Source organism: Marinomonas sp. ATLA20 (genome assembly GCF_057180105.1).
Map to the genome: position 1 here is coordinate 57,672 of NZ_JBXUKU010000006.1, position 57,671 is coordinate 115,342.

The 57,671-nt window shown below is 43.0% G+C and carries 51 protein-coding genes (1 of these 51 only partly in view); 16 read left to right on the forward strand and 35 right to left on the reverse strand.

The genetic code is table 11. The features are described from left to right. Window positions 1-87 precede the first annotated feature (87 nt). Complete coding sequence (locus AC2A4J_RS11650) at window positions 88-564, reverse strand: hypothetical protein (protein WP_484176119.1); 477 nt, start codon at window positions 562-564, stop codon at window positions 88-90. 146 nt (window positions 565-710) lie between these two features. Here AC2A4J_RS11650 and AC2A4J_RS11655 point away from each other — a divergent pair, with 146 nt between their 5' ends. Beyond that, window positions 711-1,088 (forward strand): MYG1 family protein, encoded by a 378-nt coding sequence (locus tag AC2A4J_RS11655; protein WP_484176285.1) that lies wholly within the window; start codon window positions 711-713, stop codon window positions 1,086-1,088. 81 nt (window positions 1,089-1,169) lie between these two features. On the opposite strand, the gene AC2A4J_RS11660 is transcribed toward AC2A4J_RS11655, so the two are convergent. Together AC2A4J_RS11660 and AC2A4J_RS11665 are read right to left on the reverse strand one after the other, a co-directional pair. After that, window positions 1,170-2,036, reverse strand: a complete 867-nt coding sequence (locus AC2A4J_RS11660; RefSeq protein WP_484176120.1) for an SDR family oxidoreductase — start codon at window positions 2,034-2,036, stop codon at window positions 1,170-1,172. A 41-nt stretch (window positions 2,037-2,077) separates the two neighbouring features. After that, complete coding sequence (locus AC2A4J_RS11665) at window positions 2,078-2,230, reverse strand: hypothetical protein (protein WP_484176121.1); 153 nt, start codon at window positions 2,228-2,230, stop codon at window positions 2,078-2,080. Window positions 2,231-2,436: 206 nt separating this feature from the next. Between AC2A4J_RS11665 and AC2A4J_RS11670 the strand changes: the two genes are divergently transcribed. Continuing rightward, window positions 2,437-3,396 carry a ribonuclease Z gene (locus AC2A4J_RS11670; RefSeq protein ID WP_484176122.1) on the forward strand — a complete coding sequence of 320 codons (960 nt, stop codon included), beginning with the start codon at window positions 2,437-2,439 and terminating at the stop codon, window positions 3,394-3,396. Between the two features lie 90 nt (window positions 3,397-3,486). Here the strand turns inward: AC2A4J_RS11670 and AC2A4J_RS11675 are convergent, their stop codons facing one another. The 6 genes from AC2A4J_RS11675 to AC2A4J_RS11700 all read right to left on the reverse strand — a co-directional run bounded on the left by AC2A4J_RS11675 (window position 3,487) and on the right by AC2A4J_RS11700 (window position 13,239). Continuing rightward, entirely contained in the window at window positions 3,487-5,004 is a 1,518-nt protein-coding gene (locus AC2A4J_RS11675) for an RNA-directed DNA polymerase (protein WP_484176123.1), read from the reverse strand. A gap of 319 nt (window positions 5,005-5,323) precedes the next feature. After that, window positions 5,324-8,074 carry a TrlF family AAA-like ATPase gene (locus tag AC2A4J_RS11680; protein ID WP_484176124.1) on the reverse strand — a complete coding sequence of 917 codons (2,751 nt, stop codon included), beginning with the start codon at window positions 8,072-8,074 and terminating at the stop codon, window positions 5,324-5,326. A 558-nt stretch (window positions 8,075-8,632) separates the two neighbouring features. Further along, entirely contained in the window at window positions 8,633-10,141 is a 1,509-nt protein-coding gene (locus AC2A4J_RS11685; RefSeq protein WP_484176125.1) for a carboxypeptidase M32, read from the reverse strand. A gap of 162 nt (window positions 10,142-10,303) precedes the next feature. Next, window positions 10,304-12,043, reverse strand: coding sequence for a D-lactate dehydrogenase (gene dld, locus AC2A4J_RS11690; RefSeq protein ID WP_484176286.1), 1,740 nt, complete (start codon window positions 12,041-12,043; stop codon window positions 10,304-10,306). 174 nt (window positions 12,044-12,217) lie between these two features. Then, window positions 12,218-12,646, reverse strand: a complete 429-nt coding sequence (locus AC2A4J_RS11695; RefSeq protein ID WP_484176126.1) for a BLUF domain-containing protein — start codon at window positions 12,644-12,646, stop codon at window positions 12,218-12,220. 140 nt (window positions 12,647-12,786) lie between these two features. Further along, window positions 12,787-13,239, reverse strand: a complete 453-nt coding sequence (locus AC2A4J_RS11700) for a GyrI-like domain-containing protein (RefSeq protein ID WP_484176127.1) — start codon at window positions 13,237-13,239, stop codon at window positions 12,787-12,789. Window positions 13,240-13,318: 79 nt separating this feature from the next. On the opposite strand from AC2A4J_RS11700, the gene AC2A4J_RS11705 reads away from it, so the two are divergent. Then, window positions 13,319-14,065 carry a helix-turn-helix transcriptional regulator gene (locus tag AC2A4J_RS11705; RefSeq protein ID WP_484176128.1) on the forward strand — a complete coding sequence of 249 codons (747 nt, stop codon included), beginning with the start codon at window positions 13,319-13,321 and terminating at the stop codon, window positions 14,063-14,065. Here AC2A4J_RS11705 and AC2A4J_RS11710 read toward each other — a convergent pair. The 8 genes from AC2A4J_RS11710 to AC2A4J_RS11745 form a co-directional block, all read right to left on the reverse strand. Then, window positions 14,062-14,940: an alpha/beta hydrolase gene (locus tag AC2A4J_RS11710; RefSeq protein ID WP_484176129.1), complete on the reverse strand. Its 879-nt coding sequence runs from the start codon at window positions 14,938-14,940 to the stop codon at window positions 14,062-14,064. The two genes, AC2A4J_RS11705 and AC2A4J_RS11710, sit on opposite strands and share 4 nt — an antisense overlap. Before the next feature lie 161 nt (window positions 14,941-15,101). Further along, window positions 15,102-15,968 (reverse strand): formyltetrahydrofolate deformylase, encoded by an 867-nt coding sequence (purU, locus tag AC2A4J_RS11715; protein ID WP_255828703.1) that lies wholly within the window; start codon window positions 15,966-15,968, stop codon window positions 15,102-15,104. A gap of 99 nt (window positions 15,969-16,067) precedes the next feature. Next, the gene (locus tag AC2A4J_RS11720) at window positions 16,068-16,721 is read right to left on the reverse strand and encodes a sarcosine oxidase subunit gamma (RefSeq protein WP_484176130.1); all 654 of its coding nucleotides are present in this window, start codon (window positions 16,719-16,721) and stop codon (window positions 16,068-16,070) included. Beyond that, on the reverse strand, window positions 16,714-19,737 hold the full coding sequence (locus AC2A4J_RS11725) for a sarcosine oxidase subunit alpha (RefSeq protein ID WP_484176131.1): 3,024 nt from the start codon (window positions 19,735-19,737) through the stop codon (window positions 16,714-16,716). The genes AC2A4J_RS11720 and AC2A4J_RS11725 overlap by 8 nt, the downstream gene beginning before the upstream one ends. Window positions 19,738-19,748: 11 nt before the next feature. Then, window positions 19,749-20,033 carry a sarcosine oxidase subunit delta gene (locus tag AC2A4J_RS11730; RefSeq protein WP_114413271.1) on the reverse strand — a complete coding sequence of 95 codons (285 nt, stop codon included), beginning with the start codon at window positions 20,031-20,033 and terminating at the stop codon, window positions 19,749-19,751. Between the two features lie 15 nt (window positions 20,034-20,048). Beyond that, window positions 20,049-21,302, reverse strand: coding sequence for a sarcosine oxidase subunit beta family protein (locus AC2A4J_RS11735; RefSeq protein ID WP_255828700.1), 1,254 nt, complete (start codon window positions 21,300-21,302; stop codon window positions 20,049-20,051). 333 nt (window positions 21,303-21,635) lie between these two features. Next, window positions 21,636-22,058, reverse strand: a complete 423-nt coding sequence (locus AC2A4J_RS11740) for a gamma-glutamylcyclotransferase family protein (RefSeq protein ID WP_484176132.1) — start codon at window positions 22,056-22,058, stop codon at window positions 21,636-21,638. 15 nt (window positions 22,059-22,073) lie between these two features. After that, window positions 22,074-22,964 carry a LysR substrate-binding domain-containing protein gene (locus AC2A4J_RS11745; protein ID WP_484176133.1) on the reverse strand — a complete coding sequence of 297 codons (891 nt, stop codon included), beginning with the start codon at window positions 22,962-22,964 and terminating at the stop codon, window positions 22,074-22,076. Window positions 22,965-23,045: 81 nt separating this feature from the next. Between AC2A4J_RS11745 and AC2A4J_RS11750 the strand changes: the two genes are divergently transcribed. Continuing rightward, window positions 23,046-23,711, forward strand: a complete 666-nt coding sequence (locus AC2A4J_RS11750; RefSeq protein WP_484176134.1) for a LysE family translocator — start codon at window positions 23,046-23,048, stop codon at window positions 23,709-23,711. A gap of 112 nt (window positions 23,712-23,823) precedes the next feature. On the opposite strand, the gene AC2A4J_RS11755 is transcribed toward AC2A4J_RS11750, so the two are convergent. Continuing rightward, the gene (locus AC2A4J_RS11755; RefSeq protein ID WP_484176135.1) at window positions 23,824-25,029 is read right to left on the reverse strand and encodes an MFS transporter; all 1,206 of its coding nucleotides are present in this window, start codon (window positions 25,027-25,029) and stop codon (window positions 23,824-23,826) included. Between the two features lie 159 nt (window positions 25,030-25,188). On the opposite strand from AC2A4J_RS11755, the gene AC2A4J_RS11760 reads away from it, so the two are divergent. From AC2A4J_RS11760 to AC2A4J_RS11770, 3 genes are all read left to right on the forward strand, one after another. Then, window positions 25,189-26,127, forward strand: a complete 939-nt coding sequence (locus AC2A4J_RS11760; RefSeq protein ID WP_484176136.1) for an AraC family transcriptional regulator — start codon at window positions 25,189-25,191, stop codon at window positions 26,125-26,127. A 115-nt stretch (window positions 26,128-26,242) separates the two neighbouring features. Next, window positions 26,243-27,307, forward strand: coding sequence for an FAD:protein FMN transferase (locus AC2A4J_RS11765; protein WP_484176137.1), 1,065 nt, complete (start codon window positions 26,243-26,245; stop codon window positions 27,305-27,307). Window positions 27,308-27,404: 97 nt separating this feature from the next. Beyond that, a complete protein-coding gene (locus AC2A4J_RS11770; RefSeq protein WP_484176138.1) occupies window positions 27,405-28,001 on the forward strand; it encodes a hypothetical protein in 597 nt (198 codons plus the stop codon). A gap of 188 nt (window positions 28,002-28,189) precedes the next feature. Here the strand turns inward: AC2A4J_RS11770 and AC2A4J_RS11775 are convergent, their stop codons facing one another. The 9 genes from AC2A4J_RS11775 to AC2A4J_RS11815 form a co-directional block, all read right to left on the reverse strand. Beyond that, entirely contained in the window at window positions 28,190-28,510 is a 321-nt protein-coding gene (locus tag AC2A4J_RS11775; RefSeq protein ID WP_484176139.1) for a hypothetical protein, read from the reverse strand. Window positions 28,511-28,571: 61 nt separating this feature from the next. Then, complete coding sequence (locus tag AC2A4J_RS11780; RefSeq protein WP_484176140.1) at window positions 28,572-29,261, reverse strand: helix-turn-helix transcriptional regulator; 690 nt, start codon at window positions 29,259-29,261, stop codon at window positions 28,572-28,574. A 144-nt stretch (window positions 29,262-29,405) separates the two neighbouring features. After that, on the reverse strand, window positions 29,406-29,753 hold the full coding sequence (locus AC2A4J_RS11785; RefSeq protein WP_484176141.1) for a DUF3024 domain-containing protein: 348 nt from the start codon (window positions 29,751-29,753) through the stop codon (window positions 29,406-29,408). 189 nt (window positions 29,754-29,942) lie between these two features. Next, complete coding sequence (gene uxuA, locus AC2A4J_RS11790; RefSeq protein WP_484176142.1) at window positions 29,943-31,118, reverse strand: mannonate dehydratase; 1,176 nt, start codon at window positions 31,116-31,118, stop codon at window positions 29,943-29,945. A gap of 1 nt (window position 31,119) precedes the next feature. Continuing rightward, window positions 31,120-32,613: a mannitol dehydrogenase family protein gene (locus tag AC2A4J_RS11795; protein ID WP_484176143.1), complete on the reverse strand. Its 1,494-nt coding sequence runs from the start codon at window positions 32,611-32,613 to the stop codon at window positions 31,120-31,122. Between the two features lie 16 nt (window positions 32,614-32,629). Next, window positions 32,630-34,036 (reverse strand): glucuronate isomerase, encoded by a 1,407-nt coding sequence (gene uxaC, locus AC2A4J_RS11800; protein ID WP_484176144.1) that lies wholly within the window; start codon window positions 34,034-34,036, stop codon window positions 32,630-32,632. 14 nt (window positions 34,037-34,050) lie between these two features. Then, window positions 34,051-36,450 (reverse strand): glycoside hydrolase family 31 protein, encoded by a 2,400-nt coding sequence (locus AC2A4J_RS11805; RefSeq protein ID WP_484176145.1) that lies wholly within the window; start codon window positions 36,448-36,450, stop codon window positions 34,051-34,053. A gap of 44 nt (window positions 36,451-36,494) precedes the next feature. Further along, entirely contained in the window at window positions 36,495-37,793 is a 1,299-nt protein-coding gene (locus tag AC2A4J_RS11810) for a TRAP transporter large permease (RefSeq protein WP_255828685.1), read from the reverse strand. A gap of 81 nt (window positions 37,794-37,874) precedes the next feature. Next, window positions 37,875-38,345 carry a TRAP transporter small permease gene (locus AC2A4J_RS11815; protein WP_484176146.1) on the reverse strand — a complete coding sequence of 157 codons (471 nt, stop codon included), beginning with the start codon at window positions 38,343-38,345 and terminating at the stop codon, window positions 37,875-37,877. 198 nt (window positions 38,346-38,543) lie between these two features. Here AC2A4J_RS11815 and AC2A4J_RS11820 point away from each other — a divergent pair, with 198 nt between their 5' ends. The 9 genes from AC2A4J_RS11820 (at window position 38,544) to AC2A4J_RS11860 (ending at window position 48,716) form a co-directional block, all read left to right on the forward strand. Next, window positions 38,544-39,536 carry a TRAP transporter substrate-binding protein gene (locus AC2A4J_RS11820; RefSeq protein WP_484176147.1) on the forward strand — a complete coding sequence of 331 codons (993 nt, stop codon included), beginning with the start codon at window positions 38,544-38,546 and terminating at the stop codon, window positions 39,534-39,536. A 144-nt stretch (window positions 39,537-39,680) separates the two neighbouring features. Next, window positions 39,681-40,457 carry an FCD domain-containing protein gene (locus AC2A4J_RS11825; RefSeq protein WP_484176148.1) on the forward strand — a complete coding sequence of 259 codons (777 nt, stop codon included), beginning with the start codon at window positions 39,681-39,683 and terminating at the stop codon, window positions 40,455-40,457. Window positions 40,458-40,704: 247 nt separating this feature from the next. Beyond that, window positions 40,705-42,198: a sensor histidine kinase gene (locus AC2A4J_RS11830; protein ID WP_484176149.1), complete on the forward strand. Its 1,494-nt coding sequence runs from the start codon at window positions 40,705-40,707 to the stop codon at window positions 42,196-42,198. After that, a complete protein-coding gene (locus AC2A4J_RS11835; protein ID WP_255828680.1) occupies window positions 42,191-42,616 on the forward strand; it encodes a response regulator in 426 nt (141 codons plus the stop codon). Before AC2A4J_RS11830 ends, AC2A4J_RS11835 begins: the two co-directional genes overlap by 8 nt. 13 nt (window positions 42,617-42,629) lie before the next feature. Continuing rightward, window positions 42,630-44,348, forward strand: coding sequence for a GGDEF domain-containing response regulator (locus AC2A4J_RS11840; RefSeq protein ID WP_255828679.1), 1,719 nt, complete (start codon window positions 42,630-42,632; stop codon window positions 44,346-44,348). Window positions 44,349-44,602: 254 nt separating this feature from the next. Continuing rightward, a complete protein-coding gene (locus AC2A4J_RS11845) occupies window positions 44,603-45,886 on the forward strand; it encodes a 2-hydroxycarboxylate transporter family protein (RefSeq protein ID WP_484176150.1) in 1,284 nt (427 codons plus the stop codon). A 134-nt stretch (window positions 45,887-46,020) separates the two neighbouring features. Further along, window positions 46,021-47,619 carry an ATP-binding protein gene (locus AC2A4J_RS11850; protein WP_484176151.1) on the forward strand — a complete coding sequence of 533 codons (1,599 nt, stop codon included), beginning with the start codon at window positions 46,021-46,023 and terminating at the stop codon, window positions 47,617-47,619. After that, window positions 47,616-48,299, forward strand: coding sequence for a response regulator (locus AC2A4J_RS11855; protein ID WP_255828669.1), 684 nt, complete (start codon window positions 47,616-47,618; stop codon window positions 48,297-48,299). Before AC2A4J_RS11850 ends, AC2A4J_RS11855 begins: the two co-directional genes overlap by 4 nt. Before the next feature lie 6 nt (window positions 48,300-48,305). Continuing rightward, on the forward strand, window positions 48,306-48,716 hold the full coding sequence (locus AC2A4J_RS11860; RefSeq protein WP_484176152.1) for a nucleoside-diphosphate sugar epimerase/dehydratase: 411 nt from the start codon (window positions 48,306-48,308) through the stop codon (window positions 48,714-48,716). Window positions 48,717-48,821: 105 nt separating this feature from the next. Here AC2A4J_RS11860 and AC2A4J_RS11865 read toward each other — a convergent pair whose 3' ends face one another. The 8 genes from AC2A4J_RS11865 to AC2A4J_RS11900 all read right to left on the reverse strand — a co-directional run. After that, on the reverse strand, window positions 48,822-49,292 hold the full coding sequence (locus tag AC2A4J_RS11865) for a hypothetical protein (protein ID WP_484176153.1): 471 nt from the start codon (window positions 49,290-49,292) through the stop codon (window positions 48,822-48,824). A 99-nt stretch (window positions 49,293-49,391) separates the two neighbouring features. Beyond that, a complete protein-coding gene (lhgO, locus tag AC2A4J_RS11870; protein WP_484176154.1) occupies window positions 49,392-50,615 on the reverse strand; it encodes an L-2-hydroxyglutarate oxidase in 1,224 nt (407 codons plus the stop codon). Between the two features lie 85 nt (window positions 50,616-50,700). Further along, window positions 50,701-50,904: a cysteine-rich CWC family protein gene (locus AC2A4J_RS11875; protein WP_484176155.1), complete on the reverse strand. Its 204-nt coding sequence runs from the start codon at window positions 50,902-50,904 to the stop codon at window positions 50,701-50,703. A gap of 87 nt (window positions 50,905-50,991) precedes the next feature. Further along, on the reverse strand, window positions 50,992-51,864 hold the full coding sequence (sucD, locus tag AC2A4J_RS11880) for a succinate--CoA ligase subunit alpha (protein ID WP_212915727.1): 873 nt from the start codon (window positions 51,862-51,864) through the stop codon (window positions 50,992-50,994). A gap of 2 nt (window positions 51,865-51,866) precedes the next feature. Next, complete coding sequence (gene sucC, locus AC2A4J_RS11885) at window positions 51,867-53,033, reverse strand: ADP-forming succinate--CoA ligase subunit beta (RefSeq protein ID WP_255828654.1); 1,167 nt, start codon at window positions 53,031-53,033, stop codon at window positions 51,867-51,869. A gap of 87 nt (window positions 53,034-53,120) precedes the next feature. Continuing rightward, the gene (gene lpdA / locus AC2A4J_RS11890; protein ID WP_255828653.1) at window positions 53,121-54,560 is read right to left on the reverse strand and encodes a dihydrolipoyl dehydrogenase; all 1,440 of its coding nucleotides are present in this window, start codon (window positions 54,558-54,560) and stop codon (window positions 53,121-53,123) included. An 85-nt stretch (window positions 54,561-54,645) separates the two neighbouring features. Beyond that, the gene (gene odhB, locus AC2A4J_RS11895; protein WP_484176156.1) at window positions 54,646-56,187 is read right to left on the reverse strand and encodes a 2-oxoglutarate dehydrogenase complex dihydrolipoyllysine-residue succinyltransferase; all 1,542 of its coding nucleotides are present in this window, start codon (window positions 56,185-56,187) and stop codon (window positions 54,646-54,648) included. A 33-nt stretch (window positions 56,188-56,220) separates the two neighbouring features. Next, window positions 56,221-57,671, reverse strand: partial view of a 2-oxoglutarate dehydrogenase E1 component gene (locus tag AC2A4J_RS11900; RefSeq protein ID WP_484176157.1) — the 3' portion only. 1,387 nt of this gene lie beyond the right edge of the window; only the last 1,451 of its 2,838 coding nucleotides appear in the window; its start codon lies beyond the right edge, outside the window; it ends in the stop codon at window positions 56,221-56,223.

The following is a 57,671-nucleotide window of genomic DNA, read 5'->3' on the forward strand; positions in this document are numbered from 1 at the left end:
AAAACGGAGTAGCATATTTAATTTCCCCACTATTTCTAAGAAGAATATTAAACACCTACCTTTTTTCTGTTTAAATAATTTACCGCATCAATAATCTATACCTAATAAATTAGCAATACAACGATGCGATGCTTTGTATTCAGTATTTAGAGCACAAAACTTAACTCTATTTATTTCATTAACTTTATTCTCATTAAAGCTAACATCTAGATAATCTAAATAGTTTGAGTGAGTATCATAAACCAGAAACAATCCGTCACTTGGACTTATCTGATTTATAGAACTCCATGAGATTGGAGTAGATTCACTTCCCTCTGTATAATAATGTAAAGTAGAGTTTGGATATTTTTCTGGGACTTTTTTTAGGATATTAATCACATCACTAAAAGAACTACCAATTGACAAACCATAACCACTACCTTCAGTTATTCTTTGGTCGATTTCTTCATACTTACACTTACCTATTATAATCACAATAAAGAGTATAAATATAATTAAGAGAAATAAAAAACACTTCAATATTTTAAAAAAATCCTTTTTCTTCAAGATAGCACTACCTTTCATAATTATTTACATACCTAATAATTAAGATATTCTAACAGCAGAGGCATGTAAAAATAAACTATTAACAGACAACCCATGTTTCACCTTGCAGCAATGGCACACCTTTAGCCATCCAATTTATTATCTCTCGCATATTAACTCGATTCATCGCCGCAGCAAGCGGTGGCGTAAACGCAAAAACCATCGTCGCCAACGCCATTGAAAAAGTCGAAGACCCAAGAGTCATCGTGTTAGAAAAATACATACCCTGGAAAACCACCGTACTTAGATTATCGCAAGACGCTCTTTTCATGGTTTACCCATCGCAAACAGGGCAATGGCGTATACAAACCGTACCCGTTGAACTCGGCTCGTTTGAAGACCGCAAAAAACTCCCTGCGCCGTGGGCTGGATTATCAGATAAAGAACTTCAAGACGTCACCGGTTTAAACGATGCCATGTTCTGTCATAACGGCTTGTTTATCGCAGGCTGTGCCTCATTTGAAAACACCATGAAAATGGCAGAAATGGCGTTAGAATATTAAAGCTTCATTATGAAAAAGGCCGATGTTATTTTCATAACATCGGCCTTTTCTGCGTGTTTTTTATCTTATTTCAATTACCATTTACTCAAGTCCAGTACACGCCACAGACACATCCCACAACCTCTTTTGAATCTCAATATTATGAGCCCTTCTATGCGGGCTAATTGCTTTTTTCTTATAAAAATATTTGCCAGATACGCCTTCCACTTCTGGAGATGAGCACAAATAAATAGATGTGCTTGCCCCCTGTTCAGGCCCTTTCAAATTTTTAACAATCAGCCGCCTAATCATACCAATAATTCCTTTCGAATCAGGCCAAATATTGCTTGCCACGCCTCCCGGATGTAACGTATTCACAGTCACCTTATGTTCCCTCAAACGCTCAGCTAACTCTTGAGTAAAATAGATGTTTGCTAGCTTTGAATCAGCGTATGTGGCAAGCCCGAAATAGGGTCGACGCTCTCTAATCTTATTCCCTGAGAATTTAATCTTTCCTTTTGCATGGCCTTTAGAGGCAACATTAACAACACGCGCCCCAGGGGTAGAGACAAGCACATCAATCAAGAGGTTGGTTAATAAGAAAGGTCCTAAATGATTAACACCCATCGTCAACTCGAAGCCATTAACTGTTTTTCGCTTATCAAGACTAACAACCCCCGCATTATTGAGTAGAACATCAAGACGACTGTGGTTCTGAGTAAACTGATTAACAAAATTTCGAGTGGATTCAAAGCATGCTAAATCTAACGGTATGAAAGAGAGCTGAGCGTTCGGAACAAGCTCTTTTATTTCTTTCATGACATCGAATACCGACTGTTCATTACCGTGGGCTGTTTCCCGACACGCCATGACAACATGAGCCCCCATTTTACACAGCGAAATAGCAGTATATTTTCCAATTCCAGAGTTTGAACCGGTAATAATGACCGTTTTATTCGACATCAACATAGTACTCATCTTCCTTTAAAAGCCACTGAATCGACTTGTTTCTAGCCCTTGTTCACACCGTCTTTATTGGACCTTTCATTTCTTTTCTGTTTTTTACGGTTATTTTTTTCAGTGACAATTTTGATGGCTTCATCTTTGGTTAAATGGGGATGCTTAGCAATCAGCTCTTCCACTTTTGTATCAAATGCGGTCATTTATAAATCTCTTGTATTGAAGTATGAATTAGGTCGCTATTTTAGCTCAGGAAGCGTATAGAAGATAACACTTCTTAGCAGTGACTGATGTGAGTTTTTTGAATCTAGGTAAATAATAAACCATCTATACAACCCAAGATTGCCGCTTGGCCATGAAAACATTAGGCTTACGCAAAATAAACCGTTTTTATGCATCAAGGTAAAAAATGAATATTGTCTTTCTTGGAACATCGGCAGGCGTTCCCACCAAAACTCGTAATGTAACTGGCATCGCGGTGCGTGAAGAAAGAGGCAACGGCTGGTACCTTGTCGATTGTGGCGAAGGCACGCAACACCAGATTCTTCATACCAATTTATCGATCAATGCCCTACAAGCCATCTTCATCACTCACATTCATGGCGATCACTGTTATGGGTTGCCAGGCATATTAGCAAGTGCTGCCATGAATGGCCGCAAGGCGCCATTGAAAATCATGGCACCAAGTGGTGTGAAAGAATGGGTGGAAGCGACTCAGCAACATACACAATTGTATCTGCCCTATGACATTGAGTTTGTCTGTACTGATGATCTGCCATCTGTCGAATTTAGAAAGATTCGTGTGGAAACGGTCGCCCTGTCTCACCGAGTCCCTTCTTATGCCTACTGTTTTACCGAAAAAGACATCAACCCGCGCTTGGATGTGGCAAAACTGGAGCAGCATAACATCCCCAGAGGACCATATTGGGGGCTGTTACAAAAGGGGCAAGATGTTGAGCTAAACGGCAAACTAATCCATTGTGAAGACTATTTGCTATACGATTCAAACCCGCAAAAAATCATAGTGGCAGGCGACAATGACCAGCCAGAGCTATTGGCTCAAATAAGCCATGGCGCCAGCGTACTGGTTCATGAAGCCACGTACACAAAAGAACTCGTTGTAAAAACGGGGAACAGCTACGGCCACAGTTACGCCGAGCTTGTGGCGACCTTTGCCGAGCAAGCTAACATCCCAAACTTAGTGTTAACGCACTTTAGCCCTCGATACCAAGCCAACCCGAACCTATCCCCTTCCATCGCCGACATTTATCAAGAAGCCAAAGCCCATTATTCAGGCAACCTGTTTCTCGCCAACGACCTTGACGAATATCAGCTGAACAAAAGTAATGAATTAAAAAAAAGGATCTAGAGGATCTAGGGTCAGATGAAAAAACACTATTTTTCATCTGACCCTAATATCCATAATATCCATACTTTATCCATACTTTGTTATGATTTTTTAAGCTGTATCTATCGCCCATTTAATTAGCCATCGATCCAACTCTTCTGGCGTATTTTTTTCGATGTTTCTTAACCAATTATCACGCTCATCTTTTGGTAAAATTTTTGTTGCCCTCAATATTGCACGTTTGCCTTTTTCCCCAACGTAAAAAACTCGGTTTTTATTATCTCTAACCCAAGCTACGTTTTTAGAAGTGAGCGCTGCATAGGCCTGATTCTCTACAAATTCGCTCTGACCTATAAACTTCTTAATTTTAGGATTCTTCAAAAGAGCTTCATCTCCGGCAAAAAACCACTCAACCCAATATCGTACCAAACTCTGCATAATCGCAGTGCTAGATAGAATTGAAACAAAGTTATCTAGGTTATCTTTTATCCATTTTCTGTTAGACAATACCTTAAAGTACAGAATGACATCATTAATTACAGGCGAGAAAAAATCAAAATTACTAAAAATCATATCGGCGACGAACTCAATTCGATTAGCCTTTGCTTTTCTAATTAGCGCTCTAGCAAGACCTAAATCAACTGTATCTCTCTTTAAAAGTTTATCTTTAATATTTTTAAGATGTTCCTCTAAATCAGGTTTATCCTTTACAACAACTTCTTCGTGCTCAACCTCTCCAGAGTAAGGATTGAATATTTCCAAAGTTTCAAATATTTCTACCTTTTCCATTTCATATTGATTATGAAGAACGCCTTCTACATACTTTTCAGTTTCTTCTATATAAGTTTTGTCAGACGCCAAGGTAAGACGATGATTTTCATGTAGATATAGAGTAAGCTTTTCAAGAATTTTTTCTAGTTCCTCTTTCGAGTCGGAAAATATTCTAATATCATCTACGTACCTAGTATGCTCCACACCAAAGTTTGAAATATATTCATCTATATCTACGAGAACAGCCTCGGACATAATGATACTGGCAGCTGGACCAACAGGAACACCTTGAGATGCTTTATCATTTATCGACGAGATAAAAGCCTCAATATCATTTGCTATATTTTTTAAAGTTGGATCAGCTCGCTCTATTGCGTTATTCAGGCGATGCAAATAAATTTGATTGTAAAAATCAGTAATATCAGTAACGAGTATATATTTAAATTCATCAGAATGATTTTCTATCATATCTGTGAACGTCTTGAATCCAGAGTTTTTCTCAAAAAAAATACCACCGTCATCAATTGCAAATCTATAAGAGCAGGCAATCTTCTCATCAGCTCGTACAAGCTCTATCCTTTCAACTATCAAATAGGCTAAAGCTGTATATATGATTGTATCTAACGGCTCTAATTGATGGACAATTCGATAACTTCCAGATGGCTTCTTAGATGCCATTGTAAGAGGATGCTTTGTTCTTAGCTTGCCTATATTGCTACCTAGCAAATATTTTTTTACTTCATCCCAGCAGTGCCAGATTGCCTCATACTCAAACCCCTTTGGAAAGAAGTCAGAGTCGTAGAAGCTCTCAATATGCTTCTTAGCAAATTCTATGGATTCTTCTGTCAGCTTACTCATAATTTCTCAAAACTTATAACTCGTATTTATAACTGGTTTGAAGCGCAGCATAAACTACTCCGACAAGATACGCTTTTTATGACCTATATTTCTGCAAATGGAATCACACACAGTTTCCATGTTATCAGGCTCACCAGCTGATACATAAATTGCTTAGGCAGTATCGCCACAGCTTCTGTAGCCATCGGTCTTAATTCACCTTGCATTATTTATTCAATCTCACTTGGTCTATACTTGGCAGAATGGCCCATGAATTTAGTGAATTTAGGGTCAGATGAAAATAACGTGAATGCTTGACTTGTTAGCACTCCCCCCATACTCAGACGTTAAACATTCTTTTGTAACGTTGTTGAAGTGCAATTTCACCACCTTCCATGATTTCACATACATTCTTTCTAACACTTACTTCTTGCAATGCCCCAGATGCGACTGGATTTATTTGACCTCTATCTTCTAGCGCAATCACATACTCTGAATCACCGTTTACAACGATATTAGGATTGTGAGTGACAACAATTATTTGTCTCTTTGCTTTGTTCTCATGTAATTTAGAAACAATCAAACTCGTAATAAGACCATTATCAAGATCATCTTCAGGCTGATCTAAAACTAAAGGCTCTGTTCCATAAGACAATAAAAACGACAATATGGCCGAGGCTTTTTGACCAGCCGAACCTTGTGAAACGTCCTTAAACCTATTCCCGTCATTGAATTTTATGGATAACCTATCTTCAGGAAACCAAGTAATTATCTGGTCAAAACTTTGCGGCGGCAAACTAGCCATAAAATCTGAAAATCTTTTCCCTACCTTTACGCCTTGGATCTCACCCAAACTGAATTTTAAAACTTGCTCTTTGAACGCATGTATTTTAGATAACCAAGCATCTAAATTATTTGAATTACCAGACCTTACAATAGTCGACAATTCTTTATTCAGATTGTAAAGAAAACCACACTCTCGATCCAAGTCAAAAATATCGCCAGAAAAAGCGCTATCAGTACGCCCAATAACACCTCTAAATGACTCTTCTATACGATCCACATCTGAAAAAGGAGCCAACTCAACTTGAATTGAAGAGTTACCAGCCAAATTTTGTTGCAAAAACTCCAAACGACTTACGGTTAATTTCTTTCTGCAGTCGATTACTTCCTGGTACGCTGAATTAATTGCTTCTTGCACTTCAGCTATTTTAGTACTTACCAGAGCCATTGCATCGAGTGATTTTTTAATGGTGTCCCGCTCACCAATTAGCCTTGCATAATCAGCAGGACTACCCACCCCTTCACTCCGTAGCCCTTCAATTAACTCATCGTATTTTCTATTAACTTCAATATGAGATTTATTGAAATCAGAGCCACTATACCAACTTTGAAACTGAGTTAATTCATTTTGAAGTGAAGCCACTGCCAAATTGATGCTTTCTTTGAAAGATAATGCTGACTCATTCAATCCTTTTAATTTAGCGATAACTTCTACTTCACTTGCTGACTGCGTATCAAATGCACTTTCATCCACCACAGGAATCGATGCGGTATTAGATATAGACTCACCTTGTAGTTTTAGGTTTTCGATGGCCGCCTCATAATGAGAAACATTCGTTCTCTTCCCGCTGTATGCTTGATAGTTTGTTAGAATATCTGTGTGGCCAGATTTTTCGATTGCTTTGATCTTTTGTTCAACATCAGAAAGCTGACCTAATAGTATATTTCTATTATTAAGTTTCGATTGTAGCTCTCTCTTTTGGCTGCAGAGTGTTAGAAAATGAGAATATTTTTCAGTCCACTCCATTTTCCATTGTTGATAACCAACTGTTGATGACTCATCCATCAGACGTAGAAGAGTATTAGGGTTTTTAGCTAAATCGAATATCTGTTTCTGGCTAAATATTTTTATTGGAAATCGCGAGTGAGCTTCTCCCTCTTCAGAAACCCATTGTTGGCCATCATAGCGGAAGATTGAGACTCTATTATTTTCTTTAGTCCAAGTCAGGAGATAATGAACTTCATCTCTCAGATAAACACAACTAATTTTCGTATTATCAAGCATTACACCTTCAGAATCTCTAGATGCGGATACTTTGGTAAAACTCTCAAAAGACCTACGAATTTCATTATTTGGATTCAATGCATCTAAGTCCCTCGCCCTATCCATACCTAGGCGTATAAATTCAAGAACCGATGATTTTCCGCTACCACGTCCACCAATAATTGAATTTAACCAAGGGTTGAATTCAACTGTCAAAGGAGATGAACGTCCTGCATATTTTGCGTTTTCAATCGTGACTGAACGTAATAAAGTATTCGAGGAACTATTTGGATTTGTCGTTTCGTTATCTGAGCGAATTACGGACGATGTGCCGTCAACCAAAGCAAGCTTTAGCCCTTCGATTGAAGGAGTGGACATTTTTACCCATGTATAAGCTCTACCAATATCATTAGGGTGATGGGCGTCAGACCCAATTATCGATGGCAATTCAATACTTAAATTTTTGTATCTTGATAAAGGGGCATCAGCTCCTTCTTGGTTAGGGAAAATTATTTCCACTGCATTTGCATGCTTGCAGACCTGTCTTATCGTATGAGCCGAGTGTTGCTGACAAAGCCCTGCTTTCATATCAATATGAGCAGGTATGGCAACTCCGCCAGCTGAAATTATTTCTTTTATTACATTTTCAGCGCTTTCTTCAGCCACTGAATCACTATCTCCTTTTGTACCTCGAAACTTTGACGCCCCGATAACGGCGCTAATATCTGCGGAGGAAGCATATGGATCGAAGATTCCCAAAACATGTATATTTGAATTAGCTGTAATCTCAACACCGGGAAAAACAAAAATTGAATGACCTTCTGCTCTTAAGGTTTCCGCAGCACCCTTAAGGCGATCAATCCAGTCGCCAGAATTATGATCTGTAATGGCAACGCACTCTATGCCATTAGCTATATAATCTAACAACCAATCTTTCGCGGTCTTAGATGCTTTTAAACTGCTATCTGATTTACCGTAATCAAAAGAAGCTGGCGTATGTGTATGAAAATCGAACTTCCACCATCTTGCTCCAATAAAACTCATTAGTTACTTCCTTAGTTCGATTTAATCTGCCAAGTGCTAAAAGCTATCGCCCCCCAATTTTTACAAGCAAAATCAAGATCTAACAAAAACAGTTTTACAGCTATCTATTAGGATTTTTAGCTTTTATCCCTGATGGATTCCGCTATTTTGTCATCACTCTTTTTTTACTAAGCAAAACGTGGTGTATCACTCTTTTAAATTTAGATCGTTTGAGCCTGATATTTTTGATCTCGTGTCAATATCGGCCAAGCAATCCATACCAATTAATTCATTACGATAAACTGACAATACTATGAAAGCCTAGGTAAAACCATAAGACTTTTGTGGGATTGTGAAGATTAGAACCCCATCTTCCGTCTTCCCCTTGAAGAAAGGGGAAGAGACTTGGCAGCAGTATTTAATGAGTTATGCGTTTACGAACAACGGCAGATCACGCTTCGCTCATCGTGCCCTACACTTTGGTAATTTATGAGCTAAGCAGGCGTCAGAGCTATGGATCCCCCGCCTTCGCGGGGGATGACGATGTGGGAGCAAGATAAATAAAGCTGCTTTAATGGGTTACAAATACCGCCCTTCTAGGTGTTTTCTAAAGTGTGCGGCGTTTAGGGTTTCACCCGTTGCGCGTTTGACGAGTTCATCTGTGGTGTGAAGCGAGGCTTGTGACCAGATGTTGTCGCTTAGCCATTGGAAGATTGGGTTTAGATCACCACTTTGGATGGCCATATCGAAATCACAGCCGAAGTCTACGGTGTTAGTCATGGTGGCTTTGTATTGGGCGGCGTACATGGCACCGAGTGTGTAGCTTGGGAAATAGCCGAAAGCGCCGTCTGTCCAGTGGATGTCTTGCATGCAGCCGTTTTTGTAGTTGTCTTTGGTGGAGATACCAAGGGCGGCTTTCATTTTCTCATCCCATAATGCCGGTACATCTGTGTGTTCTATCACGCCGTTGATTAGGTCACGCTCTATCTCGTAACGCATGATGACGTGAGCGGGATACGTGAGTTCATCGGCGTCAACACGAATGAAACCTTTTTCTACTTGGGTGTAGATTTTGTAGAGGTTGTCTTCGGCAAAGACGGGGTCGTTGTGTGCGTTGAAGGCTTCGGCAGAGAGTCGTGATAAGTGGGAAATAAACGGCTTGCTGCGCCCTATTTGCATTTCAAAGAAGAGCGACTGAGATTCATGAATGCCCATTGAGCGCGCTTCGCCAACAGGCAATCCAGCAAAGGCTTTGGGTAAACCTTGTTCATAACGGGCGTGCCCTGTTTCGTGTACGATGCCCATTAAGGCTTGTACAAAATCATTCTCGTCGTAGCGTGTAGTAATGCGTACATCGCTTGGTACACCGCCACAAAATGGATGCACGCTTTGGTCTAGTCGACCATGGTCAAAGTCGAAGTTCAGTAGCTTCATAACGTCTAAGCCAAGGGCTTTTTGCGTTGCAGTCGAAAACGTCCCCGACGGCAATATGATGGATTCGGATTGCTGCTTTTCCAGTACGTTTTCAATCAACTCTGGTAACCAGGTTTTCACGTCAGTGAATAAAGCATCAAGGGAGGCGGTAGTGGTGCCGGGTTCGTATTGGTCGAGCATGGCGTCATAAGGTGTAAGACCAAGTGCTTCGCCACGGATTTTGGCTTCTTCACGAGACAAGGCCACAACGTCTTTCCAGTTTTTTTCGAAGCCTGTCCAATCGTTTTCTTGGCGTTGCGAGCGCCACGCGTGCTCGCATTTAGAACCCGCGATAGATTGGGCTTGTACTAAGTCCTCTGGAACCATGGTCGCTTGTTGCCATTGGCGTTTCATTTCACGAAGGCTGGCTCTTTGTTCTGTGGCTATTTGTTCCGTATTGAAGGATTCTTGCTCGGCGTTAGCGAACCATTCTTCAAGCTGAGGTTGTGTCGATAAGCGATGAATGTGAACCGATAATTCCGCCATGGCATTGGAACGCGCTTCGCTACCGCCAGATGGCATGTTCGCCGCCGCATCCCAGCCAAGCATGGCTTGAGCATGATTAAAGTGACTGAGTGTTTGATAGTGTGACGCTAACTTGTCATAGTGAGACATTGTCGTTTTTATCCTATGTGGTTTTGGTTAACCAGAACGGTATCCATTTCAGTCATCTTATTACATGGCATGAAGTTGGAACACCCACCAACAAAAAAGCCGAGACGTCTTTAATAGATACATCTCGGCTTTTGAAGTTTTGCGATTAAGCTCTAAGAAAGCTTATTTATGGCAACCACAGCCTGTGTGTTCGCCACTCAGCTCTTGCCAATTTTTCAATTTACTGGTGCCGCCGATGCCGGAGTTGAAGCTGTTGGTTGGATCAGATTTTTGGTAAAACTCTCGTAATGCAGGTTTCGCCACGTATTCATGACCAACGTTATGTTCAGCTGGGTATTCTGCGCCGCGAGCGTCGTAGCTGGATAGAATTTGCTTCTTCACCGCTTTGGCATCAACACCTTTTTTCATGATGTAGTTTTGGTGCATGACGTGACAGAAGAAATGGCCGTAGTACATTTTGACTGCGACTTTTTCTTCGATGTCTTTTGGTAGCTCTTCAAACCAATCTCGCTCATTTCGTGGGAAGGCCACGTCGATGGTCATGATAGAACCCAGTTCTTTCTTATTCATTATATGAAGGCGAGTCAATGCTCCGCCGGTCACAAAGCGATGCAAGATGGCTTGGTCAGCTTCACGTTTGGTACAAGCAAAGTAATCGCCTTCATTGTCTTTAAAGAAGTTTTCTAAATAGGCTTGCGCTTCTGCGACACCATCGTTGCTGGTTTCCACTATCCAATGATGTTCGTACTTTTCACGGAAGTCTTCCATGCGCTTTGGCAAATGATTTGGGAACAGCTGACTCGCGTATTGCATCATGATGTCAGAGAATTTAGACGGCATGAATTTCAGTTTGCCAGCCCAACGATCGACCGTGCGCTTAAGGGCAAACATTTTGGGGATGTATTTTGTGCCCAATTTATCGATCACCAAATAACTGTCTTTGCCGTATTTTTTACTGATGTCATAGCTGCTGCTGTGCATGTATTCACCAGACACTGGCAGATTTTTAAAGGTAGACAACATGTCGCGGCGCATTTGTTCCATCACCGCTGGATCATTGGTGCCAATGTAGAAGACTTGGTACTTTTCTGGAATCGGGAAGGTATCAATACGCACAGCAAACACCGCCAATTTACCCGCACAACCTGATGCTTCGTACAAGCGACGAGGATCGTTATTGAAACGTGATGGGGTGTCTGCGTCTACGTCACGAATACGCTCGTGGTATTCGTTGTCAGAACCGCGTTTTTCGGGGAACTGTACGTCTTTTTCTTGGTAGGTTTTGTTTTGCAGGTTGGTCAGAATTTCTTCTGGATCCGTTCCCAACTCAATACCTAAGTTATTTACCAACTGCAGTTCGCCATCTTGTGTAACTTGGGCAAACAAGGACATTTCTGTGTACGCAGGGCCACGTTGCACCAAGGCACCACCAGAGTTGTTACAAACACCACCAACAATAGACGCACCAATACAAGAAGAACCAATAACCGAATGAGGCTCACGGCCGTAAGGTTTCAGCGTGTCTTCTAAGCCAAACAAGGTACTCCCCGCAAAACCCACAATCTGTTTACCTTGATCAAGCAACTGAATGTCGTCAATACGCATGGTGCTGATGATCACGATAGGACGATCATAGTCCGCGCCATTAGGTGTTGAACCACCCGTTAAGCCAGTATTAGCCGCTTGCATAATAACGATAACGTCCGCTTTTACGCAGGCTTGCAGACATTTCCAGATTTCAACCAAGCTACCAGGACGAACAACCGCATACGCCTTACCACCACCAAGGCGAAAACCTTGGCTGTAAGGTTTGGTCTTATCTTCGTCTGTTAAAGTGTATTGATTTCCTACAATGGCCTTTAATTCAGCGGCCAAATCAAAGCTGGAATTGGTGTCCGTCATACTGTTTTCTGTCATAGAAGCTACTTCACAACGTGTCGGGAAAAGAGGCCAGTATACTAAACTTAACGACGAGTAAAAAACACTCCAGCAAAAGAATTAGGAATCATGTTCATAAGGATTGCTTATGCAAGGCAATAGTTACATAAGCATTATGGAGAGATTTTTCTTAGCGTTTCACTGCGCTTCTGCCCGTTTTATCTCATCTCTGATATCCAGCAATAGAGACAAAGCACGCTCACCATTCATGTTATATGGGTCGAAGTTGATACTTTTTGTATGCTGATAAAATAGCTCACGGAGGCTTTCCGTGTTTTGTAGGTAGCCCATATTCCAGCTATCAAACTCCCGATGGGAAATTATTTGATAACCGATTATTTCAGGCTTTTTATGGCGTAGGTCCGTGGCGATTTTATGATAAATCTGATTCACCTCTTGGCGTGTTCCCTCTAAACATTGAAGAAAGAACTGCCGGTTAAAAGACAGCAAGCCAGTCACATTGAGGGCTTTATTATTGACTCGTGCCACTTTAAGAATGCGGGCAATGTCTTCCACCTCAAATTGCTCGGTAATGGTGCTAGTATAAATAAGTCGAACTAAATCCACATTAAGCCCTTTTTATATCGAATAAATATATAAACCATTTAAATTGAGGCTATCGTTTTTCTATACAAAAGTAATGTGGATTTAAGTAATTTTTGTATGTGTTTTTTTATCTAATTTAATTCCACATGCTTCTCTATTTTTTAAGGCTTAACAGCAATATACACGTCGACGCTTTTTTCACTGGTATAACATTCAAAATCTGCCGTGTAAGCGCGATAATAAACACAATCGGAACTGCTAAAATAACGCCAAATTTCTCCCCACACATCAATCACCACTTGTGGCATTTCCCCTTCGCCAGAGAAAACCAGATACTCGCCGGCAGGAAGGTCAACATGTTCTAACTCTGCCATTGATGAAACATGATCCGGTTCAGCGCCAACTAAGACGTTGAAGTCGCCTGTGTAGTCAGACTCATACTGATAATATACGCCATATAAACAAGCGCCCTTTTCATAATTCACTGTGGCTTGCTGTGCAAAGATTTGATGTAAGGCGCCTATCTTTGCGGTTTCTGGTTGCATTTCGCTAACATTATTCGTTCGCACGCTTAAACCGGCTATACGTTTTTCATCCAGTGTTATTTGCTTCATTTTAATCTCCATAAAATCGACTTGTTTAGAATAGATTCACTATATCGACATATATGACACTTTATGTCACATTAAAATCATGAATAGATCCAACGCCAAAGATCGCCTAGATAGATTAGAGCAATTAACCGCCATTCTAAAATCAGAAGATGCCCTCACGACCAAAATTATCGCAGCCGAATTGAATGTCAGCGAGCGCACCTTATTTCGTGACATTGGAGTTTTACGGGAGCGAGGGTTGCCTATTGAGGCGGATAAAGGACGTGGCGGCGGTATCAAACTTCATCGTAATTGGGGTGTCGGGCGACTATCGTTAGAAAGCCAAGAAATTATCGATGTGCTCATCAGCCTTGCCATTGCTGAAAGCATGGGACCAACCTTATTCATGGGAAATATCAATACAGTTCGTCATAAACTGATGGCTTCTTTTTCACCTAGGCAAAAAGAAAAAATCCACCAGCTACGCCAGCGAATTCACATTGGCGAACAAGCATCACCAGACGTTTTGCAGTCTTTCAGTATGAAAAAACAGGAAACAAACGCGACCATTGAAACCCTGCATACAGCCTTTCTATTTAATCAACGCCTGTCTATTGTTTATCAAGACTTTCATGACCAAGAAACACAACGCGAGATTGAAGCCCATTATTTGTACCTTGGGTTTCCCGTATGGTATCTGTTGGCATGGGATCACCTTCGTAACGACGTACGTATTTTTCGCTATGATCGCATAAAGAAAGCAGACATTTTGCCACAAGAGTTTACGCTAAGACCGTTAAAAGATTTCAACGCTATCCTGACCAAGCAAAATGTCAGTACTCTTTAATTTTCCACTTTTTCCGCATTCGCACCGTAGCGCTGAAAGAAATCCGTCACGTCATCTAAAATTGGTGCTTTGCTTTTCAAAAACCACACAAGACTAGACACCATATCGGCATGACCGACACCTTCATAGACTTTGCTTTCTACAGCACCCTGCTCGGCGTGTATTTTTGCAATCAATTTGTCCATATTACTTTTGCCCACAATGGTGTCGTCCGCACCCCAAAGCAGTAACATTGGCGGCTCTTTTCCATCAATAAAGGTGGTTACCTGCATGTTTGGGTAGTTTGCAGGTGGGCCGAACATGTCCTTATAGTCGTCTTCGTAAGGCACAAAATCATAGGGGCCAGATAAGCCCGCAAAGGCATTAATAATGGACGACGTTAAGCCTTCGGCTTGCAAATATTGCTTATCCGCCGTCACCATGGCACCAATATGCGCGCCAGCGGAATGTCCCGCTACAAACAAGCGTTTAGGGTCGCCCTGATATTCGGCGATATGACGATAGGTCCAAGCAACCGCTTTGGCACCATCCTCAACAAAGGTCGGAAATTTCACCTGTGGATATTTGCTGTAATCGGCAATGACCGTGATATAACCCTGTTTTGCAAAGGCTTCGCCGACAAAGGGATACATGTCTTTTGAACCATCCTTCCAGCTGCCACCATAGAAGAAGACAACAACAGGAAGAGATTGACCCGAAGAATGAGGCGGGACATAAACATCTAATTTTTGCCAAGGCTCAGCGCCATAAGCAATATCTTTTGTCGTTTCGGTATCACTGAATGCATTAGGTAAATTGGCAACGCCTAACCCAACCTTAGTACAGGCAACGAGTAATAAAGAACTCAGTGCCACACACACTTTTGCTACCCTCAAAATTGACCTCTTGTGTCTATTAAATTGAACTCAATTAAAATGATACGCAGCGGATAGGAAAATAGACCAGTTTTTTTGATGGGCCGTTACTTAAAAATAAAAATGGGGAGACCATCTATGATCTCCCCATTGTCTGTTTTCTTATGTGTATAACAGCTTAACTAGCCACCAAACACAACAGTGCGCTTACCATTCAAGAAAACACGTTTTTCAACGTGGCATTTCACAGCGTTAAACAAGGTAACACGTTCGATATCTTGGCCTTTGGCAATGAGATCTTCCGCGTAATGAGCATGGTTAACAACTTGAATACCTTGAGAGATAATCGGACCTTCATCGAGGTCATTGTTCACATAATGCGCCGTCGCACCGACCATTTTCACGCCTTTCTCCCATGCTTGGTGATAAGGACGAGCACCTTTAAAGCCTGGCAATAAGGAGTGATGAATATTGATTGCACGGCCATCTAAGTATTCACACATGCTTGGGGAAAGCACTTGCATGTAACGAGCTAAAACCACTAATTCGGTATCATATTGTTCGATTAAGTCACGAACTTGCGCTTCTTGTTCTAGCTTCGTCTCTGCGGTAATTGGCAAATGGTAATATGGAATACCGTGCCATTTCGCCAAATCTTCTAAATCAGGATGATTGGAGATAATCACAGTAACGTCGATATTTAGTTGTCCAGTACGAAAGCGATACAATAAATCATTCAAACAATGATCGTACTTGGACACCATGATCGCCACTTTTGGCTTGTGGTTTGGTGCTGTTAAAGACCATTCCATCGAAAATTCAGCAGCACGCTCTGCAAAATCTGCTTTAAATACGTCTTCACTGAAATCAGCATGTTGCGGCAAAAATTCAATACGGATAAAAAATCGACCAGATTCTCTGTCATCAAAGGAATGAATTTCATCTACATAGTTACCAGCTTCCGCCATGTATCGAGTAACAACATCAACGGTTCCGATTATACTTGGGCAGTTTGCGGTAAAAATCCAAGGAGCGGTTTTTGATTTCATAAAATAGTCTCTTATTGTCTTAAGCTTTTACTTCAAACAAGGTTGGCCACAAAGAGTGGCCAACCGAAGTATTGAAATAAAACAAGTGGATGAAAAAAGTTACGCTTTAACGACTAGGCCGTATTCTCGACTCGCATCTTGAATCCATAACCACAAGTAATCAGCAAAACTACGACGAACCACTAATTCGAATTCACTTTCACCACTACGGCGAATAATAGCGCCACTCTTAGCAAACGTTGTTGTCACAACTTTACCGACAGGGAACTTACTAGGATGCACGTCTACAATAGTTGATTTTTTCAACACATCGACAACATTCTCGCCAGATAGCTTATAGATTGTCCAGCCACCGCTAATATTGACTACTTGGTAGTGACCGCTGAGTTCTGCATGCAGAGCAGTTTCTACTTCAAACGCCTTTAGACCCGGTACAACCACCAACCACTCATCAGGCGAAATCCAACGAACAGATACATCACCTTCAACGACAGACGTTAGCGGTTGAGTTGGCAATGCCACACCCAAAGCCTTTTCTGCTGCGCTTAATTGATCAGCATTTTCAGCATTTAAACGTAGCGTAATTTGCCCCATCAATGCTTCTTCTTTGAACGTAACACCACCTGTTTTTGGCCCATTTTTAGCAACACTTGCTAGGTCGGCGTGAAATAGTGGTGACTCGCCTTGAATTGAAGCATCAGGTAACTGATTCATTACTGATACCGTTACCACTTCGTTATTTACTTCAGACATTTTGACGTTCCCCTTTTGGATCTAGGAAAATTGGGCTGCAAATTTCAGCTTCAACTATACGGCCATCAGCAAGTGGGTAATACACTTTCTCACCCATCTTATCTAAACCACCTTTCACAAAGCCTAGAGCAACAGATCGACCTAAGCACGCACTCCAGTAGCTGGATGATACGTGACCAACCATTGGCATTGGGATTGGCGCAGTTGGGTCAAAAACACCCTGAGCACCTTCTGGTAATACTACGTTTGGATCGATTGTTTTAATGCCCACCATTTGCTTACGTTCTGCACGTACACAGTCTTCACGCTGCATACCGCGCTTTCCGATAAAGCTAAACGGCTTATTCATAGAAACAGCCCAGCCCATACCTAGATCATATGGATGCACAGAACCATCTGTATCCTGACCCGCTATAATAAAGCCTTTTTCAGCACGTAGAATGTGCATTGTTTCAGTGCCATATGGTGTCAGATTGTACTTCTCACCATGTTCAAATAGCTTCTTCCATACATGCATACCGTAGTTAGCTTGTACGTTGATCTCGAAAGACAACTCACCAGTGAACGAGATACGGAACACCCGTGCTGGAACACCAGCAACCGTCATTGGTTTCCAATCCATGAACTTGAAGCTATCTTTAGAAACATCAACATCGCTGTCGATCAATTCTTCAAGCAGCTTACGGCTGTTTGGACCAGAGATAGTCATGGTTGCCCAATGGTCAGTAACAGAAGTGAAGTAAACTTCTAATTCTGGCCATTCTGTTTGATGGTATAACTCAAGCCAATTAAGTACTGTCGCCGCACCGCCAGATGTTGTTGTCATCAAGAAGTGATTTTCAGCTAGACAAGATGTTACACCGTCGTCAAATACCATGCCGTCTTCTTTCAGCATCAAGCCATAACGACACTTGCCGACAGGCAATTTTGCCCAAGCATTAGAGTAAATACGACCTAGGAATTCACGGGCATCTTTACCTTGGATATCAATTTTACCTAGTGTAGACGCATCGAGAATACCAATAGACTCACGAGTTGCTAAACACTCACGGTCAAGTGACTGCTGCATTGACTCGCCCGCTTTAGGGAAGTACCAAGGACGTTTCCACTGGCCCACATCCTCAAACTTCGCACCGTGCTCTAGATGCCATTTATGCATTGCACTGTAGCGTTCTGGGTCGAACAACGCACCACAATCACGACCAGCAATGGCACCAAAAGTAATTGGTGTATAGTTTGGACGGAAAATAGTCGTACCCGTTTCAGGAATAGACTTATTCAGGATTTTCGCAGCAACCGCCATACCGTTGATGTTACCCAATTTACCTTGGTCAGTACCAAAGCCCATTGCGGTGTAACGTTTAACGTGCTCAATCGACTCAAAACCTTCACGACAAGCAAGCTCAATACCCGCAGCCGTTACGTCGTTTTGATAGTCAACGAATTGCTTAGGCGCTTGAGACGTTGGTTTTGTATGAGGCACATGGAACAATGCCATTGCTTTAGATTCTTTCACGTCAGTTGTAGCCGGAATAGCCACTTCAACCGCGTTAAGATCTAGATTAGACAATGCCTCAAGACCTGCCTTCTTACCTTCTTCAAAAGCACCAGCAGTATTAAAAGTACCGTTGATCGCACCTGCAGTAAGTTGCTTCTGTACCGTTTTACCAGGTAGGAAGCCAAGCACATCTTCGTTCCAGACAGGTTTAGAACCAGTATGACACGATAGGTGAATAACTGGACTCCAACCACCAGAAGAAGCAACAGTATCCGCACTCAGTTTCTTAACAGAACCTGTGATTTTAGAACCGTCTTCGTTGATGGATGCAACAGAAACACCGTTAACGCGCTTGCCGCCATGAACATCAATAACCGCAGAGCCAGCGATCACTGTAATGCCGCGATCACGCGCTGCTTTAACTAGCTCACCTTCTGGGTTTTGACGAGTATCAACAATGGCTTGCACTTTACGTCCAGCATCATGCCAATCGATAGCAGTATGATAAGCGTTGTCATTGGTTGTCATTAGAACAAGTTCTTTACCTGGCACAACACCGTAGCGATTAATGTAGGTAGAGATAGCATTCGCTACCATACAACCAGGAACATCATTATTACCAAATACTAGAGGACGTTCATGCGCTCCTGTTGCCAGAATAACCCATTTAGTACGTACACGATGGTAACGCTGACGTACTTGGCCATTTGGTGCACGATCAGCAATATGATCCGTCAAACGTTCATGAATCGTTAGGAAGTTATGATCGTGGTAACCATTAACAGTAGAGCGAGGAAGCACCATGACATTGTCGTTCGCTTCAAGCTCTTTAACAACATCAGCAATCCAAGCATGTGCAGCCTTGCCGTCAATGCTTTCTTTGCTACTTAAAAGACTTCCACCGAATTCATTTTGCTCATCAGCGATAATGACACGAGCACCACCACGCGCAGCAGTCAATGCCGCGATCAGACCTGAAGGTCCGGCACCAACGACAACCACATCAGCATGTTGATTCACTTTATCATAAATATCTGGATCGTATTCATTAGGTGAACGACCTAGACCCGCGGCTTTACGGATAACTTTTTCATATGTTTCCCACATTGATTGAGGGTACATAAAGGTTTTGTAGTAAAAACCAGGAGGCATCATTTTGCCGCCAAATTTACCAACTAAGCCCATCACATCGTTATCAACACTTGGCCAGCCATTTGTTGATCCTGATACAAGACCAGAGAACAACTCTTGCTGTGTCGCTCTTACGTTCGGCACTTGTGTTGCTTCAGTTGCACCAAGCTGCATGATGGCATTTGGCTCTTCTGCGCCTGCTGCAACGATACCGCGAGGACGGCTGTATTTAAAACTACGGCCAATAATATCAACACCGTTAGCTAACAAAGCTGACGCCAGAGTATCACCGGCGAAACCTTCGAATTTCTTACCATTATAGGTAAAAGTAAGTGGCTGAGAACGGTCAATACGGCCACCGTTTTGTAGACGATTTTTCTGAGACATGATCCGCTCCCTTACTCTGCAACTACTTTAGGTTGCTCACCCATTTTGTAAACTTCTTTAATTTCATACGTTACTGTGTGTCGAGTAACGTTGAAGAACTTACGACAGCCTGCCGCGTGAACCCAAATTTCATGATGTAAACCACGAGGATTCTTACGGAAGAACATGTAGTTCCCCCACTCTTCATCCGAGCAAGAATCAGGATCTGCTGGGCGCTCAATATGAGCTTGGCCTTGGTTATGGAACTCTTCTTCTTCGCGGTGTTCACCACAGTAAGGGCAATAAATATAAAACATGAACTGAATCTCCCGTTAGTGTGCTACACCAGCTGCGCCGTGCTCATCGATAAGCGCGCCGTTGTGGAATCGGAACATTGAGAATGGCGCCGCCATCTCATGCATTTCACCTTTTGCCAAAGAAGCAGCAAATACGTGACCAGAACCAGGTGTTGCTTTAAAGCCACCCGTACCCCAACCACAGTTGAAAAATAAATTCTTCACTGGTGTTTTAGAGATAATAGGACATGCATCAGGACATGTATCAACGATACCACCCCATTGACGGTTCATACGTACACGGCTGAAGATCGGGAACATTTCCACAATCGCCTGTATAGTATGCTCAATAGTTGGGTAAGAACCACGCTGGCCATAGCCAACATAGCTGTCGATACCTGCACCGATTACCAAATCACCTTTATCAGACTGAGATGCGTAACCATGTACATGGTTAGACATTACTACTGTATCTAAGATTGGCTTGATCGGTTCAGATACCAATGCCTGTAGAGGATGTGACTCAAGCGGTAATGCAAAACCTGCTTTTGCAGCCATATAGCCTGAATGTCCTGCGACAACACAACCTACTTTATCTGCCATAATATCGCCGTAACGATCCGTTTTTACGCCAGTTACTGTGCCGTCTTCAATGATAAAATCAACGACTTCAGTTTGTTGAATTAGATCAACACCGTGCATGTCCGCACCACGAGCAAAACCCCAAGCTACAGCATCGTGACGAGCAACACCCGCACGCGGCTGCCAAGAAGCACCCATAACAGGGTAACGAGCATTACCAGAGCAATCTAGAATTGGAACGATTTCGTTCACTTGCTTCGCATCCAGTACTTCGCCATCAATACCGTTTAAACGGTTAGCATTTACACGACGCTCAATGTCACGCATATCTTGTAATGTGTGACCTAGGTTTAAACAGCCGCGTTGAGAGAACATGACATTGTAGTTAAGATCTTGAGATAGACCTTCCCATAATTTCATCGCATGCTCATACAAATGCGCAGACTCGTCCCATAGATAGTTAGATCGAACGATCGTCGTATTACGTGCCGTATTACCGCCACCTAGAAAGCCTTTCTCAATGACTGCTACATTCGTAACACCAAACTGCTTTGCTAAATAGTAAGCTGTTGCTAAACCGTGTCCGCCGCCACCTACGATGATCACATCGTATTTCTTTTTAGGGGTTGGATTACGCCACACCCGCTGCCAATTTTCGTGATGGCTAAAACTGTGCTTTAACAACCCAAAGCCTGAATAATGCTGCATCAGATCAGCTCCTTACATAAATAATCGCTTCAACGATTATCGTGGTGTGGTTAAAAAAATATTGCAGCGCCTCAGCCAACTGAGGCGCATTCAACGTGATAATAGAGATAAAGATTTCCAGCCTAATGCTTGGAAGCGTCCACCGAATGACAATTTACGACAGGGGCGCTGGCGGCTTTAGATAAGCCTACAAACACGGCCGTTTTTTTGATCGAACTGCATACCAAAACATCGTCTTTTTGGTCTCAATATTACAGCCCAAATACGTGCGCCATGTAGATTAGAGCACGCTTTATGTATAGACCACTTTACCCAAAAAGTCTTATAACCGCTTCAATCCGACATGCGGCTACGATACAGAGCCGCATGTTCAAGCAAATATTCTCCGGCCAGCTCTTGCATAACTTTCGCGCCATCTAACATTTCTGGCGGCTTGCCATAGACTAAGACGTTTATTTCATCACCTGATTCAAGACAAACTACAGGGATACTCACTTTACGATAACCGTCTGTCGCCGTGATTCTTTCCAATGTATCCATGTGCGCCAAGATGTCGTCTGACACATCAAACACTTGCCCTTTCACCGGGCTCCCTTTGCCTGCTTGCAATATTAGCCAAGGCGAAAACCGCTCACCAACTAGGTATAACGGATAACCCTGTTTGGTTTCAAAATCACCTCGATAACGAACGCCTTTATTTGTTTTGAAATTAGGAAAGCCTTCTTTCAATGTTCCAAATACAAACACTTTAGGCATCTAACTTGCTCCTTTTTAGTGAGTAATTTGTCCTACTAACCAATTAACAAATGCTTCAATTCTCGGATCTTTCTTCGGGTCATCCAATGTTAATAAAGCGTAATCACATCCTGTCGGCTGCATGCCTAATGGCGCAATAAGGCGCTGTATTTTTAGATCATCAGAAACCAAAGGCGTAGAGCCAATAGCGATACCGAGTTGATCTTGTGCTGCTTGCAAGGTGTAAAAGAAATGATCAAAGTGTTGCTCATTTTTTGGAATCACTTTTTCCATACCGTAAGCATTTTTCCATTCGCTCCAAGCATTTGGCCTAGTCCGACTGTGTAACCAGCTGGCTTTATTTAAATCTTGTTGAACGCTGTCCCAATAGACTTTTGAACAAACAGGGCCAGCCAATTCAGAACAAAGTGCTGTGACTTGATAATCTGTCTGAACTTTAAAATCCATGCGGCGAATGGCGATATCACAATTCTCAGACAATAAATCAATCGGGCCGCCCGCCATTCTTAAGTCAATATGTAATTCTGGATGCAGCTCTCGAAACGCACCAAGTCGTGGCATTAACCAGCGCATTGCCAGACTGGGTTCACAAGACACGGTCAAGAATGGCGACGCACTATCATGACGGTGTATTTCTTCCACTGTATGGCTGAGTGCATCTAACGTTTCAGATGTGGTTTTTAGTAATCGTTGTCCTGCTGGGGTGAGATAAACCCGACGATTACGACGCACAAATAACTCAATACCAATACGCTCTTCTATTTGTGCCACCGCTCGACTAATCGCACCATGGGTTAGATGAAGTTCCTGCCCCGCACGAGAAAAACTTTGATGCCTTGCTGCTGCTTCAAACGCTGTCAAAGCACCCAAGGGAGGCAGCCGCCTTTTTGCGTGATTATTACTCACAATATTCACCAGTAATTATCGATTTTATTTAATCCTAGACCAAATCATACTCTTATTTTTCACAGATAAGAGCACCATGCCATGTTAAATATCGATCAATTTGAAGTCTATTCCGTTACTGTCATCACTCTTTTAGCCGTCATGAGCCCAGGACCAGACTTTGCCATGGTATCGAAAATTTCCTTACTACAAGGACGAAGAGAAGGCATTTTGTGCGCGCTCGGAATAGGTACCGCTATCAGCGTACATTTGGCTTATACGCTCTTAGGGCTGGGTGTGGTCTTTGCCAACAATGTTTGGGTTTTAAATACGCTAAGATATCTAGGGGCGATGTATTTAATTTGGTTGGGCATTTCTGCCTTATGGCCGGATATTAAAGCCTGCTTTTTAAGAGCCAAACCTCAATGGAAAAATAAATCATTAGAATGCAATCCTATGCCTTCAAATAAACAACCCCAGAACCGATCAGCATTTTGGTCTGGTTTTGCCTGTAACGCACTCAACCCAAAAACCATGTTGTTCATCGTAGCGTTATTTAGCCAAGTTATTTCTGCTGATACCTCTTTATTAATAGAGCTGGGTTACGGTACTTACATTGCATTAGCGCATCTTGTTTGGTTTGCGTTAGTGGCCTGTTTATTAACATCAGCCAGAATCCAACATAAAGTCATGGCTTGTAAAGTATGGATCGAAAGAGTCACTGGTGCCCTAATGACATCACTCGGATTGCGATTATTAATCGACTGACCCTACTTAACCCTACGATCCAATAAATACAAAAGCACCCTAACTATTCACAATATAATCAGGGTGCTTTAATCATTAGCCTAATGATTTCTACAAATAAAAGATGTTTAAATCAAATGCTTTGTGCGACTGCCGTAGGTTTAGCTCTCAAGCCGATTGCGACAAACAAGGAAGAAGCCAGAAGAATCAAGGCAGCAATAATGAAGACCCCAAGAGCGCCGCTAACATCGAAAATAAGTCCGCCAGCTGCGGCACCTGTCGCAATACCAACCTGCATAGCAGCAACAACCAAACCACCGCCACTCTCTGCTTCGTCGGGCACACTCCGAGTGACCCATGTAGACCAAGCAACTGGCACGCCACCAAACGCCATCCCCCAGATAACAACTAGCACAGCCATTGGCGTAATAGCTTCCTGTATACTGATCATACAAAATACAACTAAACTAATAACCAACGGCATAAGAGCCAGAGTTAGACGCAGCGATCGCGCAATCAAAGCCCCGGCAATGTAAGTACCAACAAAATTAGCAATACCAAAGCCCAGCAAAATCCCCGAGATCCCAACTGTTGCGACACCAGTAACATTTTCAAGAAATGGCCGAACATAAGTGAATAAGGCAAAATGACCACTATAAATAAATAGCAGCATGAACAAACCAAACTTCATCTTCGGACGATTAATCACCGCAATAAGAGTACCCAATGTAGCTCGGCCTCGCGGTGGCATACTAGGCAAAGTAGAAAGCTGTATAATAAAAACTATAACACCGAGCAAGGCTACAAGTAGGAAAACATTTCGCCAACCGATAATATCACCAAGATAACTGCCGAGCGGCGCGGCAAAAATGGTCGCTGCCGACACGCCGCTTAATAGCACAGCCATTGCACGAGGTATATCTTTATCGGGAACCAACTGCATAGCAATGGCAGCAGCCATGGCCCAGAAACCACCAAGCGCGATACCAAGCAGAACGCGCCCTGCCAGTAACAGAAAGAACGTTGGAGCAAAAGCAACCATAATATTCGAAGCGATTAAAAGCATAGAAAAGCCTAGCAAAACATGGCGGCGATTAATCCTGCGTGTGATGGTAGCAGTCAAAAGACTGGCAACCACAGCAAGAATAGCGGTAGCCGAAACCGCTTGGCCAGCCATTCCTTCGGTAATGGATAGGTCAGATGCCATTGGAGTAAGGAGGCTAGCAGGTAAAAACTCTGCCGTGACCAACCCAAAAACACCTAACGTCATGGCTATCACAGCACCCCAAGCGGGCATAACCTGCTCTTGTACTGGAGACATATTTACTTTATTCGTCATTGAAAATCCTCTTGAAATGATTTTTTTGTAAGTCACGAATATAATAATTTGGACAAACAGGACGATATATACCAAAATATCCTAAATTAATACCATATCGTCCGGATTACTATGCAGCCCCCTCTAACTGACCACATAACTCATGAAAACCAACACCATATGATGAATGAACTTTTATCTGGTGTACGCCTTAAAGGCCTTGAATACAGACGCGTCGAAATTTCAGCGCCATTTGGTCTTAAATTTGGAGAAGAAGCGGATGAAAAATTGGCGCATTTTCATTTTATCGGCCAAGGCTCTGCGCTTCTGCGAACTAAGAGTGGAGCGGTACACAAGCTTGCCTGTGGCGATGCCGTATTGTTGCCTTGCGCAGGTAGCCACGATATTTACAGTGGAGACAACGCACCGATTATAAACATTGATGCCTTTGAAAAAATTCAGCTATGTGATGATACTTCGGAAATTCGCGCTTGCGATACTGAAGTATGTCAAACCGAAGACAGCTTGATTTTTAGCTGTGCTATGGAATTCGACCTAGGCTGGCTGCATCCACTAGCTCATTTAAAATCAGAAGTCATGCACATTGAAGCGGCACCGAATTGTGACTCACAAATTCCAGCCATCCTTGATGTCATGACCAACGAGCTAAAAACTAAACAACCAGGGTATTGTGTCATCTTAACTAGGCTTGCCGATGTCGTTGCCGCCGCTATTTTACGTCGTTGGGTGGAGGTAGGATGCGACTTGTGCGGCTGGGTTGAAGCCATGCGCGACCCCAAATTGGCACAGGTTTTATCCGCCCTGCACCATGATCCAGGTCGACAATGGTCGGTAGCAGATATGGCTTCCGAAATGGGCGTTTCACGGTCTGTCTTTGCTGAGCGCTTTACCGAATTAACCCACTCCACACCACAGCAATACCTAGGCAATCTGCGCATGCGACTCGCAAGCCAATGGATCAGCCAAGACAACCTGAATCTTGACGAAATCGCAGATCGCCTTGGCTATAGCTCAACAGCGTCTTTTAGTCGGGCCTTCAAACGAATGACAGGCATCTCCCCCGGCGCCGTTAGAAATGGCCTGCTTCCAGAGCTTTGAAAACAAAAGTAGAACAACAAAATGCACATAAGTGTGGATGATAAGCTGGTTAATAGAGTTGATCATAATCCACTGGTAAACTTACTGAATTTACTTTTCATAAGGCTTAAATCACATGTCTACTTCGATAAAATCTGGTTTTAACGTAACCAAGGTTGCAGGCTTTAGTACTATTCTAATGACAACGTTTTTAGTGGGTTGCAGTGAACCACCAGAACTTCAAACGGTTGAAGGTTACGCCCAAGGCACAACCTATCAAATTAGCTTTTGGTCGGAAGAAGAAGTACCTGTAACCGAAGTACAAGCTGCGTTTAACGATACGCTTGCGAAGATTGATAAAGAGCTTTCCACTTATCGTCCAGATTCCTTCATTTCCGAGTTTAACCGCAGCCCTTCCGTTGGCTGGCAACCAGTATCCGAAGATTTTGTTGAGCTTGTTCAAATCGCCCAAGACATACACGCCAAATCAGAAGGTTGTTACGATCCAACTATAGGGCCTTTGTTCGATTTATGGGGTTTTAAAACCGACAAACTTCACGTACCAACACCAGAGGAATTAACCGCCCTAAAATCTGAACTTGGGATAGAGAAGATAGAAGTCGACGAAGAAAATATGCGCGTACGCAAAACTCGCCCTTTTTTGCAGCTTGATTTTTCTTCCATGGGCGAAGGCTACACCATTGGCAAGTTAAGTCATGTTTTAGAATCCAAAGGCTACGAGAATTACATGGTGCAATTTGGTGGCGATATGAAGATCAAAGGGCACAAGCCAAATGGCGACCAATGGCGAGTCGCAATCCAAAGCCCTATTCCTTCTGCTGACGGCGCACCAAAAGTCTATAAAGTCATCACAGTGAAAAACGAAGATGGCGTAACGCTTGATACATCAGGCACTTATAACCGTCACTTCGACGATAATGGTGTGGAATATTCGCACATTATTAACCCAAGTACAGGAAAGCCAATTACACACGACCTTGTCTCAGCGTCGGTATTTGGTACTGATCCAAGAATCAGCGATGCATGGGCAACCACCATGTTGTGCCTTGGCCCTATAGAAGGCGCAAAAATCGCCAAAGAGGAAAACTTAGACGTTTTCTTTATCGAAAGAAAGAACGACAAGTTGGTGAACTCCAGCAGTGCCGCTTTGCTAAAAACAGACAGAGTGAAATTTGATTAAAAAGCAAGCAGGTGTAATGCTTGTTACTACTGCTCGCCTTATGCGAGACTATTTTAATCCCATTTAGAACTAACACGATCGTAAGGAGAAAAGCGCTATGGAAAAGCTTGTATTAGTAAGCCTAGTTTCTGTACTAATGGCTGGCTGCGTAGGCAATGAAAGCTATACCAAAATTGGGAATTATTTCAAAGGCAGCGACGAAAGCCCTGTTACAGAAATCGAGGATACCGAGAGCGAAGATAACGACACAGAAAAAAATCCTAACGATATCGAAAAAGTATATAACGCCACCGTGACGACCAGTGACCTTGAAGGCTCTTGGAGAAAGCCTTGTGGGCACGTAGAAGGTGAAGCGCACTATGATATCGTTACGTTATCCTTCAGTCATAACGAATTCACCACAGATATCAAAAACTACCTTGATGCTGGCTGCACTAGCCCCTTACCAGGGGCCCCGAACCCGACATCATTTAGCAAATTCACATTGGGGAACGGCATTATGCTGAGTGATGGCACAATCGTCACCGAAGTCGATAGTCGCACTATGCGATATGATGGCGCCCACTTCTACCCTGAAGAACACAGTATCGTTTATATCAAGAACGACACTCTCTACACTGGAGCCGACGATCAAGATACGTTACAGAGACCAACCAGACTCGACTATAACCGTCCTTTCCATAAAATAAACTAGCGTACAGATAGCCATTCTGGTTACTTGCCATTCATTAACTCGTCAATACTTGGGTAAAACAAAAAGACCAAGTGAGATTTTTCATCACTTGGTCTTTTTAATCCATTATTTTGATTAACGCTGTAAACTCTATTTTAGGGGAATCTGTTACAGCTTCTTAACTTCTATTTTCATCTGCGCCAAAATAACTAATTAACCCTTGTCCAAAAGGTCATATTGACTGATTCTTTATCAAGATGTTCTAAATATTGTAGCGCCACCTTGTTGCTAAGCCACTGCTGGCAATACTCCTCAGCTTTTTCTTGCGAACTGGCAATTACCACATCCGCATAGTTACCATCAGTTCCACGTACCAAAAAGTGAAGAACGAGTTCCTCTTGCTGACTAAGAAATTCGGCTTCTACTTGATGTGATAGCTCTACTAATCTGGTTTCTGTTACGCCTTCTTTAAGCCTAAAGGTCGCAAACTCCATACCGCCAATATTATCAATGTTGTTATTATATATCATGTCAGTGCCTCAATTATGGGTTAAGCACCCACTCTAAGGCTTCACTACTGACAGCATTGTGTCAGTCAATTTTCGCACTTTTAAATTCAATGTATGCAGACAAAGAAACATCTTCTGGCAAAGCACTCGCATGTTCACAATGATTTAATTTAGTTATGCGGTCCAATCTAAAATCCCTGTAGTCACCACGCAGCTGGCACCAACCGCCTAATGTCCATCGACCACCCCAGTAAAATAACCCTAGAGGAAATACAACTCTCGATGTCGCGATTTCTGAAAGTGAGTTATAACCAATATTCAGCCAGCAGCCTGATTCTATCGCTGAATGAATATCCCCCCATACCTTATAGACTTCAGATTCTCTGTGCCTTAAAGGCATCCTAATCACTCGATCTTCACTAGAAATCATCTTTGATTTTTTAGGCAATGCTGCCTCAATTTTTGACAATAAAGAATGTGCTGAAGCTGCAAATTTCTTTCCAGTCAAAGACGCCGTGAAACTCACGCCAGCAATCAATGCCTCCAGTTCACTCGGCGTCAATTGTAAGGGGGGTAACTCGAATCCCTCTAGCAAACGATACCCAACACCAGGCTCGCCATAAACGGGTATTCCAGATATAGACAAATCATCCACATAGCGATAGATAGTTCTTTCTGACACCATCAACTTTTCGGCTAATTGCTTAGCTGTAATTGGTTGATGCTTACGCAGAATATTGGTTAACTGAAAAAGCCTGTCTGATTTTCGCACATTACTCCCCTTTCCAATCGGCATAATGTCTATCAAGAGGGACTAGCCAGTTTCAAACCCTATCAATAAACGTAAAAGCAATGCTGAAATCCGCTAGATAATCGGTGATATTACTGACCAATGTTGATACGTGATTAGATATTTTCACCCAAAGAAGCAAGAGTGCTCATCCTCGCTTACCATTTGCAAAAAATCCTCTATTCTACTGACTTCGGGGTTTACATCGTACCTGTGCCATTTCAGATCTTGGCGCATCCAAAACACCTTCCAATAACCTTTCGATTTTACAAACGTAGCTTTAGCAATCGGCGTTTCAATTTTTGAGTCCGCTATCTTCCAATGCGGTCGAATTTCAAATAACTCTACGCTTTGTCCAGATATACGGTATCCAATATCTAATTGATGTCTAATGTGGGCAGGAGGCCGATGCTTAGCAAGATACTTCTCTAGCTCAGATTCGGTACGTTTTATCTCAAATTCACTGATAGCCATATTTTTTCAGCTCCAATTTACCAATAACACACTGTTAAATGGTGTAACTACTCTCAGTAAAAGGTCTACGACATAAACGCTTATCTATTGATACTAAAGTTCTTTTTCATTTTTCACCAGAAAAAAATGCCTTCTGTCCCATGTCGGTACAGAAGGCATTTTTGCATTTAAGTTTGGTAATTTGCTAGCTTACAGCGTACTTTTAAGGCCCAACTCTAAACCACGAACTTCCGCCAAGCCTTTCATTCGGCCTAGTTTCGAGTAACCCGGTTTCGAGTTTTTATCTAGGTCATTCAAGATTTGATGGCCGTGATCTGGTCGCATTGGGATCAGGCTCGGTGCGTTGTTGTCGTTACGCTTTTTCTCTTCTACAAGCAATGCGCGAACTACGCCAACCATGTCTACATCACCACTAAGGTGGGACGCTTCATGAAAGCTGCCTGCCACTTCTTCACGTTTGGTGGATCTTAAATGTGTGAAGAAGATATTGGAACCAAAACGTTGCACCATGTCGACCAAGTCGTTGTCTGCACGCACACCGTAAGAACCAGTACAAAGAGTAATACCGTTCACAGAACTTGGCACTGCACCAAGCAACCATTCGATGTCGTCTTTGACAGAGACAACCCGTGGTAAACCAAGAATTGGACGTGGTGGATCATCAGGGTGAATCGCTAAACGTAAACCGCCTTGTTCTGCGGCTGGCACAATTTCTTCCAAGAAAAGCTTCAAGTGTTCACGAAGTTTGTCTTTGTCGATACCAGCGTATTCGTCTAATTTAGAACGGAACTGCTCAATAGTGTAGCTCTCTTCTGAACCAGGAAGACCGGCAATGATGTTCGCTACCAAGCGATTTTTATCGTCTTCTTTTAAGTTTTCCATGAAAACTTTCGCTTGCGCTTTTTCTTCATCACTGTAGTCAGATTCTGCACCTTTGCGCTCTAGAATATAGAGTTCAAATGCAGCAAACGCCGTTTGATCAAAACGCAATGCACGAGAACCATCTGGAAGTTCATAATCCAAATCCGTACGCGTCCAATCCAACACTGGCATGAAGTTGTAGCACACCGTATCGATACCACATTCCGCTAAGTTCAGAAGGGTTTGCTTGTAGTTTTGAATGTACTCTTGATAATTACCAGTACGCTTTTTGATGTCTTCGTGCACTGGCACACTTTCAACCACAGACCAGCGCAGTGAATGCGATTCGATCATGGCTTTACGTGCTTTAATCACTTCTACTGGCCAAACGTCGCCATTAGGGATTTCATGCAACGCGGTCACAACCCCCGTCGCGCCTGTTTGACGAATGTCCGTCAACGTCGTTTCATCATTTGGTCCAAACCAACGCCAAGTATGTTCCATTCTATCCTCCGAAATTCGCTGTGTTGTTATTTAATAGTCTGCTATTGAATGACAAACATTCCGCAACACCGCTTGAAATAATTGTTTGATATGCGCTCAGCACAGCATTAGAAAAAATCTCGCTTTGGCTGATTTCTGTTGAAAAAATATCGTTGAGTTTTAGGGCTTCGCTAACCAAGCTTTCTGGGTCAGAACAACGAGCATGGAGTTCGCTTAGTGTTTGCGCCATTGGGTCATCGACCTTGTGCTGATTACCTTCTAGATCTTCGCCGCGAACATAAAATAACCATGCCGCTATACCTAGTGCTGTCGCATTAAGCCCCCCCTGTTTCGCCCCTTTCGCTAAACGTTCTTCTGCGCCATTTAACCAACGCTGAGGAATTTTCTGTGAGCCATCCATCGCAATTTGTGACAACTGATGCTGCAGACTGTCATTAGCAAAGCGGCTCACTAGACTTTCAATGTAGGTTTGTACTTGAACCTCTTGTGGTAGATCCAAGGTAGGCGAGGCTTCAACGCTCATGTAGTGACGAATTAAGTTCGCAAATTTTTCATCCGCAACGGCTTGTGCCACGGTTTTATGCTTAGCGGCTAAGCCAACATACGCCAACAAGGAATGACTGCCGTTTAATAAACGAAGTTTCATGGTTTCAAATGGATGAACGTCTTCCACCATTTGCACGCCATCGTTTTCCCAATCTGGACGACCTTGTGGGAAGTTGTCTTCTACTACCCATTGGCAGAAAGCTTCACACATGACCGCATTTTGATCATCGCATTGCAGCTCTTTCTGTAAACGGTCACGAGAATCATCCGACATAGCTGGTACGATTCTGTCGACCATGGAGCTAGGAAACGCCACATTATCTTGAATCCATTGCGCGAGTTCGGTCGAACGCAGAGCGGCTAGATCACAAACGGCTTGGCGAGTTAAACGACCATTCTCTGGCATGTTGTCACAAGACAAGATGGTGAACGGCTCTAAACCAGATTCTTTTCGGCGATACAAAGCTTCAACCAAGATTCCCGGTGCGGTTTTTGGCGCGGTTGGGTTCTGTATGTCGTGCTGAATGCTTGGATCATCTTGGCGCAGTGTTTTGTCCGCTGGTGACAAGTAATAGCCTTTTTCTGTGACGGTTAAAGTCACGATCTTTGTCTTTGGCGACACAAGCTTGGCAAACAAAGGCTCTTTATCAGCGCCAGCAAATAGAGCATCACGAATCGCGTTGATCTCGCGCAACTCGACGTTCTGGCTGTCTTGATATTCGGCAATATGATAACGGCAACCATTGCTTTTTAACTCGTCGACCAATTGGCTATTCGAGCGAATATTTACCGCACAAATCCCCCAATCACCACCTTGATGTCGGTTAAGATTTTTCTCTATATAAACCGCTTGATGCGCACGATGAAAGGCGCCCAATCCGATATGAACGATGCCAACTTCCACCTTTTCAGGTGCGTATAAGGTATTTGTTGTTTTTATGGTAATCATATGATTCCTTGTTTATTTAGAAGCCGAAGTATTTTTTAGCATTTTCTGAACAAATATCTTCCACCATTTTACCTAATAACACCATGTCAGCTGGTGCCTCACCGCGTTCAACCCATCCACCAATCATCTCGCACAATAGACGACGGAAATATTCGTGACGAGTATAAGATAAGAAGCTACGGGAATCGGTTAGCATGCCGACAAACTGGCTTAGTAAGCCCATTTGCGCCACGCTAGTAAGCTGACGCTGCATGCCATCTAATTGATCGTTAAACCACCAGCCAGAGCCGAATTGCACCTTGCCTGCTACACCACCGCCTTGGAAGTTACCCGCCATGGTCGCTAACATTTCGTTATGAATTGGGTTCAAGCAATACAGAATGGTTTTAGGCAGTTCATCTGTTTGATCTAACGCATCTAAGAATCCCGACAATGGCTCGGCAAACGCACCATCGTCCATGGAATCGAAACCAGAATCACCGCCGACCAGCTTAAACATTCGAGATGAGTTATTACGGCGAGCACCAATGTGCAGCTGCATTACCCAGCCTCTTTTCGCGTATTGCTTACCTAGCCAAACTTGCACTGCGCTGGAGAATTGCGCGATTTCAAGCTCGGTTAACGGCTGTTCATTAATGCGTTTGGACAGAATAGCATCCAGCTCTACTTCGCTTGGCTCGTTGGCGAAGCGCATGATTTCAATCCCGTGATCAGCACTGCGACATCCATGAGCATCAAACACATCTAAGCGTTGTGCCAAAGCATCGATCAAATCACTAAAGCGTGCAATGTTGATGTCTGCCGCTTTGCCTAGCTTGTTTAGATAATCTTTGAAGCCAACATGATCGACTTTAAAGGCACGATCAGGACGCCAGCTTGGTGTGACCGCAATATCAAAACTACTGTCATTGGCAATGAATTTATGATGCTCTAGGTTGTCCGCAGGATCATCTGTAGTGCCGACCATTTTCACGTTCATTTGCTGCATGATGCCGCGCGCTGAAAACTCAGGTTGCTGCAACATGCCATTGCATTGGTCCCAAATAGCATCAGCCGTTTTCGGTGAAAACAACACATCAGTGACACCAAAAGGACGACGCAATTCTAAGTGCGTCCAGTGATAAATTGGGTTGCCAATACACTGAGGTACGGTTTTCGACCAAGCTTGGTATTTTTCTTTGAAGCTCGCATCGCCTGTAATCAAACGCTCTTCAATACCAGCGGCACGCATCGCGCGCCACTTGTAATGGTCGCCTTCCAGCCAGATTTCACCAAGGTCGCTAAAACGACGGTTTTCGGCGATCTCTTGAGGACTCAAATGGCAATGATAGTCGTAGATTGGTTGCTCGGCCGCGTACTCATGATAAAGGCGCTTAGCGGTTTCTGTGGTCAGCAAAAAATCTTCTGTCATAAAGTTTTTCATGTCATTTCCTCGGCTTAGGCCATTTCGCTTAGGGCAACAGCTTGAGACGCATCGACTCGCTTGCCGTTGACATAGAAAGGACGCAGCTCATTTTCTGGCAAGGCAAAACGTACTTCGTTGTAAGCCGGTTGCCATTCACCTTCACGGGATACTGTTAGGTCGATACGTTCAAGATCGGATTTCAACGTCATGTTCAGCTGTAAGTATTTGCCGTCTAAATAACCCGTTGATAGTCCGTCGTCATCAAACACGGATAAATCACGTTGTCCTGCTCCTTTGAATGGAAAAACCAGGAACTGTCGTTGTGTGTCTTTTTCTGCATCCACATGAGCAATACGACTACTAGTAGGAATCACACTACCAGCACGAGCAAGCAAAGGAATTTCTTCTAGTGCCGCTGACAAAGTGATGTCTTGTCCACCCGCGTACCAGGTATTGCGGTGGAAGTCGTACCAACCTTCGCCATTATCAGGCAAATACACAGGACGAGTTCGTTGGCCTTGCTCTACGACAGACGCAACCAATAGATCTTTACCTAGCATGAAGTCATCGCTTTCTTCATAAGTACGAGCATCGTCTTCGTGGTCTAAGAAGGTAGCACGCAGCATAGGCTCGTGATGTTTATGCGCCTGCCAAAGCAGGTCATACAAATAAGGCATCAAACGGTAACGAAGCGTCATAGCTTCACGGATGATCGGCGTTACTTCTGGGTACATCCAAGGTTCGTTAACCGTTTTATCATCGTTCCAAGAGTGAATAGTGAAACGAGGATGCATGACACCGTTTTGCACCCAACGTACGAACAATTCTGGATCTGGACGATCACCAGAGAATCCACCAACGTCATGACCCATGTTGTACAATCCAGAAAGGTTCATACCAACACCCATGCGTGTGTTGTAACGCAAGGTTTGCCAGTTAGTGCGGTTATCACCGCTCCATGTTTGCACATAGCGCTGCATACCTGGGCAACCTGAACGAGAGATCAAATACGGACGCAAGGTCGGTGCAAATTCCGTTTGTGCTTCAAAAGACGCACGCATCATAAGCAATGGCTGCAATGGACGAATCAGCTTGATTGGCGTTGGTTTGCCAAAGCCAACACAACGAGCGTTGCTGTCCCACACTTCGTATTCGTTGTTATCATTCCAAGTGGAATCAATGCCCTTTTCAAGCAATTGCTCGGTAACATTCGTTTTCCACCATTGGATGGTTTTAGGGTTAGTGAAATCTAGGTGCGAGCCGGAGTCATCCCAAAACTGGGAAGATTCAGGTGAATCGAATTCAGAGTCTTGAATGAATAAATTCTCTGACGCCACTTCATCAAAACGTGGATGATCTTGCAGTAAACAAGGCTTGATGTTGGCTGCTAGTTTAAGACCCGCTTGATGAAAGTCTTCACTCAATTTAAGTGGGTTTGGCACCTTACTGGTGTTCCAGTTAAAGACGTAGCGCTTGTTGCCAATGGAGGTATAGCCAGACGAAAGCTGGAAAGAATCACAAGGCATGCTGTGATTATCGCAATGCTTAATAAAGTCACCCAATTGCTCTTGAGCGTTTTCCGCATCCGTATAAAGCATGGTAGAACCACTGTAACCAAGGCTCCATTTAGGACCAAAAATAGTACGACCCGTTAGGTTCACATAGGTTTTGGTTACATCGACAACTTTCTCACCGTACATGAAGTAAAAATCCAGATCGCCTTCATCTGCATGGTAACTACGATAATAGCCATGGTAGTTATCTAGCTCATTCCCCAAGTCGAACCAACTGGTTGACAAGTTATCGTAGAAAATACCGAAGCTCGCTTGCTCGGTTTTGGTGATGTAGAAAGGAATGTGCTTGTACAATGGATCGGTGTTTTTCGCATCGTAACCCATGGCATCGATATTACGCATTTGGTAGCGAGAACCATGGCGATTCAGATCACCGGCTTTCTCGCCCAGCCCGTAATATTTTTCGGACAGATCTCGCGCCATATAATGATGAATGTCGTTGCTTTGTACGCCCAACATATAGGCGCCGCTGTGACGGTCTGCCGCAAGATACTGCCATTCACCGGACGCGTCGGCGTATTCCCATGTGAGCTTCAATGGTTTCGATAAGGTCACTCGTAGTGATGCAGAAGCAATGCTTAGCTGATCACCCTGCTCTGACACGTTAAACTCTGGACAAGTAAAGCCTTCCGTACTCATACGGTCACGCCCTTCCCAGCCAGTTTCGCTGCCATTAAGACTGTCATTAGGGGAAATACACCAGCTGTTTTCAAGCTGTAACGTGTCGTTCTTTTTCAGCAAGACACGAATCACGTTGGACTCTAAAACAAAAAAATGTAATACGTGTCGATCGTCACACTGAACGTCTACACGGTTGCCTTCAACACCTAGAAGCTTCCAATTATTAATCGGCTTCATAAATATATATCTCCAAATATCGTTAAAATTTGCAAGCTTCTAAACTAGTACCCAAGCAAAAGAGAAGGTAAAAACAGAGTGATTTCTGGAATAAAAGTCACCGCCATTAGCGCTACTAGAAGCAAAGCAAAAATAGGTAATAATGGCTTAATCACTTGGTCGATTTTCACACCACTTACAGAGCAGCCAACAAACAAGGCACTGCCAACAGGCGGAGTACAAATACCAATACATAAGTTAAACGTAATGATTATGCCGAAATGAACTGGATCGATTCCTAGCTCTTGCGCAATAGGTAAGAAAATAGGCGTGAAAATTAACAAGGCCGGTGTCATATCCATGAAAATACCGACAACAAGCAAAATTAAGTTAATAATCAACAAAATGATAATTGGATTATCAGACAAGGCCAGTAATGCATCACTCACGGCGTAAGGAATGTCTCCATTGGCCATCGCCCAAGCCATCGCCATAGATGCCCCAATCAATAGCATGATCATAGAAGCCGTCATGATGGAACCCAGAATAATGCTCGGCATATCCTTAATGGTTACTTCACGATAAATTAGCGCTAGTAGCAAAGAATACACAACCGCGATCGCAGAGGCTTCCGTGGCCGTAAAGACACCACCAATAATCCCCCCCATGATGACCACAATCAACCCCAAACTAGGCAAGGCTCTTAAGGTGACAATGCCAGCTTCGCCTAAAGAAACTTTTTCGGATACTGGGTAGTTTTTCTTTTTAGCCACCACAGCCACAGCTAACATGACGCAAGCGCCCATCAACAACCCTGGTAGATAACCCCCAAGAAACAGTGCACTAATAGACGTGCCGCCCGAAATAAGGGAGTAAACAATCAAGGCATTACTAGGGGGAATTAATAGACCTGCAGGACTGGAGGTAATATTGACGGCTGTTGAAAAAACAGGATCGTAACCACTCTTTTTCTGTAATGGGGCCATGGTGCCGCCAACGGCTGCGGCCGCCGCCACCGCTGAACCAGAAATCGATCCAAAAAGCATATTTGCAATCACATTTACATGTCCCAAAGAACCCGGTAAACGCCCAGCTAACAATTTAGAAAATTCAATCAACCTTAATGCCAAGCCACCTCGGTTCATTATATTGCCAGCTAGAATAAAGAACGGAATGGCCAATAAGGTGAAACTGTCCATCCCTGAGGCAAGCTTTTGTGAAACAACAGAAAGTGAAGCATCAAAAGGCAGCGACACCATAATAGACAATAACGAGGCAATCGCGATGGAAAAGGATATTGGTACACCAAGTACCAACATAGTGAAAAAACTACCGAATAAAACGAGTGCAATTAACCATTCCACGTTTTTTTATCCTTATTATTAGAATTTTAAACCACTAAATAAGGCAACGAACAAACGCTACCGTCTAGCATGTAGAGATTTTTAATTTTGTGTTGGAGCAAAAAGATCTCGTAATAGATAAAGAATCATGCAGACACCACTGATCGGTATTGCCGCATAGACCCAGCCCATTTCCAAACCTAACACAGGAGAAAGCTGCCCATTACTGAGTGTTTTCAGCACCAGAGAACCACCGCCAAACACCATAATTACAACGGCAAAAAACAAACCGATTAAGGTAATTGCCATTTGCAGCATGACCTTTTTTCGGCCCTCTAATGCCAGCAGCATAAAGTCCATCGCCAAATGTTTTTTCTTTCCTAAAGTAAATGCTGCGCCTAACAAACCCACCCAAATAAATAGAAATCGAGCCATTTCATCTGTTGACGTACTGGGCGCATTCAAAACATAACGAGAAAAAACCTGCCAAACCACACAAGCCACTAGAGTCACCATCAGGGCGACGCAAATAGTCGATAGAATGCGGTCTACCACTTGAATAAATTTCGTCATTTTCCACCTCCAGAAGGGATAAAAAGCCCACAATAGCTTCCACCAATCGACGACATATTGAACCAAACATAGATTTTGGTCAACTAAATGAACTCAATTGGTTGACCAAAAACAACCCACATGCAATTATGCCAATTCGAACACACACACTTTGATAATCTAAAGCATTATAAAAATACCAAAACGGAGATTTACAAAATGTTAAACTTCAAAAAAACTAAGCTAAATTTAGCTTCTGCACTTTTGCTAGGCGGATTAATGGGCGCTTCATCCATGACCTTGGCTGAAACAATTAAGCTTAGTCATAATGGCGATACAAAATCCCCTGTTCACAAAGCACTAAAATTCTTTGCTGATGAAGTAAAAGAAAAGTCCGATGGGGATTTAAAAGTACGCGTCTACCCAAATGGACAATTAGGCACTCAGCGCGAATCTTTAGAATTATTACAAAGTGGCGCGCTCGACATGGCGAAATCAAACGCTAGTGAGCTTGAATCATTCGATCCAGCTTATGGCGCATTCAATATTCCTTATATTTTTAGAGACCGTGAGCACTTCTATCGCGCATTAGAAAGCGAAGACGTTGGTCAGAAAATTTTACGCTCTTCTGCAAAATACGGCTTTGTTGGTGTTGCTTATTTTGATGCAGGATCTCGTAACTTTTATACGTCCAAGCCTGTTCACTCTCCTGCCGATTTGAAAGGCATGAAGATTCGTGTTCAACCAAGCCCAAGCGCAATAAAAATGATGGAGCTGATGGGTGCATCTCCTACACCACTTCCATTCGGTGAATTGTATACAGCTCTTCAACAACGCGTTGTTGATGGTGCAGAAAACAACATTGGCGCTGTTACCACTTATCGTCATGGTGAAGTGGCTAAATACTATACTCGTGATGGTCATGCGATGATTCCTGATGTGCTAGTTATTAGCACTAAAACATGGGAAAAACTGTCTGATAAAAACAAAGCAGCAGTATTAGCCGCTGGTAAAGATGCCACCGCTTATATGAAAAAGATTTGGGGCGAATACACGGATGAAGAGTTGAAAAAAGCAACTAAAATGGGTGTAGAGATCATTGATGTTGATAAAGACCCCTTCATTAAAGCAGTTGCTCCAATGTTTAAGGAAGCCGAGCAAAACCCTGTTGTTGCTCCTTACGTAAAAGCTATAAAAGCACTCGACAAATAAGCAAAATCAAGCGACTCTTATATTATTGCTACAGTAGTTAATGTCACTGTAGCTGGAATAAGAGTCGCTCATTATTTGAACATTTTCTTGTAACACATCTATCTCTATTCTTTTCATCGAATTGGCTCAATAAAGTAGAAAGCTATGATAAATACTCTTGTAAAACCAAAGCGCCTATACCAAGAGGTGGGACTTAAGTTATACGAGGAACTTAGACAAGGCGAATATAAGGTTGGAGATCGCTTACCTCCAGAGCGCGACATTGCCGAGCAATTAGGTGTCAGCAGGACACTACTTCGTGAAGCATTAATTATGCTTGAACTAATGGAGATCGTTGAAGTCCGTAAGGGCAGTGGCATCTATCTTTTAAAGCAGCCAACCAGTGTTAAGTCATCCGATAAATTTGAAGAATCTCTAGACAAAGATGATGTCGGCCCTTTTGAAATGATGCAAGCAAGACAACTGCTTGAAAGCCACGTAGCAGAATTTGCCGCTACCCAAGCGACTAAAAAAGACATTATCAAAATGCGCGATGCCTTGGAGCTAGAAAAACAAAACATTGACTCAACAGATCAAGATCATGCTGCCGACAAACTGTTTCATTTAGCCATTGCTGAAGCGACACAAAACAGCGTCCTCGTCGATCTAGTTGAAAACCTATGGGAACGACGTGAAAACAGCCCAATGTGGAAACAACTTCATTCCCACATTAAAGATCAGGCTTATCGTAAACAATGGTTAGTCGATCATGAAAACATTCTACTTGCTATTCAACAAAAGAAACCGGATATAGCACGAATGGCGATGTGGCGTCATTTAGAAAACGTAAAAGATACCTTAATGTTGCTGTCTGAACATAAAGATCCAAATTTTGATGGCTACCTTTTTAGCACCAATCCGGTGCAGCTTCCCTGTAGCTAAGAGGGTAAAAACAAGCCCTCTTGAGTTCATCACGACTCCTTCCTTGACCTGCTAAATTACTAAAATGTAATTCCCCCTAGGCTGATAAATAGACAACCTAGGGAGTTATTCTTCCTTCTTACCACTCACTCACGCCATCATATTGTAATAGATACTTTTTTTAACAAATCTAATCACCTGTTCAATTGCCGTTCTGACATTCATAGTCTATCTATAAATAGAGTCTTTCTTACTATTGGAATATATGATGGATCATAGTGAAGTCGCTGAAAGCAACAATAACTTAGAAAACAAACAGTTAGTTAATAATACCTTTTTTCAACAATTAGTCAGTTGCTTACCCATGGCGGCTATGGTGGTGAGTACTGACGCAAGAATTCTTTTTATCAATGATACTCTTTCTGAAGTGCTCGGTTATTCACCTGAGGAGCTATTAGGTCAAGGTATTGATTTTTTACTCCCTACCGAATTTCAAGCAAATCACAAAAAGCTAATGATGCAGTTTTTTAGTGCACCTCGTAAACGTCAAATGGGGGCTGGCCAAGCTCTTTATGCTCGAAGAAAAAATGGTAAACACATTCCTATCGAAATTGGCTTAAACCCCATAGAGCAAGAAGGACAAACTTTTGTCTTGGCTACCTTGATCGACCTCACAACGAGGCAACGAGCAAGTAACATGTTCCAACGCTCAATTCAGAATGCCCCCCACGGCGTCTTGGTGATTGATGCTAAAGGCATTATTCGTTTGACTAACAACGCACTCTGCCAGTCTTTTGGTTATAGCTCTGATGAACTCATCAATCAGCCGATGGGAATGCTTCTTCCGCAACGCTATCGCAAGCATCACGATCATTTACGTCACAGCTTTCACCAAAGCCCCACCCCCAGAATGATGGGCGTGGGTCGAGACCTTACCGCCTTACATAAAGATGGACGCGAGTTTCCTGTTGAAATAGGGCTCAGCCCATTTGAAGACGAAGAAAACAATGAAATGGTGCTGGTTTCTTTATTAGACATTACCAAGCGCAAACGCTTGGAACAGGAGCTGCGTGAAACCAATACCAATTTAGAAGAATTTACCTACGTCGCATCTCACGATTTACGCTCTCCTCTACGTGGTATTGCAGATTTATTAGAATGGGTGAAGGAAGACCTTGGGACAGACACATTGCCAGATGTAACAAAGAATTTAGACAGAATTAATGTCCGTATTCAACGCATGGAACAACTCATTGACAATCTGCTGAATTACGCCCGCGCTGGGAAAGCCGAATCCATCACACAAGACATTAACGTCGATAGCCTATTCGATAATATTTTTGAGTTACTAGAAGTGCCTGACGGCATCACGATTACTCGTAACATTAATATAGAACATTTCACTTCAACATGGACACCACTTGAAACCGTGATGCGTAATCTCATTAGTAATGCCATAAAACATCATGATCAAGATACCGGTTCTATTGCCATTGGCTGTGTCGCTGAAAACAACCTTTGTCATTTTACTATTTGCGATGATGGACCAGGTATTCCAGAAGCCGCGTTCTCTCGTATTTTTCGCTTATTTCAAACCGTTACATCGAATGAGCGCAGTGGAACAGGAATTGGTCTATCCGTTAGCCGTCGTTTAGTAGAAACCCACGGGGGACGTATCAGTGTTGAAGCCAATAAACATCAGCGAGGCGTCACTTTTCATGTATGGTGGCCACGATTCTTAAGGAGGGATACTCATGATTAACGAATTAAGCGTACTCGTTGTTGAAGACGACGATGTTGCGTCAGAATCAATTACACGTAGCCTAAAGAAGGTATCGCCAAACATAAACCTAGTCTATGCAGAGCACGGCAAAGTAGCCATTGAAATTCTTAAAAACGAGCATCCAAGTCGATTTTTAACCACGCCCTATGTGGTTTTGCTAGATTTAAATATGCCCGTCATGAATGGTTTCGAGTTTCTGGAGTATGTTCGTGAGGATCCATCCCTTCAAGATACCATTGTTTTTATCCTGACCACCTCGAATGATGACAATGATCGCACAAGAGCTTATGACAATAATGTTGCAGGCTACATGGTCAAATCAGCCGTCGGACCTCAGTTTGCAAAACTCGCGGCCTTAATGGATGCCTATCGAAATGCTGTCGAGCCAAACCGTTAAATCTGGAGGTATCATGGAAGTACTAGAAGCCATTGAAGGTCACGCCCTTAAATTGTTAATTGTCGACGACGATGATGTTGATCGCGAACGTTTACGCAGAATGTTATCTAAATCTGATATAGAAACCACTATATCGGAAGCCTCTTCGGTAGAAGACTCCATGGACTTTCTCCGCAGCGACGAATATGACTGTGTCATTGTTGACTATCGATTGGGGTTAAGCTCTGGACTAACATTACTGAATAACATCCGAACCACGATGGCCAACCATTGCGCTGTGATTATGGTAACAGGCTTAGGAGACGAAGAAGTAGCTGCCGAAGCTATGCGACTAGGCGCAAGTGATTACCTACTAAAAAGCCAGTTACAAAGCCCACAACTTATTCGCGCCATCATTAGCTCTATTCATCGAGCAGAGTTGGAAAAAAAGCTCCATGATATGGCACATTATGACAACTTAACAGGCTTAGCCAGCAGGCCCTTGTTACTCGAAAATTTACAACAAGTCATCATCAATCAGGACGCTGCAGCCGTCGCCTTTCTGGATTTAGACAATTTTAAACCCGTGAATGACAATTACGGCCATGGTACAGGCGATTATGTTTTGGTGACTATTGCGAACCGGCTAAAGCAGATAATGCGTAAAAGCGATACGCTTTCTCGTATTGGTGGTGACGAGTTTGTTTTATTACTGCGAGATGTATCTTGTAGAGAAGAATGCAATGGCTTCCTGAATCGCCTTATTGACCTAATCAATACGCCAATTGAGCTGGATGAATTTGACTGCCATGTTCAAGTTTCGGCGAGTATTGGCGTGGCTCTGGTGTCAGATGATGCCTTAGATGCCGATACGATTCTTCGTCGCGCTGATCAAACCATGTACCAAGCTAAAAACTTAGGATGCAACAACATTCTGTTTTTTGACCCAGATGAGGAACGTCGCCAATATGCACGAAGAACAATGTTACAAGCTGCGGAAAAAGGCATTACAAATTGTGAGTTCGAGCTTTATTATCAACCTCAAGTAGATATGCTAAATCATCAATTAGTCGGCGTAGAAGCGCTAATTCGGTGGAATCATCCTATTATGGGCTTCCTACATCCGGGGGACTTTTCAGAAGTATTAGAACACCCAAGTACGGGAATTCTTATTGGTGAATGGGTGATTCAAGAGGCACTACGCCAGCACGCACTATGGCAAAAGAACGACCTAGTGATTAGCGTAAACATTGCCCCTGCCCACTTACTCAGTAAAGGGTTCGTTCCACGCTTAAATCAGCTATTAAAAAGTATTCCCGACATCAATCCGAATTTATTGGAACTTGAAGTCTTAGAAACCGTGTCAATTCAAGATATTAACAACGCTGTAGAGGTCGTAAGAGCATGCTGTGAATTAGGCGTTCATATAGCACTCGATGATTTCGGAACTGGTTATGCATCGCTCAGCTATTTAAAGCAATTACCATTGAATACGCTAAAAATCGATAAGAGCTTTGTGCAAAATATTTTATCCAATCAAGAGGATCGCTCTATTGTCATGTGCATTGTCGCGTTAAGCAAAGCGTTTAACTACCACCTGATCGCGGAAGGCGTTGAATCTTTGGAACACGAACAAGCTCTTATTGAAATGGGCTGCCTACGAGGACAAGGATACTTCATAGCTAGACCCATGCCTGCTGACAACATGACACAGTGGATTGAATCATATAACGAAAAAAACAACCTCCACTAATCCACTTTTTACTGCATACGTTTCAATACATAGCGCCGTCTTGTTAATAAATTAACAGCGGCGTTTTAATGGCCCACAGCAAGCAGCATCATGACAGAACACACCCAATATTGTGCAAAACCCCACAAAAACGCCTCTTACTAAAGTTTCAAAACTACTTTTTAGTTTCATTAAAGGAAAAGTAACTTCCGCTTAGATCGAAGGTTGGTAGACTGCGCCACATAATCAAAACAAGCAAAAAAAGAGAGTCTACAATGATCACTAATGATGTAATGACGGTGCAGGATCAACGCACTAGTAAAATCATATTAGCTATTGCTGCTATCACTATTTTATTAGCCACCTTTGCAGGCATGATGCCAGGCGGAATGATAGGAGCCATAGGGATTATGGTTATTGTTGGCTTCATCCTTAACTACATTGGTGATAGAACACCGATTATCAATCAGTTTTTTGGTGGCGGTGCCATTGTCGTTATTTTCGGCTCTGCCTACTTATTCCACAGCGGCCTATTCCCTTCTAGCGCCGAAAGCAATGTCACGACCTTCATGAAAAGCGGTGGCTTCTTAGCTTTTTATGTAGCAAGCCTTGTGACTGGCTCTATATTCGGAATGGATACTCAAACCCTTAAAAAAGCCGCATTAAAATACATTCCTGTTATTTTAGGATCCGCTTTCTTTGCGTGTATCTTAACGGGTCTAGTAGGCATGCTAGTAAGTAAAGATTTTTACGATTCGGTTATGTTGATTGCACTCCCTATTATGGGGGGTGGCATGGGCGCTGGTGCCGTTCCTTTGGTTGAGATAATGTCTGGAAAGACTGGCATGAGCTCTGAAACCTTGATGTCTCAAATGGTACCAGCACTGGCTATAGGTAACGCCATTGCCATTGTTATGGCGGGCTTACTTCACAAACTGGGTCAAATAGCACCCAGCCTAACAGGTAACGGTCAACTTATTCGTGGTCAAAAGACTACTGAGGAAGAAGAGCAAAAAACATCATCGCTGAATGTCACCACTTTAGGGGTTGGTGCTTTGCTAGCCGTTAGTATGTATTTCATTGGCACCCTACTGTCGAATTACATCAGCATGCACACTTATGCACTAATGATTCTGTCTATTGCGATCATCAAAGTATCTGGCATCATGCCAAAAGCATTAGAGCAAGCAGCATTCTCTTGGTATAAATTTGTCGTAGGAAACCTAACCCCTGCTTTACTGGTTGGTATCGGTGTAGCTTATACTGATTTAAACCAAATCTTAAACGCATTGTCTCCTATGTACTTCTTACTGGTATTAATCACAGTACTTGGTGCGGTAATTGGCGCAGGTTTGATCGGTTGGCTAATGGGCTTCTACCCTATCGAAGCAGCCATCACTGGCGGTCTTTGCATGGCTAACATGGGCGGTACTGGCGATGTAGCGGTTCTTGCAGCAAGTAAGCGCATGGAGTTAATGCCTTTTGCACAAATATCCTCTCGAATTGGCGGTGCTTTCATGCTGATTCTTGCGACACTTGTAGTTCAAGCGATCGCTTAACAGCGAACGACCGGTTAGCCGATAACCAATTTTCAAAAAAAGGGGAAAGTCCATGATGGCTTTCCCCTTTTGTTTAGCCTCCGCACTCTATACTGTATAATCGCGCTCTATCTTTTATTGACCCTGATACGCGAATGACACTCAAGTCTTACCTTGCCTTAATTACTCTCTCCACCATTACGCTTATTGTACTGGCAGTCGGTGTAGTGCTGGGTTATTCCCTACAAAAAAGCTATCTTGATAGCATTAGCCAACGAGGCTTAGAACTCGGCCGAGTAATAGCTCACAACGAAAAAGTCATTCAAGCCGTCGAGTTAAGCAACCAAGGTAAAGCCAGCGACATTCAAGCCTACGTAGAAATGCTTCGTGCTCAAACCGACGCCTCTTACATCGTCGTGGTGAATAAAAACGCCATTCGTTTAAGCCACCCTGAACCAGAAAGGGTTGGTAAACGCTTTGTCGGTGATGATATTTACCAAGCGTTGAGGCATGGTAAGGATTACACAAAAGTCGCTGTAGGGACCCTAGGGCAAGCCATTCGAAACTCAGTCACCATACGAAAGGATGGTCAAATTATCGGTGCGATTAGTATTGGTTATTTATCCCAACCTACTAGCGATCTGATTTTCAAACATTTGCAAGAAGCAGGTCTGCTGGTCGGCTTTGTTTATCTTCTTGGTATCATCATAGCTGGCTTTTTAATCCTAAAACTCAAACGGACTTTTTTAAGTTTAGAACCAGAAGAAATCGTTCAGAAATTCAAAGAGCACGAATTAATTTTAGACAGCATTCGTGACGGTATTGTGGCCATTGACCATGAGCAAAACATTACAGCGATCAATAGCATGGCAATTGAATGGTTAACAATGAATGTACTCAGTACGTCACAAGTTGTCGGAAAGCCATTAAGTAATCAATCTCAAAGCCTTTCTCATTTTGCCCTAGAAGCTCAAGGACAAATTACGCAAAACCGTTTCAATTTAGGCAAGCTAGAATTCATCGCCACCTTATATCCAATAAAGGTGAAAAATGGCAATGTCGGTTACGTTATTGTATTTTTTGCAGATCATGGTGAAAAATCGTTAGAACAAGAGCTAACTGCCACAAAAAACTACGCCGACTTGTTGCGCGCTAAAACCCATGAATATTCGAACCATCTCAATGTTTTGTCAGGCATGTTACAGGCAGAGCGCTATGTGGATGCTATCGAATTCCTTCAACAGGAAAGTGACGGCGACCAAGTCGTGCTAAGACAAATTATTAAAACCATTGAAAATAGCGCGGTAGCTGGGCTGATTTTCGCTAAGCACAATAAGGCAAAAGACCTTAAAGTCGACATGCTTATTGAAAGCGATTGTCAGCTTGGTCGATATCCCTCCACAACTAATGAAGCCCTCGTCACATTGGTAGGGAACCTTATAGATAATGCCCTATTAGCCGCATGGTCAAACAGATTACTTACGTCACCTTTTGTTAAGCTGTATATTAGTGATCGTAATGCTCACATCATGATTCAAATAGAAGACAGTGGAGCTGGTGTAGATGAAAAATTAGAAAGTCGGATTTTGGACTTTGGTGTCAGCAGTAAGCACAACTCTGAACAACATGGTATCGGGCTTTATTTAGTGAAAAAGGTTGTCGATCAATATCACGGCAGCCTTGATTGGGAACGCAGTGAGATGAATACCACTGTTTTTAGTATTTATTTAGACAAACGAGCGCTAACAAGATGAATCGCATTCCGGTCATGATAGTGGAAGATGATCTACGTGCTAGCTACGTATTAGAAAACACCATCAACCAACACTCAGATTTTTATGTAGCCGCTGTCTGTGAAAGCATGCTAGAAGCAGACCTAAAAGCAGAGGCTTTTGACCCTGAACTTATTATGGTAGATATTTCCCTACCCGATGGTAGCGGCATCGACTTAGTAACATCCTTAAAAAGCAAAGGCATCAGAGCCGCTTTTATGATGACCACTGCGGAAAGAGAAACCGCCACTATCGAAAAAGCCATCCAGCTAGGCGTAATGGATTACCTAGTAAAGCCCATTCGGATGTCACGAGTACTGCAAGCCCTCGACGATTATTTAGACTTCAGAAAGCGGATAACGAAAAACGATAAAATAGATCAGCAAGACATAGATGCTTTATTTAGAAAAAGCGCATCGATAGACAGCACTCGAAAAACACCAAAAGGCATTGATGAAAACACGCTAGAAAAACTAACTCAGCATCTTGATACTATGGGGAACGCCCCATTCACAGCTGAAGAAATAGGTGATGCCATTAACCTCAGCCGCATTACCGCCAGACGCTATCTTGAATACTTAGAGGCCCAAGGCCAAGTCAGCATGGCATTAGATTACAAAACCGGTGGCAGACCTAAGCAACGCTACACCAAGACTGTGTGATCTGACATGTTTCAAGCAATGCAGCTATTAAAACAATTTTTCCGGCTCAAAACTGAACCAAAAAAAGTAATTTTCATTGGTATAGATTACCTGTGCTTTTCTTTATCGAAATCCTTAATCGATAACAATAAAAGCTCGAAACAACCTATTGAAATCACAGCATTTATTGATGATGAACCCTGGAATAATCGCACCCAAGTCCACGGTGCAACCGTTTTTTCACCAAGCGAAATATCCGCACTCGTTCAAAAACACGATGTTGCCTTGATCATACAAATACAGGGAGAATCAATCAGCATTGCTGACAATATTTGGGAAGGAGTTTTAAAAACAAACGCTAAGCTTGTCAACTTACAACAAAGCCAAGACCTCAAAACAATGCAACATACGGTTTATCAAGCATGCCTTGAGAGCTAACGTAAGCCCTAAACGAAAGACCGCGTCCATCAGCTTAAGACTCAAACCCTTTATAAATTAACCGCTACCCTTCTAGTTTAATAGCGGCTAACTGTGTTTAATAATTTAATAGGCCTTAGCAGAAGCAACTTGCTCGTTAGACATATTCATAGCGGTTTTAAGAGATTGAGTCGATGACATCGCCATCACATTCAATTGGTCTGTGTAAGCATCTTTTGGTAGCTTAATATCGCTACGTTGCGCCATTACAGTTTTAAATTTTTCAACATCTATCGAATCAGGGCCATTTTTAATCGAGTTCAATTCATCTTCCGTTAAACTCGCCATACCGCCACCTGGTAAATAAATAGCACCGGTAATAAAGTCCACACCAAACGCAACGACACCAGGAACGAAGAAGAACAATAAACCAATGGCATCCAATGCAGCGACACCGACATCGATCTGACCATTTGTTTGACCGCGACGCTCAGGATAAAGCAATGTGCCGCATGCCGTCACTTGAGTAATAAGAAGCGCCGCTGCAATGCCTCGCGCTAAATGAGTAAAGCCTAGATTTTTCTTTAAACCCGTCATACTTATTCCTTATCAGTGATTTATACATTAGTCACTTTAGCTTGAATCACTTACACAATACAAACTAAGCCATCTTTATTTCACAATACTTTCGCTCTGCTAAACTGACGTAATTTGGTCGTCTAGCTTATTAATAATGTATTCTCCTATCGGAAAAGCACTGGTAGCTGCTGGAGAAGGTGCATTGCATACATGTAAGGTTCGAGCACTTTGTGCGAATAAAAAATCGTGCACCAAACTGCCATCTTTCATCACTGCCTGAGCCCTTATTCCAGCTGGGTATTCTTGTAAATCATCCAATGAAACAAGACCACAGTATTTCTGCACTTGTGCTAAATAGCCCGGTTTATACCAAGAGTTTTTAGTCTCAATGAGCCCTGTTTTCCAATGACTTTTTAGCAACTTCCAAAAACCTGGGAAGCAGACCATATCAAACACATCTCGAAGATTTATGTTAATTCGACCATAACCCTCTCGCTTCCATCCTTGCACGGCATTGGGACCTACCGTCACAGACCCATCAATCATACGAGTCAAATGAACCCCTAAAAATGGTAAGTCAGGATCAGGGATAGGATAAATAAGGTGATTTACAATCTGATTGTGTTTTGTTGGCAAGCGATAGTATTCACCACGAAATGGAATAATCTGAAAGTCAGTTGGTATATTAAGCATCTTAGTCAGCCGATCGGCCATCAAACCACTGCAGCTGACCAAATATGATGTATTCACAACATCATTATTCAATGTGATCGCCACACGTTCGCGGCTTTCATCAAGACCAACCACCTCGGTACCTAAACGTAGCTCTCCCCCCTTACCGACAAAAAGTTCGGCAAGCTTCTGACAAATCTCTCGGTAGCTCACGATTCCAGTAGAAGGTACGTAAAGCGCAGCAAGGCCTTTTATATTCGGCTCACGCTCTTTAAGCTGTGTTTGATCTAGCCTATGTACTTCTAAGTTATTTTCTTGACAGCGTAAGTACAGAGCTTCCATACGCTCTTGCTCAGCAATATTTGTTGCGACCAGTAGTTTGCCACATTCATCGAACTTGATATTGTATTGAAGGCAGAAAGCTTTAGTGGCTTTCGCACCTCGCTGGCAAAAATCTGCTTTAAGGCTACCCGGCGCGTAATAGACGCCCGCATGTATTACACCAGAATTGTGGCCCGTTTGGTGCAAGCCTACCTCAGATTCCTTCTCGATGAGCAAGATACGATATTTAGGATAACGCTGAAGCAACTGCCACGCAGTAGAAAGCCCAACAATGCCGGCACCAATCACAACAATGTCATAAATTGAAATTTTTGGCGCTTCACTCATTATCTTTATTCCTTTTTTATTATTGATTAAAAACACAACTCAATACTAATACGCTAGTGAAAAGAAGGGTAAAAACAGAAGTACTTTAATCTAAATCAAACTTCTTTAAGAAGCCTAGCTTATCAGTACGATAAAACTCGATGCATCGCTGACAAACACACACAACACCTTTTTGCTTTACTGGAATAAGCGCCATCATGTCTTCAGGGACTATGACATTAAAACACCAACAAGTCTGGCTTTCATCAAGCTCGCAACCATTATCATTCAAACAAAAAGGACACCGCATTTTCTCACCCATTTATATATCAATAGCGCAAAAAAAATCCCTGCCAAAGCAGGGATTTTATAATCAGTCACACTTTAAAATACTCGCTTACCAGCCAGTGATTTCTTTAAGTGCAGTACCGATATCCGCTAGAGAGCGAACAGTCTTAACACCAGCGTCTTGTAGTGCTGCGAATTTCTCGTCAGCTGTACCTTTACCGCCAGAAATGATCGCGCCAGCGTGACCCATACGTTTACCAGCAGGTGCAGTTACACCAGCAATGTAAGATACAACAGGCTTAGTTACGTTTGCTTTGATGTAAGCAGCCGCTTCTTCTTCAGCAGTACCACCAATTTCACCGATCATCACGATCGCTTCAGTTTGTGGATCGTTTTGGAACATTTCCAATACGTCGATGAAGTTAGTACCTGGGATTGGATCACCACCGATACCTACGCAAGTAGATTGACCGAAGCCAGCATCAGTAGTTTGCTTAACAGCTTCATAAGTCAAGGTACCAGAACGAGATACGATGCCTACTTTACCTGGCATATGAATGTGACCTGGCATGATACCAATCTTACATTCGCCTGGTGTGATAACACCTGGGCAGTTAGGGCCGATTAGACGTACACCTAGCTCGTCACATTTAACCTTACAGTCAAGCATGTCAAGAGTTGGAACGCCTTCAGTGATACAAACGATTAGTTTGATACCAGCATTAGCCGCTTCAAGGATAGAGTCTTTGCAGAAAGGAGCTGGAACATAGATAACAGATGCTTCTGCACCAGTTTGTTCAACGGCTTCTTTAACAGTGTTAAAAACAGGTAGACCTAGGTGAGTTTGACCACCTTTACCAGGAGTAACACCACCGACCATTTTCGTTCCGTAAGCAATCGCTTGCTCAGAATGGAACGTACCTTGTCCGCCAGTGAAACCCTGACAGATTACTTTAGTATCTTTATTAATTAAAACAGACATTATTATTTGCCCTCCGCAGCTTTAACAACTTGTTCAGCTGCGTCTTTTAGACTTGTTGCAGCGATGATGTCTAGACCAGAGTTTGCTAGAACTTCACGGCCTTTCTCTGCGTTAGTACCTTCAAGACGAACAACAACAGGCACATCTACACCTACTTGTTCTACAGCACCAATAATACCTTCAGCGATCATATCGCAACGAACGATACCACCAAAGATGTTAACCAATACGGCTTTAACATTGCTGTCAGAAAGGATGATTTTGAATGCTTCAGCAACACGCTCTTTCGTCGCACCGCCGCCTACATCTAGGAAGTTAGCAGGTTTGCCGCCATGTAGGTTAACGATATCCATTGTGCCCATTGCTAGACCGGCACCGTTCACCATGCAGCCAACGTTACCGTCTAGAGCTACATAGTTAAGTTCCCATTTAGCAGCATGTGCTTCACGCTCATCTTCTTGAGATGGATCGTGGAACTCTTGCATTTTCTTCTGACGGTAAACAGCATTGCTGTCGATACCGATTTTGCCATCTAGACAGTGAAGGTTACCTTCGTCTGTGATAACAAGAGGGTTGATTTCAAGAAGTGCGAAATCGTAGTCGTGGAACATTTGAGACAAACCAAGGAAAACTTTAGTGAATTGCTTGATTTGAGTTGGGTTAAGGCCCAATTTAAATGCCAATTCACGAGCTTGGTAAGGCTGAGCACCCACTAGAGGATCGATGATCGCTTTGTGGATTAGCTCTGGAGTTTCTTCAGCCACTTTCTCAATTTCAACACCGCCTTCTGTAGACGCCATGAAAACAACACGACGAGTAGAACGGTCAACAACGGCACCTAGGTACAATTCGTTCGCAATGTCAGTGCATGATTCAACAAGAATCTTAGCAACAGGCTGACCATTTGCATCTGTTTGATAAGTAACTAGGTTTTTGCCCAACCAGTTTTGTGTAAAAGCTGCAACTTCTTCATAAGAATCAACAAGTTTTACACCGCCCGCTTTACCGCGACCACCAGCGTGAACCTGAGCTTTAACAACCCACTTATCACCACCAATTTTTTTCGCTGCTTCAACTGCCGCTTCAGGCGTGTCTACTGCGTACCCTGTAGATACTGGCAGGCCGTATTCAGCAAAAAGCTGTTTAGCCTGATATTCATGTAAGTTCATTTGATTCTTCCGCTCATCTGAATGGTTGACATAAGCTCTGCCCGTTAAGACAGAAATTGCCGGCTCGAAGCCGGCAAATCTAATTTATTAACGCTTTTTACGGTTTGCGATATGGATCGCGTGGTTATCTACCGCTAGCGCCGCTTCATGTACTGCTTCACTTACTGTTGGGTGAGCAAAGACAGTCAAAGCAATATCTTCTGCTGTAGAACCGAATTCCATTGCAATAACCGCTTGTGCGATCAAATCAGCCGCATGACCACCAATAATATGGCAACCTAAAATACGGTCAGTTTCTTCACAAGCAATGATCTTAACGAAACCATCAGTGTCATTCGCCGCCATTGCACGACCAGACGCTGCAAATGGGAATTTACCCACTTTAAACTTAACACCTTCTGCTTTTAGCTCTTGCTCATTTTTACCAACCCAAGCTAGTTCTGGGTGAGTATAAATAACGGAAGGAATGCAGTCATAATTCATTTGTGCTTTATGGCCAGCAATAATATCTGCAACCATCACACCTTCTTCTGACGCTTTATGAGCCAACATTGGGCCACGAACGATATCACCAATAGCGAAAACGCCTGGTACAGAAGTACGGCACTGCTCGTCAACAAAGACAAAACCACGCTCATCTAGCTTCACGCCAGAATCTTCAGAGAAACAACCTTGAGTGAATGGCTTACGACCAACAGCAACAATCAATTTGTCGAATGTTTGCTTTTGCTCTTCACCCTTTGCATCAAGGTATGTAACTTCAACTTCTTCACCATTGATTTGGCTACCAGTTACACGAGCACCAAGACGAATATCTAGGTCCTGTTTTTTGAAGATTTTAGCCGCTTCTTTCGCAAGATCTTGATCACAAAGGCTTAAGAAAGAATCTTGAGCCTCAAGAACAACAACCTCAGAACCTAGACGAGCCCATACAGAACCAAGCTCTAGACCGATAACACCAGCACCGATAACGCCAAGACGTTTTGGTACTACGCGGAAATCAAGTGCACCTTCGTTATCAACGATGATATCACCAGTGCGTGGCGCAGGTGGAATGTTAACTGGCACAGAACCTGTCGCTAGGATTACGTTTTCAGTTTCAATAACAGTCACAGTGCCGTCATGTGCAGTAAATTCTACTTTTTTATTCGCTAGAACTTTACCGAAACCTTCAAAGCTAGTTACGCCATTTGCTTTGAACAAACCAGTGATACCACCAGTCAATTGATCTACGATTTTATCTTTACGATCAACCATAGTATCAACGTTCATAGCAACGTCTTTCATGCTAATACCGTGCACACCAAAAGTGTCTTTTGCATCATGGTATTTTTGAGAAGAGTCTAGCAATGCTTTAGAAGGAATACAGCCAACGTTCAAACAAGTACCGCCAAGGCGAGGCTTGTTGTCTTTGTCTAACCATTTTTCGATACAGGCTGTTTTCAAACCTAACTGAGCAGCTCGGATAGCGGCTACGTAACCGCCAGGTCCGCCACCAATTACAACAACATCAAATTTATCAGACATAAGAGGTCCCATTATTCAGTCAAACTGAGCAGCACATACAGTGCCACCCAGTATTCAATTCATACAAAATAGTTGGTACGAATACTTAGATTTCAAGCAAAAGACGCGCTGGGTCTTCAAGCAAATCTTTGATTGTTACCAAAAATTGTACGGCTTCTTTGCCGTCAATCATACGGTGGTCATAAGACAAGGCCAAATACATCATTGGCTGAATTACAACTTGACCATTAACAGCCATTGGGCGCTCTTGGATTTTGTGCATACCCAAGATACCTGTTTGTGGTGGATTGATAATTGGCGTAGATAGCAAAGAACCGAAAGTACCACCATTAGTAATAGTGAATGTACCGCCTTGCATGTCATCCATACCTAATTTGCCATCACGGCCACGAAGTGCGAAATCCATGATTGCAGACTCGATATCCGCTAGACCCATTGCTTCAGTGTTACGAAGAACAGGAACCATCAAACCACGATCAGTAGAAACAGCAACACCGATATCTTGGTAGCCATGGTAAACCATATCATTACCATCGATTGATGCGTTTACTGCTGGGAAGCGCTTAAGTGCTTCAGTTGCCGCTTTCACGAAGAAAGACATGAAACCAAGCTTAGTACCGTTATGAGCTTTGATAAACTCATCTTTGTATTTCTTACGAAGCTCCATGATTGGACCCATGTTAACTTCGTTGTAAGTCGTCAGTAGAGCTGCTGTCTGCTGAGCTTCTACCAAGCGCTTAGCAATGGTCGCGCGAAGACGAGTCATTGGAACACGTTTTTCAACGCGACCATCTGCACCTAACGCAGCCATTGGCGCTGCAGCAGCCTTAGGAGCTGGTGAAGAAGCGGCTTTAGCAGGAGCAGCAGCTGGAGCAGATGATTTTGCTTTAACAGCCGCATCGACGTCTTCCTTAGTGATGCGACCACCTTTGCCTGTTCCCTTAACTTGAGAAACAGTTAGGCCAGCTTCAGAAAGCGCTTTGCGAGCAGCAGGGCCTGCAACACCATCTTCATCACCTTCTGTAGCGGAAGTAGACTCAGCTTGTGCAGGTGCTGCTTCTGAACCAGAAGCACCAACCAAGAAGTTAGCTAGAACCTCATCACTAAGAACGGTATCGCCTTCGTTTTTCAAGATTTCGCCAATCACACCATCAGCTGGTGCAACCACTTCTAGAACCACTTTATCTGTTTCGATATCGACAATATGATCATCACGAGTACAGGCTTCACCTGGCTGTTTGTACCAAGTAGCAACCGTACCATCGGCAACTGATTCTGGGAAACTTGGCGTTTTAATCTGAACCGTTTCTTTTGAAGAAGCCGCAGCTGGTGCTGCAGACTTTTCAGCTGGAGCATCCGCTTTTTCAGCAGGCGCTTCAGAAGCCGAAGCTCCAGATTCAAAAATCGCCAATACTTCGTCACTTAATACAGTGTCGCCTTCACCTTTTAGGATTTCTTTCAACACACCATCAGCAGGAGCAACAACTTCCAAGACAACTTTATCAGTCTCGATGTCTACAATATGCTCATCACGTGCACAGGCTTCGCCTGGCTGTTTGTACCAAGTAGCAACGGTGCCGTCTGCTACAGATTCTGGAAAAGTAGGTGCTTTAATTTCAATGCTCATTTTATACCCTTATCTCTTTGACAGGCTATGGTACTAACCAACTAATGCGTCGTTGACCAGCGCTTCTTGTTCTTCAACATGGATAGACATGTAACCAGCCGCTGGTGCAGCAGACGAAATTCGACCTGCAAAGCGGATTTTTAATTCAGGATACAGTTTTTCCAATACTCGATTCATACGGTGACGATTGGCATGCCAAGCACCTTGGTTTTTCGGCTCTTCTTGACACCATACCAAGCTCTCAACATTTTTGTACTGTTCTAACTCAGACTCTAAATCTGCGTATGGGAACGGATACAATTGCTCAACACGTATTACAGCAACATCATCTTTTTGCAGTTCTTCACGACGGTTAATTAAGTCGAAATAAACCTTACCGCTACACAGGACAATACGTTTTACTTTATCCGCAGTGACAGTTTCAGATGATTCCGGCAGTACCGTTTTGAAACTTCCTTCCGCCAACTCTTCTAGTGTCGAAATCGCCTGCTTATGACGTAGCAAACTCTTCGGAGACATGATGATAAGCGGACGACGCATAGGACGAATCGCTTGACGACGAATAATATGGAAAATTTGTGACGGTGTTGTTGGCACACAAACCTGAATATTATATTCAGCACAAAGCTGCAAGAAGCGCTCTAGTCGTGCTGATGAATGCTCAGGTCCCTGACCTTCATAACCGTGCGGCAACAGCATGGTCAAACCACATAGGCGACCCCACTTGTGCTCACCACTGGTGATAAATTGGTCAATTACAACTTGCGCACCGTTAGCAAAGTCACCAAACTGCGCTTCCCAAATAACTAAACCTTTCGGTGAAGTACTTGCATAACCATATTCAAAAGCCAATACCGCTTCTTCTGAAAGATAAGAGTCGTACAGATCCAACGTAGGCTGATCTTCAGACAAATGTTTCAGCGGAATATAAGTACTACCATCTTTTTGGCTATGAATGACCGCATGACGATGTGAGAAAGTACCACGACCAGAATCCTGACCTGTAATACGAATCGGGTAATCCTGCTCAAGCAAGGTAGCAAACGCCAATGTTTCTGCGTAACCCCAGTTTAGAGGTAGAGCACCTGCTGTCATCTTGTCGCGATCTTGGTAAATCTTCTGAACTTGGCGCTGAATCACAACACCATCAGGAACAGTCGTTAGTTTGCGAGCGACTTCCTGTAATTTAGCCAATGGATATGTGGTATCACCAGCATCAGTCCATTCAACACCAAGATAAGGTTTCCAGTCGACAAATGAACCAGTTTGAGATTCAAGAACAAGACTCTTCGCAACATGACGAGCATTATCCAAATCTTCACGGTTTTCGCTGACCATCTGATCTGATTTTTCTTGGGTAACGACAGATTCAGCAATCAAACGCTCAGAGTAAAGAGTACGAGTCGTCTTCAAATTGCTAATAACGCTGTACATCAGTGGCTGAGTACCAGAAGGCTCATCCGTTTCGTTATGACCACGACGAC

Excerpts from the sequence above, each read along its gene's own strand:
- AC2A4J_RS11820 (WP_484176147.1), top strand. The coding sequence starts at position 38,544 with ATGTTAAACTTCAAAAAAACTAAGCTAAATTTAGCTTCTGCACTTTTG.
- AC2A4J_RS11650 (WP_484176119.1), bottom strand. The coding sequence starts at position 564 with ATGAAAGGTAGTGCTATCTTGAAGAAAAAGGATTTTTTTAAAATATTG.
- lhgO (WP_484176154.1), bottom strand. The coding sequence starts at position 50,615 with ATGAGTGAAGCGCCAAAAATTTCAATTTATGACATTGTTGTGATTGGT.
- AC2A4J_RS11755 (WP_484176135.1), bottom strand. The coding sequence starts at position 25,029 with ATGACGAATAAAGTAAATATGTCTCCAGTACAAGAGCAGGTTATGCCC.
- AC2A4J_RS11835 (WP_255828680.1), top strand. The coding sequence starts at position 42,191 with ATGATTAACGAATTAAGCGTACTCGTTGTTGAAGACGACGATGTTGCG.
- AC2A4J_RS11665 (WP_484176121.1), bottom strand. The coding sequence starts at position 2,230 with ATGACCGCATTTGATACAAAAGTGGAAGAGCTGATTGCTAAGCATCCC.
- AC2A4J_RS11795 (WP_484176143.1), bottom strand. The coding sequence starts at position 32,613 with ATGATTACCATAAAAACAACAAATACCTTATACGCACCTGAAAAGGTG.
- AC2A4J_RS11850 (WP_484176151.1), top strand. The coding sequence starts at position 46,021 with ATGACACTCAAGTCTTACCTTGCCTTAATTACTCTCTCCACCATTACG.
- AC2A4J_RS11840 (WP_255828679.1), top strand. The coding sequence starts at position 42,630 with ATGGAAGTACTAGAAGCCATTGAAGGTCACGCCCTTAAATTGTTAATT.
- AC2A4J_RS11860 (WP_484176152.1), top strand. The coding sequence starts at position 48,306 with ATGTTTCAAGCAATGCAGCTATTAAAACAATTTTTCCGGCTCAAAACT.
- AC2A4J_RS11685 (WP_484176125.1), bottom strand. The coding sequence starts at position 10,141 with ATGTCTCACTATGACAAGTTAGCGTCACACTATCAAACACTCAGTCAC.
- sucD (WP_212915727.1), bottom strand. The coding sequence starts at position 51,864 with ATGTCTGTTTTAATTAATAAAGATACTAAAGTAATCTGTCAGGGTTTC.
- AC2A4J_RS11815 (WP_484176146.1), bottom strand. The coding sequence starts at position 38,345 with ATGACGAAATTTATTCAAGTGGTAGACCGCATTCTATCGACTATTTGC.
- AC2A4J_RS11805 (WP_484176145.1), bottom strand. The coding sequence starts at position 36,450 with ATGAAGCCGATTAATAATTGGAAGCTTCTAGGTGTTGAAGGCAACCGT.
- AC2A4J_RS11830 (WP_484176149.1), top strand. The coding sequence starts at position 40,705 with ATGGATCATAGTGAAGTCGCTGAAAGCAACAATAACTTAGAAAACAAA.
- AC2A4J_RS11735 (WP_255828700.1), bottom strand. The coding sequence starts at position 21,302 with ATGCAGCATTATTCAGGCTTTGGGTTGTTAAAGCACAGTTTTAGCCAT.
- lpdA (WP_255828653.1), bottom strand. The coding sequence starts at position 54,560 with ATGTCTGATAAATTTGATGTTGTTGTAATTGGTGGCGGACCTGGCGGT.
- AC2A4J_RS11770 (WP_484176138.1), top strand. The coding sequence starts at position 27,405 with ATGGAAAAGCTTGTATTAGTAAGCCTAGTTTCTGTACTAATGGCTGGC.
- AC2A4J_RS11730 (WP_114413271.1), bottom strand. The coding sequence starts at position 20,033 with ATGTTTTATATTTATTGCCCTTACTGTGGTGAACACCGCGAAGAAGAA.
- AC2A4J_RS11680 (WP_484176124.1), bottom strand. The coding sequence starts at position 8,074 with ATGAGTTTTATTGGAGCAAGATGGTGGAAGTTCGATTTTCATACACAT.
- AC2A4J_RS11760 (WP_484176136.1), top strand. The coding sequence starts at position 25,189 with ATGATGAATGAACTTTTATCTGGTGTACGCCTTAAAGGCCTTGAATAC.
- AC2A4J_RS11825 (WP_484176148.1), top strand. The coding sequence starts at position 39,681 with ATGATAAATACTCTTGTAAAACCAAAGCGCCTATACCAAGAGGTGGGA.
- AC2A4J_RS11750 (WP_484176134.1), top strand. The coding sequence starts at position 23,046 with ATGTTAAATATCGATCAATTTGAAGTCTATTCCGTTACTGTCATCACT.
- AC2A4J_RS11775 (WP_484176139.1), bottom strand. The coding sequence starts at position 28,510 with ATGATATATAATAACAACATTGATAATATTGGCGGTATGGAGTTTGCG.
- dld (WP_484176286.1), bottom strand. The coding sequence starts at position 12,043 with ATGACGGACACCAATTCCAGCTTTGATTTGGCCGCTGAATTAAAGGCC.
- AC2A4J_RS11725 (WP_484176131.1), bottom strand. The coding sequence starts at position 19,737 with ATGTCTCAGAAAAATCGTCTACAAAACGGTGGCCGTATTGACCGTTCT.
- AC2A4J_RS11785 (WP_484176141.1), bottom strand. The coding sequence starts at position 29,753 with ATGGCTATCAGTGAATTTGAGATAAAACGTACCGAATCTGAGCTAGAG.
- AC2A4J_RS11765 (WP_484176137.1), top strand. The coding sequence starts at position 26,243 with ATGTCTACTTCGATAAAATCTGGTTTTAACGTAACCAAGGTTGCAGGC.
- AC2A4J_RS11865 (WP_484176153.1), bottom strand. The coding sequence starts at position 49,292 with ATGACGGGTTTAAAGAAAAATCTAGGCTTTACTCATTTAGCGCGAGGC.
- purU (WP_255828703.1), bottom strand. The coding sequence starts at position 15,968 with ATGAAATCAAAAACCGCTCCTTGGATTTTTACCGCAAACTGCCCAAGT.
- AC2A4J_RS11705 (WP_484176128.1), top strand. The coding sequence starts at position 13,319 with ATGAATAGATCCAACGCCAAAGATCGCCTAGATAGATTAGAGCAATTA.
- uxuA (WP_484176142.1), bottom strand. The coding sequence starts at position 31,118 with ATGGAACATACTTGGCGTTGGTTTGGACCAAATGATGAAACGACGTTG.
- uxaC (WP_484176144.1), bottom strand. The coding sequence starts at position 34,036 with ATGAAAAACTTTATGACAGAAGATTTTTTGCTGACCACAGAAACCGCT.
- sucC (WP_255828654.1), bottom strand. The coding sequence starts at position 53,033 with ATGAACTTACATGAATATCAGGCTAAACAGCTTTTTGCTGAATACGGC.
- AC2A4J_RS11675 (WP_484176123.1), bottom strand. The coding sequence starts at position 5,004 with ATGAGTAAGCTGACAGAAGAATCCATAGAATTTGCTAAGAAGCATATT.
- AC2A4J_RS11875 (WP_484176155.1), bottom strand. The coding sequence starts at position 50,904 with ATGCGGTGTCCTTTTTGTTTGAATGATAATGGTTGCGAGCTTGATGAA.
- AC2A4J_RS11700 (WP_484176127.1), bottom strand. The coding sequence starts at position 13,239 with ATGAAGCAAATAACACTGGATGAAAAACGTATAGCCGGTTTAAGCGTG.
- AC2A4J_RS11670 (WP_484176122.1), top strand. The coding sequence starts at position 2,437 with ATGAATATTGTCTTTCTTGGAACATCGGCAGGCGTTCCCACCAAAACT.
- AC2A4J_RS11660 (WP_484176120.1), bottom strand. The coding sequence starts at position 2,036 with ATGTTGATGTCGAATAAAACGGTCATTATTACCGGTTCAAACTCTGGA.
- AC2A4J_RS11855 (WP_255828669.1), top strand. The coding sequence starts at position 47,616 with ATGAATCGCATTCCGGTCATGATAGTGGAAGATGATCTACGTGCTAGC.
- AC2A4J_RS11845 (WP_484176150.1), top strand. The coding sequence starts at position 44,603 with ATGATCACTAATGATGTAATGACGGTGCAGGATCAACGCACTAGTAAA.
- odhB (WP_484176156.1), bottom strand. The coding sequence starts at position 56,187 with ATGAGCATTGAAATTAAAGCACCTACTTTTCCAGAATCTGTAGCAGAC.
- AC2A4J_RS11720 (WP_484176130.1), bottom strand. The coding sequence starts at position 16,721 with ATGTCTGAAGTAAATAACGAAGTGGTAACGGTATCAGTAATGAATCAG.
- AC2A4J_RS11740 (WP_484176132.1), bottom strand. The coding sequence starts at position 22,058 with ATGCCTAAAGTGTTTGTATTTGGAACATTGAAAGAAGGCTTTCCTAAT.